Source organism: Pseudomonas aylmerensis (assembly GCF_001702265.1).
Lineage (GTDB): Bacteria > Pseudomonadota > Gammaproteobacteria > Pseudomonadales > Pseudomonadaceae > Aquipseudomonas > Aquipseudomonas aylmerensis.
The window spans coordinates 170,663-228,333 of sequence record NZ_MAUE01000005.1 but is presented as its reverse complement, the minus strand read 5'-3'; the positions used below and the strand labels follow the sequence as shown (position 1 = coordinate 228,333).

The window sequence follows — 57,671 nt, the reverse complement described above, 5'->3', positions numbered from 1 at the left end:
TGCAGGACAGAACTCATGATCCACACTCATTCGGTAATGATATTTATTATTAAATGATATTGAGAATCAACGCAATGGCGGCGGAGTAATCCACCTGTCAGGCAGGCATAAAAAAAGCGCGCTATCCGTGGGATAACGCGCTTTGGTTGAACCTCGCTACGGTCAGCTGCCGGCGACGGTCATCCGTTCGATCAATACCGAACCCGTGCGAATGTTGCTGCGCAGTTCCAGATCATTGCCGACCGCAACGATCTGCTTGAACATGTCGCGCATATTGCCGGCAATGGTGACTTCCTGGACGGCAAATTGAATCTCGCCGTTTTCGACCCAGAACCCCGCCGCACCGCGCGAATAATCCCCGGTGACCATGTTCAGGCCCTGGCCCATCAACTCGGTCACCAGCAGGCCACGGCCCATGCGCCGCAACAACGCCGCCTGGTCTTCGTCGCCGTGGGTGACAAACAGGTTGTGTACGCCACCGGAGTTGGCAGTGCTCGGCAGGCCGAGCTTGCGGCCCGAGTAGGTGCCCAACACGTAGGACACCAATTCACCTTTCTCGACGAACGGCTTGGCATAAGTCGCCAGGCCATCGCCGTCGAACGCCGAACTGCCCATGGCCCGCATCAGGTGCGGACGTTCGTCGATGGTCAGCCACTCCGGAAACAGCTGCTGGCCGATCGCACCTTCCAGGAACGATGATTTACGGTACAGGTTGCCACCGGAAATCGCCCCCAGGAAACTGCCGAACAAGCCGCCGGCCAGCTCCGCGGAAAACAGCACTGGCACTTCGCACGTCGGCACCGGGCGCGCGCCCAGGCGGCTCGCGGCACGTTGTGCAGCGCGCTGGCCAATACTGGCCGGATCCGCCAACAAATCGCCCTGGCGGTTCACGTCGTACCAGTAGTCACGCTGCATCTGGCCATTGGCCTCGGCGATCATCACGCAGCTCAAGCTGTGTCGAGTGGATGCATAACCGCCGATAAAACCATGGCTGTTGCCATACACGCGGCAGCCCTGATGGGTGCTCAACGTGGTGCCATCAGCGTTCTTGATGCGGGCATCAGCGTCGAACGCCGCCGCCTCACAGGTCAGTGCCTGCTCGATGGCTTGCTCGGGCGTGATGTCCCAGGCGTGGAACAGATCGAAGTCCTTCAGGTCCTTGGCCATCAGCGCTTTATCGGCCAGGCCCGAGCTTTCATCCTCGGAGGTGTGCTTGGCGATTGCCAAGGCGGCGGCCACGGTTTCGCGAATCGCCTCCGGACCACTCGCCGAAGTGCTGGCCGAACCCTTGCGCTGGCCCACGTACAAGGTGATGCCAAAGCCCTGGTCACGGTTGAATTCGACGGTTTCGACTTCCCGCTGGCGTACCGACGTCGAAAGCCCCTGCTCCAGCGACACCGCAACTTCACAGGCGCTGGCCCCCTGGCGCTTGGCCTCGGCAAGGATCTGCTCGACTTGTTCCTGCAGTGCCGGTAACGCTTGCGGACCGACGCTTTGGGCTGCACTCATGGTTTTCTCCACTCAAATTCTGCTTTCGGTTAAGGCCATCGAGCGACCGGGCCGGACAAGCGGCCCCCGACTGGTTATCATGGCGGCGTTTCTTTGCGGACTGCCACCATGGTTGATTCTTACGACGACTCCCTCGATGGGGAGAAAAGCAAATCCCAGGTCAAACGTGAGCTGCATGCTCTGGTTGACCTCGGCGAGCGCCTTACAACGCTCAAGCCGGACTTGATTGCAAAACTGCCACTGACCGACGAAATGCGCCGGGCCCTGGCGGATGCGCCCAAGCACACCGCGAATATCGCGCGTAAACGGCACATCTCGTTTATCGGCAAACTGATGCGCGACCAGGACACTGACGCCATTCTGACCTTGCTCGATCAACTCGATGCCTCCACTCGCCAGTACAACGAACGTTTCCATAACCTGGAACGTTGGCGTGACCGCCTGATCTCGGGCGATGACGCAGTACTGGAGAAGTTTGTAGTGGATTATCCGGACGCGGACCGCCAGCAACTGCGCTCCCTGATTCGTCAGGCCCAGCACGAACTGGCGCAAAACAAGGCTCCGGCCACCAGCCGTAAAATCTTCAAGTACATCCGTGAGCTGGACGAGACTCAACGCGGCCTGCGTTGATCCCCTTCCCCGGGTGGCGACCTTCGCCACCCGGCGCTCCACGGCTTACGACCCCGTGCCACCCACGGTGATCGCATCAATCTTCAGCGTTGGCTGGCCGACACCCACCGGCACCGACTGCCCATCTTTCCCGCACGTGCCCACGCCGCTGTCCAGCGCCAGGTCGTTGCCGACCATCGACACCTTGCTCATGGCTTCCGGGCCGTTGCCAATCAACGTTGCCCCCTTGACCGGCGCGGTAATCTTGCCGTCTTCGATCAGGTACGCCTCGCTGGTGGAGAACACGAACTTGCCACTGGTGATATCCACCTGGCCGCCACCGAGGTTGGCGCAGTAGATACCGCGCTTCACCGAGGCGATGATTTCCGCCGGATCGCTTTCGCCACCGAGCATGTACGTGTTGGTCATGCGCGGCATTGGCAGGTGCGCATAGGACTCGCGACGGCCGTTACCGGTGCGCGCCACGCCCATCAGGCGGGCGTTGAGCTTGTCTTGCATGTAGCCCTTGAGCACGCCGTTTTCGATCAGGGTGGTGCACTCGGTCGGAGTGCCTTCGTCGTCGACACTCAGCGAGCCACGGCGACCGGCAAGGGTGCCGTCATCGACAATCGTGCACAGCTTGGACGCGACCATCTCGCCCATGCGCCCGCTGTAGGCGGAGCTGCCCTTGCGGTTGAAGTCGCCTTCCAGGCCATGGCCGACCGCTTCGTGCAGCAACACGCCGGACCAGCCCGATCCCAGCACCACCGGCAACGTGCCGGCCGGTGCCGGAATCGCCTCCAGATTGACCAGCGCCTGGCGCAGCGCCTCGCGGGCATACCCCATGGCGCGGTCATCGGTGAGGAAATATCGGTAGTCGGTACGCCCGCCGCCGCCATGGCCGCCGCGCTCGCGACGGCCGTTCTGCTCGACGATCACACTGACATTGAACCGCACCAGCGGGCGCACATCCGCCGCCAGGCCGCCGTCGGTGGAGGCCACCAGGATGCGCTCCCACACACCGGCCATGCTCACGGTGACTTGCTGGATACGCGGGTCGAGGGCGCGGGTGGCCGCATCGATACGCTTGAGCAAATCGACTTTTTCCGCGCGGCTGATCACTTCCAGGGGGTTATCCGGCGCATACAATTGCGCCACATCCTGGGTGCTGAACGCCTGCACGGTGCCGTTCTGGCCGGCGCGGGAAATCGAACGCGCAGCACGCGCGGCCAATCCGAGGGCCTCCAGGGTGATTGCATTGCTGTAGGCGAAGCCGGTTTTCTCACCGGACTGCGCACGTACGCCCACGCCTTGGTCGAGGTTGAAACTGCCTTCCTTGACGATGCCATCTTCCAGCGCCCAGGACTCGGAAATCTGCCCCTGGAAATACAGGTCGGCGGCGTCGATGCCGGGCCCGGCCAGATCGCCGAGCACGGTTTGCAGACTTTCGATGGTCACGCCACCGGGTGCCAGGAGGTGTTCACTGACTGAGGACAACAACTCGCTCATAGGTTTGGCCTTAAATTCATCGTTCTGAAGCAGGTCGCTGCGCGCCCTGCGAGAAAAAGCGCCGATGGTTGACCACCGGCATGCGCGCCCGTATCGACGCCTGTTCACTGCTGTCGCGTGCGGCCAGCAACACCGCTTCGCCTTGATCCTGTTGTGTCAGCACACGCCCCCACGGGTCGACGATCGCCGCGTGGCCGTAAGTTTCCCGAGGGCCCGGATGTACGCCCCCCTGGGCTGCCGCCAGCAAGTAGCACTGGGTCTCGATGGCGCGTGCGCGAATCAGCACGTCCCAGTGCGCGGCGCCGGTCACTGCGGTGAAGGCCGAGGGCGCCGTAATCAATTCAGCCCCCGCCGCACGCAACTCGCTGTACAACTCCGGGAAGCGCAGGTCGTAGCACACAGTCAGGCCCAACCGGCCCACCGGCGTATCCGCCACCACCACGTTGCCACCGAAAGCATAGTCGTCGGATTCGCGATAACGACCCCGGGCATCCGCCACATCCACATCGAACAGGTGCAACTTGTCGTAGCGTGCAGCGATCTCGCCCTGATCATCGATCAGCAGCGAGCAGGCATTGACCTTGGCATCCGGATGGTCCCTGGGCGGCAACGGTACAGTGCCGGCCACTATCCATAAGGTGAGGTCGCGGGCGGTCTGTTTCAACCATGGCAGGATCGGGCCTTCACCCAATGCCTCGGCGCGACCGATAGCGGCCACGTCGCGGCGGCCCATAGCGGCAAAGTTTTCCGGCAGTACCGCCAGCTTCGCACCGCCTGCCGCCGCTTGCTCCAGCAAACGGCGGGCCTGGGCGAGATTGGCCAGCACATCACTCTGGCTGACCATTTGAATTACCGCAAAGGACATGGGCCGCTACTCCATAGAAGGCATGCGGCCATGCTACTCCACAGGCTCTCAGTTTGGTTTTTCAAATGGCTTGTCGAAGGTGATTTTTGGATCCTTCCACGGGCCTTCCACCTTGTATTGCACGCTGGCAAAGCGCGCCACACGGTCGCCGATCAACTTGTCGATCAGGAACAACGCGCCGCCAATGGCCGGCGCCCCCACGATCAGCGCAGCAATCGGGAGGTTATTGGTGACGGGCAGGGTCACCAGCAACTTGGCGTCGACCCGATCGGCCACCAGGTCCAGGGTGCCGTTGAGCTCCAGGTTGGTCGACGGCCCGGTCATGGTGATGGGCTCACGGGTCACGAACACGCCATTGCTGGCGGCCAACAAGCCTTTGACCCTGTCATAGCTCAGGCCTTTGCCGAGCAGGTCGGAGAAGTCCAGGCGCAAACGGCGGCCGATGGAGTTGAAGTTAAGCAGGCCAAACACCCGCAGCGCCTGGGCGCCGCCTTCCACTTCAACGAACTGGCCGCTGCGGAAAGCCGCGTCCAGGCTGCCGGAGAAACGCTTCGGCCCGACATAAGCCGGCGAACCGGGCCAGCGACCGTCCACATCCAGGTGAAAGTCCTTGCTGGTGACCGTCGGCGCGTAGCCCCAGCCCTTGAGCACATCACCGATGTTCTTGCCATCCAGGCGGCCCTTGTACCAGCTGCCGCTGGCTCCCGGCGCACCTTCCCAGCCACCGGCGCCCTTGAGCTGCATGCCCTTGAGCCCCAGGTCCAGGTTGTTGAAGGCCAGGCCCTTGGCGGTCGGACGGATTTTCAGTGACCACGCCCCGACAAGGTCGGGCCCTTGGAACAGTTGATCAATCGCGATATCCAGGGCCGGAATGTCCTTGGGGTCGACGTCGGCCAATGGGTCCGGGGCGTTCTCGTCGGCCTGCACCGTCGGGTCCACCGCCGGCAGTTTCACGTATTGCAGGTTGACCGCAATCGGTGCGCCCTTGGCGTCCGGCAGGTTCACCGTGCCTTTGGCTTGCTGGCTGTCGAGCTGCAGGCCCCAGGCGGCAGGCTTGCGGTCCAGTTGCAGGCTGACCTGATCAAACTGGGTGCCAAAGCCGGTCAGTTTGCCCACCTTGAAGTCTGCGCCGCTGAGCAATTGCTTGGCGCTGCCGCCCGGGTCCTTGCCCGCATAGCGGTCGACCAGTTTTTTCCACGGGTCGATATCCAGCTCGGAGAGCACACCGCGAATCCGCAGGCCCTTGCCTGCGGGCAGCACCGCATCGCCATCGCCGAGGAACAACTCGCCGCGCCCGTCATTGAATTTTTCCGGCGGCGCGGCAAAGGTAAAGTTCGCCAACTCGCCATAGTCAAACCAGTAGCGCCGCTCGGCACCCTGCAAGGTCATGCGGAACGTGCTGTCGCGGCCCTGGCTGGCCGGCATGCCGAACGGGGCCGGCAGGTCCACCGCCACGCCCTTGAGGTTGGAACTGACCATCAACTGGCTGTCGGCGCCGTCCAGGTTGACCTGCAGCTGGTACGGGATATCCCCGGATACCGGCAATGGCTGGCTGATTTTCAGCCAATCGGTCAGCCGCTTGACCGTGACCTGCCCCTTGGCCGTCACACGGGTGCTGATACTACCCGGCTTGCCATCGGCGAAAATCTGCGCGGTGATCGGCCGGTCGAACGCCTGCGCCGTGATGTTCTGGCCGCTCAGGCCCTTGGCACTGTCAAAACGGAAATCGCCCTTGAGCTGGGTCAGGTCCAGGGTCGGCTCAGCCAATTGCAGGCGCGCCTTGTCGGTCTGGAAATCCACCACGATCTTGGGCTCGGTGCCCTTGGCCAATGGAATATCCAGGTCGAGCTTGCCTTTCAGGTCGCCCTCGCCTTTCCAGCCGGCAAAGGTCGATGCCGTACCGATCGGAGCTTCCTGCAGGATCTTCAGGCCATCGCCAAGCCCGCCGGCAAATTCGCCGGTGAGCAACAGGTGGCTGTCCTTGCCCTCAGGCGCGTGCGGAATATTGACGTAGACGTCCTTGACCTTGGTGTCGAGCAGTTGGCCCTTGCTGGCCAGAATGCGCACCCCGCTCTCTTCGACGAACACTTCGCCCTTGACCTTGCTCACATGCGGCCAGCCAGGCTGGAACGCCAGCTCGGCGTCGTGCACCTTGAAGAACAGGCTGATGTTGCGTGAAGCCGGCAATGCGTCGTGGTTCAGCGAACCCTGGTACTGGAAGAAACCCTGGTCGACCGCGCCCTTGAGAATCGCCGTGCGCAGCCATTCGTCCAGGGCCGGGCTCAGCACCGCGGGCAAATACTTGGGGGTGAAACGCCCATCGCCGTCGACCATGCCGACCCGCAGGTCCATGTAGTCTTCCTGGGTATGGTCGAAATACAGGCGAATCAGGAAATCCGCCGCGATCTTGCCCTCCTCACCCAGCACCTTGATATACGGGGCGATCAGGGTGAAACCCTGCTTGTCGAGTTTCCAGGTCAGGCGTGCATTGGCCTGGAGGTATTGCCAGGGCTTGGCGAAAATCGGGTCGAGGTGCAGGGAAAAGTCCTTGCTGTCCATGCGCAGCTCGCCATGGCCCAAGTCACCGCTGATGCTGCCGGACACGTTGCGCGCAGCCGGAGCGCCGAAGTACGCATCAAAACCCACACGTTCGAGATTGGCGGCGAAGCTGACCTTCTGGTCGGTGCTGTCCTGGGGACGGAAATCCACCAGCACATTACGCAGCAAGCCGGTGGCCTTGAGGTGTTCGATAGTCTTGGCGAAGCCTTCGGGCAGCGGCGCCAGGGCATTCAACAGTGGGGTGATCGGCGTGAGGTCCAGGCGGTCAGCCTGCAGCTTCCAGACCTCCTGCGCCGTGTCGGTGGGCAGGCTTTGCTGCAGCTGCAGGCGCGACTCCCAACGGGTGTCCCCCAGGTTCATGGCCAGCGAGTCGAACAACACCTTGAGACCGCTCTCGCTGCGCTGCACGTACGCTGTCAGCGCGAGGTTTTCGATATGCACGGGCTTGCGGTCGGCGTAGCTGCCCTTCACCTGTGGCGAGTTAAGGCGCACCACCGCGCTCTGCACGGTGCGCTGGCCCCAGCTCAACCAGAATTCGCCGCCGGCCTTGAATTGCGTGAGCTTCCACTGCTGGGTCAGCCGGGCCGGAATCCACTTGGTCCAGTCGCTTTGTGGCAGGCTCAGGTAGGCATCGACGGCACCGTCTTTCCACTGGCTCGCGCGAATGCGACTGCGCAGGCTCAGGGCCAGCGGCTGGCCGTCGGGCAGTGTCAGGCGGGCATCCAGGCGCTGGCGTGTGGCACCCGTGTGCAGGCTCAGGCCTACGTACGTCAGGGTCAGCGGTGCCTGGCCGTACGGCTGCAACGTGACCTGGCTGTCGAGCAAAGACACGCGCTTAACCCTTTGCATGCGCGTGAGCACCTGCTCCGGGTCCAACGGCTGGTCATCCTGCACCGGCAAGCCTTGCAAGGCCCAATGGCCGTCCTTGTCTTCCTTGACGCTCAATTGCAGGCCACTGACTTCCAGATGGGCAATACGCACTTCGCGCGCCATCAGGCTGGCCCAGAGGTCCGGCACCACTTCGACCTGGTCCAGGCGCAAGGCACTGCTGCCCTCGCCGACCATCACGTCATGGGCCAGCAGCACCGGCGCAAAACCGCTCCAACGCCCTTCGAGGCTGCCGATCTGCAGCGGCATGTCCACCGCAGCCTGGGCCTTGGCTTCAATTTCTGCGCGGTATTCAGCCACCAACGGGGTCAATTCACGACCCAGGCTCACGTACACCGCCGCCAACACCAGCAGCAAAGCGCACAGGCCCAGGCCCCAACGGGTCAAAGCGGCAAAAAAGCGTATCAGACGCTCCATGTCAGGCGACCCTCAAGGCAGTAGACGGACAGCAGATCAAGGTCTGCAGGTCTCGTAAAAAGAAAACGATTGGGGATCAGAGCAGCACCACGTCGTATTGTTCCTGGGAATACATGGTTTCAACCTGGAAGCGGATCGTGCGCCCGATAAAACCTTCCAGTTCTGCCACGTTGCCGGACTCCTCGTCGAGCAACCGGTCGACCACTTTCTGGTTGGCGAGCACTCTATAGCCTTCGGCCTGGTAGGCACGCGCCTCCCGTAGGATTTCGCGGAAAATCTCGTAGCAAACCGTTTCCGGGGTCTTCAACTTGCCGCGCCCCTGGCAGCTGCTGCACGGCTCGCACAGCACTTGCTCCAGGCTTTCGCGCGTGCGTTTGCGGGTCATCTGCACCAGGCCCAGTTCGGTAATGCCGATGATGTTGGTTTTGGCGTGATCGCGTTCCAGCTGTTTCTCCAGGGTGCGCAACACCTGGCGCTGGTGCTCTTCGTCTTCCATGTCGATGAAGTCGATGATGATGATGCCGCCCAGGTTGCGCAGGCGCAGTTGACGGGCAATCGCGGTGGCCGCTTCGAGGTTGGTCTTGAAGATGGTTTCTTCGAGGTTGCGGTGACCGACAAACGCCCCGGTGTTGACGTCGATGGTGGTCATGGCTTCCGCCGGGTCCACCACCAGGTAGCCGCCCGACTTGAGCGGGACCTTGCGTTCCAGGGCTTTCTGGATTTCGTCTTCGACGCCATACAGGTCGAAGATCGGCCGCTCGCCCGGGTAATGCTCCAGGCGGTCGGCAATTTCCGGCATCAATTCGGCAACAAATTGCGTGGTTCGCTGGAAGGTTTCCCGCGAGTCGATGCGAATTTTCTCGATCTTCGGGCTGACCAGGTCGCGCAAGGTCCGCAGGGCCAGACCGAGGTCTTCGTAGATAACGCTCGGCGCACCGATGGTCTTGATCTGCGCGCCGATCTGGTCCCACAGGCGCCGCAGGTAGCGGATATCCATGAGGATTTCATCGGCACCGGCGCCTTCGGCAGCCGTGCGCAGGATAAAACCGCCGGCTTCCTTGATACCTTCGGCCGCCACACAGTCGCTGACCACCTTTTTCAGGCGCTCGCGCTCGGCTTCGTCTTCGATCTTCAGGGAAATGCCGACATGCGCGGTACGCGGCATGTACACCAGGTAGCGCGACGGGATCGACAGCTGGGTTGTCAGCCGTGCGCCCTTGGAACCGATGGGGTCCTTGGTGACTTGCACCACCAGGCTCTGCCCTTCGTGCACCAGGGCGCTGATGCTTTCGACTGCCGGCCCCTCGCGCAGGGAAATTTCCGAAGCGTGGATAAACGCAGCACGGTCCAGGCCGATGTCGACGAATGCGGCCTGCATCCCCGGCAGTACTCGCACCACCTTGCCTTTGTAGATATTGCCGACGATCCCGCGCTTCTGGGTGCGCTCGACGTGCACTTCTTGCAGAACACCGTTCTCTACCACCGCCACGCGCGATTCCATCGGCGTGATATTGATCAGAATCTCTTCACTCATGGCTGGGTCTCGTTCAGGCATTTTCACAATAGTGACCGATCGCTTAAGGCTGGGCGCGCAATTAAAGGCGTTCAGCGCGCGGTAAGGTGTTGCCAACAGGGTATGCCGAATTGGGCGAGCAGTTGCGCGGTTTCGCACACCGGCAGGCCCACCACGGCGGAATAACTACCATTGAGACCGGCAACGAACACCGAACCCAGGCCCTGGATAGCATAGCCGCCCGCTTTGTCCTGGGGTTCGCCACTGTGCCAGTAGGTTGTAGCCTCTTCGACAGAAATCCCGCGAAACCGTACGCGACTGCTTACACAGTGGGTTTCGCAGCGCTGGCCGTCAGTCAGGGCAATGGCGGTCAGCACTTCATGCTCACGCCCCGCCAGGGCCATCAGCATCGCCAGCGCGTCGGCCTGGTCTACCGGCTTGCCGAGGATCTTGCCGTCCACAATCACGGCGGTGTCGGCGCTCAGCACACAAGCGTCGGCGGTGTGTTCAAGCGCAGCAAAACCCGCCGCTGCCTTGCCGCGAGCAAGACGCTCGACGTAGGCAACGGCGGTTTCGTTGGTAAGAGGGGTTTCATCAATGGCGGCGCTGACCACGGTGAAAGGCACACCGATCTGGGTCAGCAGTTCACGCCGCCGCGGGGAGCCCGAGGCCAGGTAAAGCGAATTCATTGCAGACTCTCCCTGTAGAGTTCGATAACCAGGCAGAGCCTCGCAATCCATTCAATTGATTTTATAGCGACGACGTAACCCACGCAGGCCGAAACTGATCCACGGCCACAACAAGGCGCTGACCAGGGCCGGCAGCACCAGTGCCAGGGTTGGCTGGCGATTGCCGGTCAGGGCGCTCAGCCAGAGTTGCACCAGTTGCGCCAGGCCGAAGATCACCAGGATCACCAAGCATTGCTGCCACATGGGAAACATGCGCAGGCGTTGCTGCAACGACAGCACCAGGAAAGTGATCAGCGTCAGGATCAATGCGTTCTGGCCCAGCAAGGTGCCATACAGCACATCTTCCGCCAAGCCCAGAAACATGGCCGTGACCATGCCGACTTTGTGCGGCAGGTTCAGCGACCAGAAAGCCAGCAACAACGCCAGCCAGAGCGGACGCAGGATTTCCATGAATTGCGGCAGTGGCGAAACACTGAGCAACAAGCCGATGGCGAACGTCAGCCAGACGATCCAGCCATTGCGCGAATGAGTACCGGCCATTTATTCCTCCCTCTGCCGTGTGGTCGCCGGAGCGGTGGTCGCTGGGCGGGCGGCCGGTGCCGTCACGGGCGGCTTGGCCGCCGGTGCAGCAGCTGGCGTTGACGCAGGGGGTTTGGTCGCCGCCGGTTTAACCGGATGCGCGGTGTGCGTCGCGGGCTTCACGGCGGTCGCCACAGGCGCTGCAGCCGGGGCCACCACGGGCGTAACCGGTGCAGCAGCGGCTGGCTTGGGCACGGTCGCAGGAATGATGGGCGTGGTGCCATTCTTCTTGTCTTCCGCTTCCTGGGCCTGGGCAGCTTCGTTGGCGCGTTCTTCCGGGGTACGGTTGTCACTGAACACCAGCAGCAGGTAGCGGCTGCGGTTCAAGGCGGCAGTCGGCACCGCGCGCACAATGGCGAAGGGCTGGCCGGAATCGTGGATCACTTCCTTGACCGTCGCCACCGGGTAACCCGCCGGGAAACGCTGGCCCAGGCCGGAACTGACCAGCAGGTCGCCTTCCTTGATGTCGGCCGTATCGGCGACGTGGCGCAATTCCAGGCGTTCCGGGTTGCCGGTACCACTGGCAATCGCGCGCAGGCCGTTACGGTTGACCTGCACGGGGATGCTGTGGGTCGTGTCCGTCAGCAACAGCACCCGCGAGGTGTAGGGCATCAACTCGACCACCTGCCCCATCAGACCACGCGCATCGAGCACCGGCTGACCGAGCACCACGCCATCGCGCTCACCCTTGTTGATGATGATGCGGTGGGTAAAGGGGTTGGGGTCCATGCCGATCAACTCGGCCACTTCGACCTTTTCGTTGACCAGTGCGGAAGAGTTGAGCAACTCGCGCAGCCGAACGTTCTGCTCGGTGAGGGCCGCGAGCTTTTGCATGCGCCCCTGCAACAGCAGGTTTTCGGTCTTGAGTTTTTCGTTCTCGGCGACCAGCTCGGTGCGGCTGCCGAATTGGCTGGCCACGCCCTGGTACAGACGTTGCGGCAGGTCGGTGATCCAGTATGTCTGCATCAACACCAGCGACATCTGGCTACGCACAGGCTTGAGCAGTGCAAAGCGGGCATCGACCACCATCAGCGCGACCGAAAGCACGACCAGCACCAGCAGGCGCACGCCCAATGAGGGGCCTTTGGCGAAAAGCGGTTTAATAAGCCGCTCCTCCCAGGCAAATGTTCTCTTTATTCATACGGCATCTAACCGGCCTGGATGCAGATTGAAGAAGATAAACGCCAACAGGCAGCACTGCAAAGTGCTGCCTGCGGGCGAAACATGGGCAAACCAGCAAACTCTTATTCGCTGGAGAGCAGGTCCATGGTGTGTTTATCCATCATTTCCAGTGCACGGCCACCGCCACGGGCGACGCAGGTCAGCGGGTCTTCGGCAACGATCACCGGCAGGCCGGTTTCCTGGGCCAGCAGCTTGTCGAGGTCGCGCAGCAAGGCGCCACCACCGGTCAGCACCAGGCCACGCTCGGCGATGTCGGAAGCCAGTTCCGGCGGCGATTGCTCCAGGGCGCTCTTCACAGCCTGAACGATGGTGGCCAGGGACTCTTGCAGAGCTTCCAGCACTTCATTGGAGTTCAGGGTGAAGGCACGTGGAACGCCTTCGGCCAGGTTGCGACCGCGAACATCGACTTCGCGAACTTCGCCGCCTGGGTAAGCGGTACCGATTTCCTGCTTGATGCGCTCGGCGGTGGATTCGCCGATCAGGCTGCCGTAGTTGCGACGCACGTAGGTGATGATCGCTTCGTCGAAGCGGTCGCCGCCAACCCGTACGGATTCGGCATACACCACACCGTTCAGGGAGATCAGGGCGATTTCAGTGGTACCGCCACCGATATCCACCACCATCGAACCGCGGGCTTCTTCAACCGGCAGGCCGGCACCGATCGCAGCAGCCATTGGCTCTTCGATCAGGAACACTTCGCGGGCACCGGCACCGAGCGCCGATTCACGGATGGCACGGCGCTCCACCTGGGTGGACTTGCATGGAACGCAGATCAGCACACGAGGGCTGGGCTGCAGGAAACTGTTTTCGTGAACCTTGTTGATGAAATACTGCAGCATCTTCTCGCAGACACTGAAGTCGGCGATCACGCCGTCTTTCATCGGACGAATGGCAGCAATATTGCCTGGTGTACGGCCGAGCATGCGCTTGGCCTCGGTGCCAACGGCAACGACACTTTTCTGATTACCATGGGTCCGAATGGCCACAACCGATGGCTCATTCAGGACGATACCGCGCTCGCGCACGTAAATAAGGGTGTTGGCAGTGCCCAGGTCAATGGAAAGATCGCTGGAAAACATGCCACGCAGTTTCTTGAACATGGGAAAGGGACCCTAGGCAACGCGTGGGTAAAAAAGTGCGGCAAACTCTAACAACGACAGGGATTTTGGGCAAGGCGCCAATGTGCTAAATTGGCCGACTTTCTGTGCACCAACCCCCACAATCGCGGCCGTAAGACCGTAGAAATGCGGTAGTGTTCCGACAATCTAACACACGGACAGCCTCCGTTCTGTTTTCCACTGGAGATTCCCATGGCGCTTGAACGCTCCGACGTGGAAAAAATCGCTCATCTGGCCTCGCTTGGCCTGAATGAAGCCGATCTTCCACAGACCACCGCAGCCCTGAACAGCATTCTCGGGCTGGTTGACCAAATGCAGGCCGTGGACACCGACGGCATCGAGCCCCTGGCTCACCCGCTGGAAGCCAGCCAGCGCCTGCGCGCAGACGTCGTGACCGAGAGTAATAATCGCGAGGCCTACCAGTCCATCGCGCCAGCGGTCGAAAACGGCCTGTACCTGGTTCCGAAAGTCATCGACTAAAGGGAAAGAGCCTGCAATGCATCACATGACTCTGGCCGAGATCGCCCGCGGTCTCGCCGATAAAAAGTTTTCTTCCGAAGAGCTGACCAAGACCCTGCTGGCGCGCATCGCCGAGCACGATCCAAAGGTCAACAGCTTCATCAGCCTAACCGAGGAACTGGCCCTGAGCCAGGCCAAGGCCGCCGACGCACGTCGCGCCAACGGTGAGAACGGTGCCCTGCTGGGCGCGCCGATCGCCCACAAGGACTTGTTCTGCACCCAGGGCATTCGCACCAGCTGCGGCTCGAAGATGCTCGACAACTTCAAGGCGCCCTACGACGCCACCGTGGTGTCCAAGCTGGCTGCCGCCGGGGCCGTGACCCTGGGCAAGACCAACATGGACGAATTCGCCATGGGCTCGGCCAACGAGTCGAGCTACTACGGCGCGGTGAAAAACCCGTGGAACCTGGAGCACGTGCCCGGCGGTTCGTCCGGTGGTTCGGCTGCGGCCGTGGCGGCTCGCTTCCTGCCGGCTGCCACCGCCACCGATACCGGCGGCTCGATCCGCCAGCCGGCGGCCTTCACCAACCTCACCGGCCTGAAACCGACCTACGGTCGTGTTTCCCGCTGGGGCATGATCGCCTACGCATCCAGCCTCGATCAGGGCGGCCCCCTGGCTCGCACCGCCGAAGACTGCGCGATTTTGTTACAAGGCATGGCAGGCTTCGATAAACAGGACTCCACCAGCATCGATGAGCCGGTGCCGGACTACAGCGCCAGCCTCAATACCTCGCTCAAGGGCCTGCGCATCGGCGTGCCGAAGGAATACTTCAGCGCCGGCCTCGACCCGCGTATCGCCGAGTTGGTGCACAACAGCGTCAAGGAGCTGGAAAAGCTCGGCGCCGTGATCAAGGAAATCAGCCTGCCGAACAACCAGCACGCGATTCCTGCGTACTACGTGATCGCGCCCGCTGAAGCCTCCTCCAACCTGTCGCGCTTCGACGGCGTGCGTTTTGGCTATCGCTGCGAAAACCCGAAAGACCTTACCGACCTGTACAAACGCTCGCGCGGCGAAGGCTTCGGTGTCGAAGTACAACGCCGGATCATGGTCGGTGCCTACGCGCTGTCGGCCGGTTACTACGACGCCTACTACCTCAAGGCGCAAAAAATCCGTCGCCTGATCAAGAACGACTTCATGGCGGCCTTTGAAGAAGTCGACGTCATCCTCGGCCCAACCACGCCCAACCCGGCCTGGAAGATCGGCGCCAAGACCGGCGACCCGATCGCCGAATACCTGGAAGACCTGTACACCATCACCGCCAACCTCGCGGGCCTGCCGGGCTTGTCCATGCCCGCCGGTTTCGTCGATGGCCTGCCGGTCGGCGTGCAACTGCTCGCCCCGTATTTCCAGGAAGGCCGCCTGCTCAATGTGGCGCACCAGTACCAGTTGCACACCGACTGGCACACCCGCACCCCTACCGGCTTCTGAGGAGAACACTATGCAATGGGAAGTTGTGATCGGGCTGGAGATTCATACCCAGCTCGCCACCCAATCGAAGATTTTCTCCGGTAGCGCCACCACGTTCGGCTCCGAGCCCAATACCCAGGCCAGCCTGGTCGACCTGGGCATGCCCGGTGTCCTGCCGGTGCTGAACCAGGAAGCGGTGCGCATGGCGGTGATGTTCGGCCTGGCGATCGACGCCGAGATCGGCCAGCACAACGTGTTCGCGCGCAAGAACTACTTCTACCCGGACCTGCCCAAGGGCTACCAGATCAGCCAGATGGAATTGCCGATCGTCGGCAAGGGCCACCTGGACATCCCGCTGGAAGACGGCACCATCAAGCGTGTCGGCGTAACCCGCGCGCACCTGGAAGAAGACGCCGGCAAGAGCCTGCACGAAGAATTCCCGGGCGCCACCGGTATCGACCTGAACCGCGCCGGCACACCGTTGCTGGAGATCGTGTCCGAGCCGGACATGCGCAGCGCCAAGGAAGCCGTGGCCTACGTCAAGACCATCCACGCGCTGGTGCGCTACCTGGGCATCTGCGACGGCAACATGGCCGAAGGTTCGCTGCGTTGTGACTGCAACGTGTCGATCCGGCCCAAGGGCCAGGTCGAGTTCGGCACCCGTTGCGAGATCAAGAACGTCAACTCGTTCCGTTTCATCGAGAAGGCGATCAACAGCGAAGTGCGTCGCCAGATCGAGCTGATCGAAGACGGCGGCAAGGTCATCCAGCAGACCCGGCTGTACGACCCGAACAAAGACGAAACCCGCGCCATGCGCAGCAAGGAGGAAGCCAACGACTACCGTTACTTCCCCGATCCGGACCTGTTGCCGGTCGTCCTTGAGGACTCGTTCCTCAGCGACATCCGCGCCACGCTGCCGGAATTGCCGCAGCAGAAACGCGAGCGCTTCCAGGAGCAGTTCGGCCTGTCGGTCTACGATGCCAGCGTCCTGGCTTCCAGCCGTGAACAAGCCAACTACTTCGAGAAAGTCGTGAGCATCGCCGGTGACGCCAAGTTGGCGGCCAACTGGGTGATGGTTGAGCTGGGCAGCCTGCTGAACAAGCAAGGCCTGGAAATCGACGAAGCGCCGGTTTCCGCCGAGCAATTGGGCGGCATGCTGCTGCGCATCAAGGACAACACCATCTCCGGCAAAATCGCCAAGACCGTGTTCGAAGCAATGGCCAGCGGTGAAGGTAGCGCCGACGAAATCATCGAGAAACGTGGCCTCAAGCAAGTCACCGACAGCGGCGCGATCTCAGCCGTGCTGGATGAAATGCTGGCGGCCAACGCCGAGCAGGTCGAGCAGTACCGTGCGGCAGACGAAGCCAAGCGCGGCAAGATGTTCGGTTTCTTTGTCGGCCAGGCCATGAAAGCCTCCAAGGGCAAGGCCAACCCGCAACAGGTGAACGAATTGCTGAAGAGCAAGCTCGAAGGCTGACACGTGCAGGACCCGGCTTCTGTGGGAGCCGGGCTCGCCCGCGATGCAGGCGCCTCGGAGCATCAGTTACACCGAGGTGAAGCCATCGCAGGCAAGCCAGCTCCCACGCAAGCCAACTCCAACATTTGTAATGGGACTCCTTGCATGAAGCGTCTACTCGGCCTGCTGGCCCTGTTCTCCCTACTGGCCGGTTGCGCCAGCGGCATCATCAACCCCAACGGCTACGACGAAACCGGCACCGCCTCCTATTACGGCGCCAAACACCATGGCAACAAGACCGCCAGCGGTGAACCCTTCAACCAGAACGCCCTGACCGCGGCCCATCGGCAACTGCCCTTCGGCACCCAGGTCAAGGTGACTAATCTGGACAACGACAAATCCGTCGTGGTCCGCATCAACGATCGCGGCCCGCACACGCGTGGGCGCTTGATCGACCTTTCACGCAAGGCTGCCGAACAACTGGGCATGCTCGGCAGTGGCACTGCGCGCGTGCGCGTGCAAGCCTTGAGCAACTGAAGGCGCCGCCGTGGCCATTTTCGGATTGACCGCCCTCTCGCCCTGGAGCCTGCTCGAACTGGTCAGCGGCCTGCTGCTGCTGATCGTCGGCGCCGAGGTCCTGGTGCGCGCAGCCGTGCGCCTGGCCGCGAGCCTGAAAGTGCGGCCGCTGATCATCGGCTTGAGCATCGTCGCCTTTGGCAGCAGTGCGCCACAGATGACCGTCAGCCTGCAGGCCACCCTGGCCGGCAACACCGATATCGCCGTGGGCAGCGTGATCGGCAGCAGTATCTTCAACATCCTCGTGACCCTGGGCCTGTCGGCGCTGATCATTCCCCTGCGCGTCTCACGCCAACTGGTGCGCGTGGATATCCCGGTGATGATCCTCGCCGGGCTGCTGGTATTCACCCTGGCGGCCAATGAAGAACTGACACCCGTCGACGGCTTGTGGTTGCTGTTGGCGCTGGTCGCCTACCTGGGCGTGCTGCACTACCAGACGCGCCATTCCCGCCGCCCGCGCACCCTCGACACCGTGGCCCGCGCGCCGTGGCTCAGCAGCGTTCTGCTGATGCTCGCAGGCCTGCTGGTGCTGGTCCTGGCCGGGCACTTGCTGCTGGGCGCGGCGGTGGATGTGGCAGCGGACCTGGGCCTCTCGGAACGCATCATCGGCCTCACGCTGATCGGCGTCGGTACCTCGCTGCCCTGCCTCGCCACCTCACTGATCGCCGCCCTGCGGGGGCAACGGGAAATTGCCGTGGGCAACGTGATCGGCAGCAACCTGTTCAACCTGCTGGGCGTGCTGGGGATCACCGCCCTCCTCGCGCCCTCGCCGCTGTCGGTGTCGCCCAATGCATTGGATTTCGACCTGCCGGTGATGCTCGGTGTGGTGGTGCTGTGCCTGCCGGTGTTCTACACCGGTTATCGCGTGACCCGCGCCGAAGGCCTGGTGCTGCTGGGCCTGTACCTGGCGTACGGGCTGCACGTGATGTCGTTCACCACCGGCATGCCCCTGGCCAACAAGCTTGAACAACTGATGTTGTATTACGTCCTGCCAGTGCTGGTGGCTTTCCTGTTGTTCAGCACGCTGCGAGCCTGGCGCCGCCAACACAAGAGGGATTCGCAATGACCGATCAGAAAAAGCCCGGGGTTGAGATGCGTCGCCAGGTGATGGGCGATGTGTTCGTCGACCGTGCCCTGGGCAACGCCACCGAGTTCACCCAACCGCTGCAGGATTTCGTCAACGAGCATGCCTGGGGCAGCGTATGGAACCGCGAAGGCCTGCCGCTGAAGACCCGCAGCCTGATCACCCTCGCCGCCCTGACCGCGCTCAAGTGCCCGCAGGAACTCAAGGGCCACGTGCGTGGCGCGCTGAATAATGGCTGTACCGTGGAGGAGATTCGCGAAGCACTGCTGCACTGCGCGGTCTACGCCGGCGTCCCGGCGGCGATTGATGCGTTCCGCGCGGCGCAGGAAGTGATTGAGGCGTATCAGGCCGATCAGCCGTGACGGCGAGCTAGCTTTCGCAGGCAAGCCAGCTCCCACATTTGATCTCCATATACCCGAGCGCCTGAGCCATACCTCAATTCCTGTGGGAGCGGGCTTGCTCGCGAAAGCGGCGTGTCAGTTGATGCATCGTTGCCTGACCCACCGCCTTCGCAGGCAAGCCCGCCCCCACATTTGATCTTCATATGCCCGGGGGCCTGAGCCATACCTCAATTCCTGTGGGAGCGGGCTTGCTCGCGAAGGCGGCTTGTCAGTTGATGCATCAGGTGCCTGACCCACCGCCTTCGCAGGCAAGCCAGCTCCCACATTTGATCTCCATATGCCCAGGTGCCTGAGCCATACCTCAATTCCTGTGGGAGCGGGCTTGCTCGCGAAGGCAGTGTGTCAGCTGATGCATTCGTTGCCTGACCCACCGCTTTCGCAGGCAAGCCAGCTCCCACATTTGATCTCCATATGCCCGGGGGCCTGAGTCAAACCTCAATTCCTGTGGGAGCGGGTTTGCCCGCGAAGGCCGCCTGTCAGCTGATGCATCAGGTGCCTGATACGCCGCTTTCGCAGGCAAGCCAGCTCCCACATTTGATCTCCATATGCCCGAGTGCCTGAGCCATACCTCAATTCCTGTGGGAGCTGGCTTGCCTGCGATTGGCCCTCAAGAGCCCTGCAACCTTCAGATCCAACCCCCCGCCTGCAACACGAAAATCCCGATATTGGTGGTCACCGCCGCCATCAGCGTGGTGATCACGATAATCGCCGCCGCCAGCTCATGATTGCCCTCGGCCGCCCGGGCCATGACAAAGCTGGCCGCTGCGGTGGGCGCGCCGAAGTACAGGAACAAGATCCCCAACTCCGGCCCGCGAAAGCCCAGCAGCCATGCCCCCAGCGTCGCCACCACGGGCAAGCCGATCATCTTCACCAGACTCGCACTCAGCGCCATGCTGCCGCTTTTGCGCAAAGCCGCCAGCGACAGCGTGCCACCGATGCAGATCAGCGCCAGGGGCAGGGTCATGTCCGCCAGGTACTGGCCCGACGACTCCAGCCAACCCGGCAGGCCAATCTGGAACACCGCGAACGGCGTGGCGGCGATCACGCTGATGATCAGCGGGTTGGCCACCACACTCTTGCAGATGCTCCACGGGTCGGACTTGATCACCGGGCTGTACACCGCCAGCACGATGGTCGACAGGGTGTTGTAGAACAGGATCACCAGCGCCGCGAGAATCGCACCGAGGGAGATACCGTAGTCGCCGTACATACTGGCGGCCAGCGCCAGGCCGATCACGCCGTTATTGCCGCGAAACGCGCCCTGGGTGTAGATGCCACGGTCTTCACGCGGGCAGCGAAAAATCGCCCAGCCCCAGGCGAGGGCAAAGCTCAACAGCGTGGCGACAGCGAAATAGATCAGCAGGCCCGGCTTGAGCGCCGAGTGCAGGTCGGCATGCAGGATGCCAAGAAACAGCAGCGCCGGCATGGTGACGTTGAACACCAGGGACGAGGCCGTGTGGATAAAGTTGTCGTTGATCCAGTTGACGCGCTTGAGCAACACCCCCAGAAACAGCATGGCAAACACCGGCGCGGTGATGGTGAGGGTGGTGAGGAAAATTGCCAGCATGCCGGGGAGAACCTTGGTGAGCGTCGTCAGGTGGCTAATGATAAGCCAGTACGAACCGGTTCGTCTGGTTGACACTCGCTCAATGTGAGAGCCGGCTTGCCTGCGATGGCGGTGTGTCAGGCGTTACATCGGTTACTGATACACCGCTATCGCAGGCGAGCCAGCGCCTACAAGGTCCGCGCCAGTCTCAGGTAATCGGCGCGGGGTTGAACAAGGTGATGTCGTTATGCAGCTTATGCTGCTCGGCCCACGTCTGCTTCTTGCCGCTGGCCACGTCCAGGTAGAAATGGAACAACTCCCAGCCCAGCTCCTCGATGGTCGCGCGCCCGGTGGCGATGCGCCCGGCGTCGATATCGATGAGGTCCGGCCAGCGCTGTGCCAGCTCTGTACGCGTGGAAACCTTCACCACCGGCGCCATCGCCAGCCCATACGGCGTGCCGCGTCCGGTGGTGAACACGTGCAGGTTCATCCCCGCCGCCAGTTGCAAGGTGCCACAGACAAAGTCGCTGGCCGGTGTCGCGCAGAAGATCAGGCCCTTGCTCTTGAAGCGTTCGCCCGGGCCCAGCACGCCGTTGATCGCGCTGCTGCCGGACTTGACGATAGACCCCAGGGACTTCTCGACAATATTCGACAACCCGCCCTTCTTGTTACCCGGCGTGGTATTGGCGCTGCGATCTGCCTCGCCCTTGGCCAGGTAGCGGTCGTACCAGTCCATTTCCCGGACCAATTCCTCAGCGACTTGCCTGTTCTGCGCGCGGGAGGTCAGCAGGTAGATCGCGTCGCGCACTTCGGTGACTTCGGAAAACATCACCGTCGCCCCGGCCCGCAACAACAGGTCCGACGCATACCCCAGCGCGGGGTTGGCGGTGATGCCGGAAAACGCATCACTGCCGCCGCACTGCATGCCCAGGATCAACTCGGATGCCGGCACGGTTTCGCGGCGGCGCTGGTCGAGCTTTTTCAAACGGGTTTCGGCCAACGCCATGATCTGCTCGATCATCTCGGTAAAGCCGTGGCTGGAATCCTGCAATCGATACAGCCACGGCTCGCTCAGGTCGACGGAGCTGTCGTTGTCGTGCATCACCTGCCCGGCCTGCAATTTCTCGCAGCCCAGGCTGATCACCAGGGCTTCGCCGCCCAGGTTCGGGTTGCGCGCCAGATTGCGCACCGTGCGGATCGGGATGTAGGCATCCGTCGCGGTGATGGCGACGCCACAGCCATAGCTGTGGGTCAGCGCGACCACGTCATCCACGTGCGGGTACTTGGGCAGCAATTCGTCCTTGATGCGCTTGACCGCATGGTCCAGCACACCGGTCACGCATTGCACCGTGGTGGTGATGCCGAGGATATTGCGCGTGCCCACGGTGCCGTCGGCATTGCGGTAGCCCTCGAAGGTAAAGCCTTCGAGGGGAGCCTGGGTTTCGGGCACATCGGTGGACAGCGGCAGGCTGTCCAGCGGCGGCGCGGTCGGCATGCGCAGTTGATCTTCCTGGACCCAACTGCCGCGCGGAATCGGCGCCAGGGCGTACCCGATGGTCTGGCCGTAGCGAATAATCTGACCGCCCTCGGGAATATCTTCCAGGGTCACCTTGTGGCTCTGGGGGATGAAATCGACGGTCACCAGGCCGTCCGGGAACTCGGTCCCGGCCGGTACGCCCTGGTCATTGACCACGATCACCACATTGTCGCGCTCGTGCAAACGAATCGAGCGCGGCGAGTCGGCATGTTCAATCAACTGCATTACATCGCCCCTCAGGAGTGCGCTTCGGTAAGGTTAGTCAACTCAGGCCCTTTGCTTGGCGGCTCTTTGAGTACCACACGTTTGATCGGACCCACGATCACCAGGTAGCTGAACACCGCCAGCAGCGCGTTGGCGCCCACAAACACCAGTGCCCACTTGAACGAGCCGGTGGTGCTGATGATGTAGCCGATCACGATCGGCGTGCTGATCGACGCCAGGTTGCCAAACATGTTGAACAAGCCGCCACTGAGCCCGGCGATTTGTTTCGGCGACGTGTCGGACACCACCGCCCAACCCAGTGCGCCAACGCCTTTGCCGAAGAACGCCAGGGCCATGAAGCCCACCACCATCCATTCGATGTCCACGTAGTTGCACGCCACGATACTGGAAGACACCAGCAACCCGCCAATGATCGGCGCCTTGCGCGCGAAGGTCAGCGAGTGGCCCTTGCGCAACAGGTAGTCGGAAATCACCCCGCCCAGTACCCCGCCGATAAAGCCGCAGATCGCCGGCAGCGAAGCAATGAAACCGGCCTTGAGAATGGTCATGCCGCGGTCCTGCACCAGGTACACCGGGAACCAGGTCAGGAAAAAATAGGTGATGCCGTTGATGCAGTACTGGCCCAGGTACACGCCGAGCATCATGCGGTTGGTCAGCAGTTGGCGGATGTAATCCCACTTCGGACCGTCAGTTTTCTTACCCTTGACCTTGTCCTGGTCCATATCGACCATCGCGCCATTGGCGGCGATGTGATTGAACTCGGCCTCGTTGATCATCGGGTGCTGGCGCGGGCTGTGGATAACTTTGAGCCAGATCAGCGAGAACACGATGCCGATCCCGCCCATCACGATAAACACGTGCTGCCAGCCGAAGCTGTAGACGATCCAGCCCATCAACGGCGCGAACAGCACCGTGGCGAAGTATTGCGCCGAGTTGAAGATCGCCGAAGCCGTGCCGCGCTCGGCGGTGGGGAACCAGGCCGCGACGATTCGCGCGTTGCCGGGAAAGGACGGCGCTTCGGCCAGGCCCACCAGGAAGCGCAGCATGAACAGCGCAACCACTGCGGTGGAGACGCCGAACTCACCGACATAGCCTTGCAGCACGGTGAACAGTGACCAGGTGAAGATGCTCAGGGCATAGACTTTTTTCGAGCCGAACCGATCCAGCAGCCAGCCGCCGGGGATTTGCCCGGCCACGTAGGCCCAACCGAATGCGGAGAAGATATAACCGAGGGTGACCGCGTCGATGCCGAGGTCTTTTTGCAGGCTGGAGCCGGCGATAGCGATGGTGGCCCGGTCGGCGTAGTTGATCGTGGTCACCAGGAACAGCATGAGCAGGATCAAATAGCGGACGTGGGTCGGCTTGGTCGCTTGCATGTAGAAGTACTCCCACTAATTATTTTTTTTGCGGGTAATGGTCTATTTGTCGGTGGGACCGCTTTCATGTGGGAGCCGGGCTTGCCCGCGATACAGGCACCTCGGTGTGTCAGGCACACACCGGTGATGCTATCGCAGGCAAATCAGCTCCCACACAAAGCAGGCGCCACGGGTGTCGCGTATTACGAACCGATGTAGCTGGTTTTCACCACGGTGTAGAACTCTTGCGCATAGCGACCCTGCTCGCGCGAACCATAGGAGGACCCTTTGCGGCCACCGAACGGCACGTGGTAATCCACGCCGGCGGTCGGCAGGTTGACCATCACCATCCCGGCCTGGGAGTGGCGCTTGAAGTGATTGGCGTACTTCAACGACGTCGTGGCAATGCCCGCCGACAAGCCGAACTCGGTGTCGTTGGCCATGGCCAGCGCCGCCTCGTAGTCCGCCACGCGCACCACGTTGGCCACTGGGCCGAAGATTTCTTCACGGCTGATGCGCATGGCGGCTTCGCTGTCGGCAAACAGCGTCGGCGCCAGGAAGTAGCCTTCGGTGTCACAGGTGACCAGGCCGCCACCGCTGACCAGCCGCGCGCCTTCGCTCTGGCCGATGTCGATGTACTTGAGGTCCTGGTCCAACTGGGCCTGGGACACGACCGGGCCGATATCGGTGCCGCTTTTGAGGGCGTGGCCGACCTTGATCGACTTCATGCGCTCGGCCATGGCCGCGACGAACTGGTCGTGAATCCCGGCGGTCACGATCAAGCGGCTCGAGGCCGTGCAACGCTGGCCGGTGGAGTAGAACGCACTCTGCACCGACAACTCGACCGCCTGCTTGAGGTCGGCATCGTCGAGGATGATCTGCGGGTTCTTGCCACCCATTTCCAACTGCACTTTGGCCTGGCGCGACACACAGCTGACGGCGATCTGGCGACCTACGCCGACTGAACCGGTGAAGCTGATGCCATCGACTTTCGGGCTGTTGACCAGCACGTCGCCGACCACGCGGCCGCTGCCCATCACCAGGTTGAACACACCGGCGGGAAAGCCTGCGCGAGAGATGATTTCGGCCAGGGCCCAGGCGCAGCCCGGTACCAGCTCAGCCGGCTTGATCACCACACAGTTGCCGTAGGCCAGGGCCGGGGCGATCTTCCAGGCGGGGATCGCAATCGGGAAGTTCCACGGGGTGATCAGGCCGACCACACCCAGGGCTTCACGGGTAACTTCGACGTTGACGCCCGGGCGTACCGACGGCACGTAGTCACCGGACAAGCGCAGGCATTCACCGGCGAAGAATTTGAAGATGTTACCGGCGCGAGTCACTTCGCCAATGGCTTCGGGCAGGGTCTTGCCCTCTTCCCGGGCCAGCAAGGTGCCGAGTTCTTCACGGCGGGCGAGGATTTCGCTGCCGACTTTATCCAGCGCGTCGTGACGCGCCTGGATCCCGGAAGTGGACCAGGCCGGGAACGCGGCGCGGGCGGCGTCGATGGCAGCATTGACTTGGGCTACGTCAGCCTTGGCGTATTCGCCAATGACATCAGACAACTCCGACGGGTTGAGGTTAACGCAGTAGTCGGCACCGGCCACCCACTGGCCATTGATGTAGTTTTCATAACGCTGAGCTTGGGACACAAATCTTCTCCTGACGCAAAAGGCCGCTGATTACTCAGCGGCCTTGTAGATAAGTTATTGCGCGCCTTGCTTGTCGATCAGCGCGGCCAGGGCTTCGTATTCTTCCGGCAGCAAGTCGGTCAGCGGCGTGCGCACCGGGCCGGCGTCGTAGCCAGCGATTTTCGCACCGGCCTTGACGATGCTCACCGCATAGCCCGCCTTGCGGTTGCGGATGTCCAGGTACGGCAGGAAGAAGTCGTCGATGATCTTGGCGACAGTGGCGTGATCGTCCTTGGCAATGGCGTGGTAGAAATCCATCGCGGTCTTCGGAATGAAGTTGAACACCGCCGAGGAGTACACCGGCACGCCCAGGGCCTTGTAGGCAGCGGCGTAAACCTCTGCAGTCGGCAGGCCGCCCAGGTAGCTGAAACGGTCACCGAGACGACGGCGGATCGACACCATCAACTCAATGTCGCCCAGGCCGTCTTTGTAGCCGATCAGGTTCGGGCAGCGCTCGGCCAGGCGTTCCAGCAAAGGCGCAGTCAGGCGGCAGACGTTGCGGTTGTAGACCACCACGCCGATTTTGACCGACTTGCACACTGCTTCGACGTGGGCGGCAACCCCGTCCTGGCTGGCTTCGGTCAGGTAGTGCGGCAGCAGCAGCAAGCCTTTGGCGCCAAGGCGCTCGGCTTCCTGGGCGTACTCGATGGCCTGGCGAGTCGAACCGCCCACACCCGCGAGGATCGGCACGCTGGTGGCGCAGGTATCAACGGCGGTCTTGACCACCTGGGAATATTCGCTGGCGGCGAGGGAGAAAAACTCACCGGTACCACCGGCGGCGAACAAGGCAGTGGCGCCGTACGGGGCCAGCCATTCCAGACGCTTGATGTAGCCCGCCTGGTGGAAGTCACCCTGGGCGTTGAAATCGGTCACCGGGAAAGACAGCAGACCGTGGGAGAGGATGGACTTCAGTTCTTGTGGATTCATTATTCGAACACCCTGGGCGAAGACTTTCGATGGAAAGGTTGTTGTTGGTTTTGATGATGTCGTACGTCATCGTACAACTATAAATAATTTCGTCAACTGCAATTCATCGCCATGGTGCACGTGCGGGTGGGCGACACCTCATGCAGAGGCGTTCTTGACGTAGGAATTTATTCCTCTATGCTCGAGATAACTGTATAAACATACAGTTATTACGGAAGATTCCTACGACATAGCAAGGAGCTAACATGTCAGGTCCAGAACTCGCAGCACCCGAAAAGAACCCGCCTACCCTGCGCTTCGAAGGGGGTGAACACACCGCCATCGGCGACGACACCCTGTTGCGCTTTGCCAAGGACGCCCCGGCGATTCCTGCGCGCCAGGTCGAGTTGCACCTGCCCAACGGGCTGGCCCTCACCTACGGCCAAGTGATCGCCCTGGGCGGCGACTTTTATGGCATTCCCGGCCAACCCATCAGCGACGGCGCCTCCCCCGCCGAGCGCATCCAGCGCTTTACCGCCGCGTTCAACTCCCTGGCCGTGTTGCCCGCTTCACGCGAGGAAGCGCACAAGATCCTCGCGGTCATGCAAAAGGAAATCAACGCGGTCAACCAGGCAATCAAGGACGGCAAGCAAGCCCATGAAGCCTATGACGCGCTGGGTGATACGTTGTCCGAGGAATGGAACCGCATCACCGGCGGCGGCAGTGCGGTGTCGGCGCTGATTCCCCTGGGGCGCTACTTGAAACTGGCGGCGGACAATGCCGACCACTTCGGCGAATGGGCACTCTCGGCGTACCTGGCAGGCCATACGGCCGCGCTGCAGCAAGCCGCGGTGGCGCATCAGACCGGTACCGACCAGGCGCTGGAACTGGCGTATGCGATGAACAGTTTTGCCGATCACTTCCTGACCGACCTGTTTTCCGCCGGGCACCTGCGTGTGCCGCGCAAACAGCTGGCCGCCGTGGTCACGCCAGGGGAGTTGGGTTCGCTGATCAGCCGCTTCATGCACGATGAAGACAGCAAGTTCGGCCTCAAGGTACGCAACGCCATGGGCGACCAATGGCACGCCTATGGGGACAAGCGCTACTTCGACGCCATCGACGCGGACAATCGGCTGCAGGTCAAACGCGCGGTACAGGCCTCGGCTGATGAAATCTTCGCGACCTTTATCAGCGGCGTGGCGCCCTCCCCGGCCACGTTCAAGGCGCCGCTGTATGTGCCGGACCTGAATGCCGCGCAGAATCCGGCGAACAACTTCTCGCCGCTGTTCAGGGTGGAGGGAGACAAGGTGCTGCGGCGCAAGGATGTGAATGACCTGAACGACAGGCACTGGACCAATGATTGGTGGGGATGGAGTACGTACCTGCTGCTCAAGGACTACAAGCCCAACCAGCCCGCAAGCTAAGGACACGCATTACTCCAGACAATGGAGATCAACTGTGCGAGCTGGCTTGCCTGCGATGGCGGAGTGTCAGTCAAACCTCACTGGCTGATACTCCGCTGGCGCCGGCAAGCCGGCGCCTAAAGAACCCTTCAGCCGCGCTGCGCTTCTGCCTCTTCGTGGGCATGGCGCAGCCGCTCACGGCTATTGGTCAGGTGCAAGCGCATGGCCGCCCGCGCCGCGTCCGAATCCTGGCGCGCAATCGCCTCATAAATCTCTTCGTGCTCGCGGCTCAGGCGACTCATGTAGTGCTGCTGGTCATCGTGGGCCAGGCGCGCCGAATTCAGGCGGGTACGCGGAATGATGCTGGTGCCCAGGTGGGTCATGATATCGGTGAAATAGCGGTTGCCGGTGGACAACGCGATTTCCAGGTGGAAGGCGAAGTCTGAGGCGACCGCATCGCCAGCGTGCGCGGCGCTTTCATTCAGGGCGTCGAGGGCGGCACGCATGGCTGCCAGTTGCTCGTCGCTGCGGCGCAATGCGGCCAGGCCAGCGGATTCGACTTCCAGGCTGATACGCAACTCGAGAATCGCCAGCACATCACGCAGGGTCACCACCGTGGCCGGGTCGATGCGAAAGCCGCTCGGGCTTGGCGTATCGAGCACGAAGGTGCCGATGCCATGCCGGGTTTCCACCTGCCCCGCCGCCTGCAAGCGCGAGATGGCCTCGCGCACCACGGTACGGCTGACACCATGGGCGTCCATGATGGCCGACTCGGTGGGCAGTTTGTCACCGCGCTTGAGCTGGCCGTCACGGATCTGCTCGGACAACACCGTGACCAATTCCTGGGCAAGGCTGCGACGCTTGCGGGGAAGACGAGGGGCGGTGTTGGCGTTTTCCATGATGGATCATCTTTCTCGGTGAACTTGAGCACGCATCATAGCCCATGGCGGTTGTACGATCACCGTCCTGTCACGACTTTCATCCATATCCTGCGCGCAAAAAAATGCCCCGACACAGGTCGAGGCATTTTCCCGGCTCATCCGAAGATGAAAGCCGCTTACTTCACCACTTTCAGGCTCGGCCGACCGCTTGGACGCGGTGGCTCGGCATCCGGTGGCGGCACATCATCACCGTCTTCGCTTTCGATCGCTTCGTCATCCTCGAAAGGCGACTCCAGATCGAACACCATGCCTTGGCCATTTTCCCGGGCATAGATCCCGAGGATGGCGCCAATCGGCACGAACAACGTGTGCGGCACACCGCCGAAACGCCCTTCGAAACTGACCGCTTCATTGTCCATGTGCAGGTGGCGCACGGCACTCGGTGATACGTTCAGCACAATCTGTCCATCACTGGCAAAACCCTGCGGTACCTGAACCGCAGGAAATTCGGAATTGACCAGCATGTGCGGGGTGCAATCATTGTCCACAATCCACTCATAGAGCGCGCGGACCAGGTAGGGTCGACTGGAGTTCATCAGCGGCTCCTTAAGCCTTAGCGCATATCGCGTTCGACACCAGACAGACTCGCCTGGAAAGCCTCACGCGCAAACTGGCGCTCCATGTAATCAAGCAACGGCTTGGCCGGCCGTGGCAGTTCAATGCCCAGGATCGGCAAGCGCCAGAGTATGGGTAATAGGCAGCAATCCACCAGGCTTTGTTCCTCGCTGAGGAAAAAAGGTTTGTCGGCGAACAGCGGCGAAACACCGGTCAGGCTCTCACGCAATTCCTTGCGTGCCTGCACCCGAGCGGCTTCTTTGCTACGTGTATCCAGGATCACATCCACCAGCCCGCACCAGTCACGCTGGATCCGATGGATCAGCAGGCGGCTGTTGGCACGCGCTACCGGGTACACCGGCAGCAAAGGCGGATGAGGGTAACGCTCATCCAGATATTCCATCACCACAGTCGACTCCCACAACGCCAGGTCACGATCGACCAGGGTGGGCAAGCTGCCGTAAGGGTTCACTTCGATCAGTTTCGGCGGCTGACGGCCCGCCTCCACACTGATGATCTCGGCGCTGACACCCTTCTCTGCGAGCACGATACGTACTCGGTGGGAATAGTGGTCGGCGGGGTCGGAGTAACAGGCCAACCGGTTGGTCACGCCCATGGCGGTCCTCCTCGCTTGTTGAAATTATCGAAAGCTCAAAAACGAGCGCGCCCAGGGAGCATCTCTGTAGTGGGAATTACCCGATCACTACGTGTTCAGAGATGCCGCTGGGCGCGCAAGATTAACAGCAATTGCTTACGGTTGGATCAATGCACATCCTTCCAGTATTCGCGTTTGAGCAGATAGGCGAATACGAAGAAGAAGGCCAGGTACAACAATACATAGGTACCAATGCGCTGGTGCTGCAGTTTGACCGGGTTGGCCGAGTAGGCCAGGAAGGTCACGAGATTCTTGACCTTCTCGTCGAACTGCTCGTCAGTCAGTGCACCGGGGGTGTCTATCTTCAGTTGATCGCACGCCTCATGCGTCAGCGGCGTGCCGGTCAACGGATCGTATTGCTTCTTGCCGTCTTCAACGACCTGGACCTGCTTGCATCCTACCACTTGCTTGCCTTGCAGGCTGACCAGAACGTTAGGCATACCGACGTTCGGGAATACCCGGTTGTTCACGCCCCAAGGGCGCGTCGGGTCTTCATAGAACGATTTCAGGTAGCCGTAGAGCCAGTCGGTGCCACGAACCCGCGCCACCAGGGTCAGGTCAGGCGGTGCAGCACCGAACCAGGCCTTGGCGTCTGCAGGCTGCATGCCGATGTTCATGTGGTCGCCGATCTTGGCGCCGGTGAACACCAGTTTTTCCAGCATCACTTCATGGGGAATCCCCAAGTCATCGGCAACACGCTCATAGCGCTGGAACTTGGCGCTGTGGCAGCCCATGCAATAGTTGGCAAACGTACGGGCGCCGTCTTGCATGGCGGCTTTATCCGAGACGTCGATATCGACCGATTCCAGCTCCGGACCGCCGTGCTCGGCAGCGAAGGACAGTAGCGGCAGGGCCGCAAGCATCAATGCAACGAATAACTTTTTCATCAGCCAGTCACCCTTTCCGGAACCGGTTTGGTCTTCTCGAGCCGGGTGTAGAACGGCATCAGAATGAAGTAGGCGAAGTACAGGAAGGTGCAGACCTGCGACAGCAACGTCAGCTGCGGTGTCGGCGCCTTGACGCCCGTCCAGCCCAGCAGCACGAAGCAGATGCAGAACACCCACAGCCAGATCTTGCTCAGCCAGCCCTTGTAGCGCATGGACTTGACCGGACTACGGTCGAGCCAGGGCAGCACGAACAACAGCGCGATCGAAGCCCCCATGGCAACCACACCCATGAGCTTGTCGGGGATCGCCCGCAAAATGGCGTAGAACGGCGTGAAGTACCAGACCGGTGCAATGTGCTCCGGCGTCTTGAACGCGTTGGCCTGTTCGAAGTTGGGTTTTTCGAGGAAATACCCGCCCATTTCCGGGAAGAAGAACACGATGGAGCAGAAGATGAAGAGGAACACCACCACACCGACGATATCTTTCACGGTGTAGTACGGGTGGAAGGGAATGCCGTCCAGCGGTACGCCGTTTTCGTCTTTATGCTTCTTGATGTCCACACCGTCCGGGTTGTTCGAACCCACTTCGTGCAGCGCCAGGATATGCAGCACGACCAGGCCGAGAATCACGATCGGCAGGGCCACGACGTGCAAGGCGAAGAAGCGGTTCAAGGTGATGCCGGAGATCAGGTAGTCACCCCGGATCCACTGCGTCAGGTCGTTGCCGATCACCGGGATCGCACCGAACAGCGAGATGATCACCTGGGCACCCCAGTACGACATCTGGCCCCATGGCAGCAGGTAGCCCATGAAGGCCTCGGCCATCAGCGCCAGGTAGATCAGCATGCCGAAGACCCACACCAGCTCACGAGGCTTCTGGTACGAACCGTAGAGCAAACCACGGAACATGTGCAGGTAGACCACGATGAAGAACGCCGACGCGCCAGTGGAGTGCAGCAGGCGCAGGATCGAGCCGTACTCGACATCGCGCATGATGCCTTCAACGGAGGCGAAGGCTTCTTCGGCTGACGGCGTGTAGCTCATCGTCAGCCAGACACCGGTGACCAGTTGGTTGACCAGCACCAGCAGGGCCAGGGAGCCGAAGAAGTAGAAGAAGTTGAAGTTTTTCGGAGCGTAATATTTGCTGAGATGGTCTTCCCACATCTTGGTGGCAGGAAAACGCGCATCCACCCAATCCATGAACTTGCTCATCAGGCTTTCTCCCCCTCGTCGACGCCAATGACAATGATGCTGTCAGTCTCGTAGTGATGTGGCGGAACTGGCAGGTTCAGTGGTGCGGGTTGTGACTTGTAGACGCGGCCAGCGAGGTCATAGTGAGAACCGTGGCAGGGGCAGAAATAGCCGCCGACCCAGTCCTTGCCCAGATCCGCAGGCGCCACTTCCGGGCGGAAGGTGGGGGAGCAACCCAAGTGGGTGCAGATACCGATCAGCAGCAGAATCTCAGGCTTGATCGAACGCATTTCCTTATCGACGTAGGCGGGCTGGTCGGAATTCTTCGAATCGGGATCAGACAAGCGATCTTCGATTTTCTTCAGATTCCCCAGGATCTCCTCAGTACGACGAACAATGAAGACCGGCTGACCGCGCCACTCAGCAATCATCTGCTGGCCTGGGTCGATCTTGCTGACATTCACTTTCACCGGTGCACCTGCGGCTTTCGCCTTGGCACTGGGAAACCATGACCCCACGAACGGGACCGCAGCCCCCACCGCTCCTGCAGCACCCACCACGGATGTGGCTGCTACCAAGAAGCGACGCCGGCCTGCATTCACGCCGTCATTGCTCATTCAGTCCTCTCCCATCAGCTTTTTGGCCTGTTAAATCAGGCGTCTACTAAGTGTTGAATCTTTACTTATAAAAATTTTGCCGAATGGTAATGAAAAGCCCCACGTATGACAAGGGAATTGCCCGGGCCTCCGCCTCCAGGCCTTGTAGTATAGGGGGTCTACGGATGTGGCAAGTTGTCACGCGCAAATTTGTGCATAAATCGCAGGCAATAAAAAACGCCCAGCTCCGTGAGGAGGCTGGGCGTTTTTGTGGAACGTAAAGCGAATTAACGCTTCGAGTACTGCGGACGCTTACGCGCTTTACGCAGACCGACTTTCTTACGTTCAACTTCACGGGCATCGCGAGTTACGAAGCCAGCTTTGCGCAGAGCGCCACGCAGGGTTTCGTCGTACTGCATCAGAGCGCGAGTGATACCGTGGCGGATTGCGCCAGCTTGACCACTTACACCGCCACCGATAACGGTGACGTAGATGTCGAACTTTTCAACGGTCTCGGTCAGTTCCAGCGGCTGACGAACTACCATGCGGGCAGTTTCGCGGCCGAAGAAGTTGTCCAGGGAGCGGTTGTTGATCGAGATGTTACCAGTGCCCGGACGCAGGAAAACGCGTGCGGTTGCGGTTTTGCGACGGCCAGTGCCGTAATTTTGAGTCGCCGACATAATGAACTATTCCGTTAAAACTTCAGTTCTTGGGGCTGCTGAGCAGCATGAGGGTGTACAGCGCCCGCATAGACTTTCAGCTTGCGAAACATATCGCGACCCAGTGGGCCCTTCGGCAGCATGCCTTTGACCGCGATTTCGATCGGGGCTTCAGGCTTCTTGGAAATCAGGCCTTCAAAGTTGGAAGACTTGATACCGCCTGGGAAACCGGAGTGACGGTAGTACATTTTGTCTTGCGCTTTGTTGCCGGTAACACGAACCTGCTCAGCGTTGATGATCACGATGTAGTCACCGGTGTCAACGTGAGGGGTGTACTCAGGCTTGTGCTTGCCACGCAGACGGCTGGCGACTTCAGTGGCCAGACGACCCAGGGTCTGACCAGCGGCGTCGACGACAAACCAGTCGCGCTGAACTGTTTCCGGTTTTGCAGTAAAAGTTGTCATTCTTTAATAGCCTCAGGGGCCGCCCTGTAAATTAGACGGCGGATCTTACTGAATAGTGCGTACTTTGACAAGTCAAAGGCAGCCGGATACAGACGCTATCGGGGGCTCGGGTCGGCGCGTCCGTTCAACGGCAAGATTCTTCGGCAGGCGGCGCATCACTTCCACTGCAGAAAGAGGTGGGCAATTATGCAGATTGCGAAAAAAAATTCAACCTGCTTTTATGATTGTTTTCCCCGAAGGAGTACCCGATGGATTATCGACAGCTGGGCCGCACCGATCTGAACGTGAGCGCGATCGCCTTGGGCACCATGACCTGGGGTGAGCAGAACAGCGAGGCAGAGGCCTTCGCTCAGATCGAACGGGCCAAGGCCGCGGGGATCAACTTCCTCGACACCGCGGAAATGTACCCGGTACCGCCCAAGGCCGACACCTATGCCACCACCGAGCGTTATATCGGTAATTACTTCAAGAGCCGCGGCGACCGTGCCGACTGGGTGCTCGCCAGCAAGATCGCCGGCCCCGGCAACACCATCGACTACATTCGCGACGGCCACCTGCGCCACAACCGCAAGCACATCGTCGAGGCTCTCGACGCCAGCCTCAAGCGCCTGCAAACCGACTGGATCGACCTCTACCAGCTGCACTGGCCGGAGCGCAGCACCAACTTCTTCGGCCAACTGAGCTACAAGCACAAGGACGAGGACGACCTCACCCCGCTGGAGGAAACCCTCGAAGCGCTGGACGAGCAAGTGAAGGCCGGCAAGATCCGCCACATCGGCCTGTCCAATGAAACGCCATGGGGCACCATGAAATTCCTCGCCCTGGCCGAAGCCCGTGGCTGGACCCGCGCGGTGTCGATCCAGAACCCCTACAACCTGCTCAACCGCAGCTTTGAAGTGGGCCTGGCGGAAGTCGCGATCCGCGAACAGTGCGGCCTGCTCGCCTACTCGCCCCTGGCGTTCGGCATGCTCAGCGGCAAATACGAAAATGGCGCACGCCCGGCCAAGGCGCGCCTGACGGAATACAGCCGCTTCAGCCGCTACTTCAACCCGCAGTCGGAAGCGGCGTGCAGCCGCTACGTGGCACTGGCGCGCGAGCATGGCCTGGACCCGGCGCAGATGGCCCTGGCGTTTGTGACACAGCAGCCGTTCGTGACCAGCAACATCATTGGCGCGACAAGTCTGGAGCAACTGGACAGCAACATTGCCAGTGCCGACCTGAAGCTGCCGAAGGAAGTGCTGGAAGGGATCGAGGCGATTCAGAAGGATCATCCGAACCCTGCCCCTTGATTAATTAACCAGCCCGACACCGCCCCCGTGGCGAGCGGGCTTGCCACAACAGCCCAGCGTTCCGTGGTCAAAGCGCCCGCGCAATAATCTCCTTCATGATCTCATTGGTCCCCGCGTAAATCCGCTGCACCCGCGCATCCGCCCAGGCCCGGGCAATCGGGTATTCCCACATGAAACCGTAGCCGCCGTGCAACTGCACGCATTCGTCGAGCACCTTGCATTGCAGGTCCGTGGCCCAGTACTTGGCCATCGCGGCGGTGGGCACGTCCAGCTTGCCTTCCAGGTGCAGCGCCAGGCACTTATCGACGAACACGCGGCCGATCTGAATCTCGGTAGCCATCTCCGCCAACTTGAACCGCGTGTTCTGGAAGTCGGCGATGGCCTTGCCGAACGCCTTGCGCTCACGGGTGTATTCCAGTGTCCACTGCAACGCCGCCTCGGCGGACGACAGCGCGCCAATTGCCACGGTCAGGCGCTCCTGGGGCAACTCCTGCATCAGGTACGCGAAGCCCATGCCCGCTTGCCCGAGCAGATTCTCCTTGGGTACGCGCACATCCTGGAAGAACAGCTCCGAGGTGTCCTGGGCCTTCATGCCGACCTTCTCCAGGCGCTTGCCCTTGTCGAAGCCCGGCGTGTCGGCTTCCACCAGGAACAGGCTGGTGCCCTTGGCGCCGGCCTTGGGATCGGTCTTGGCGACCACGATCACCAGCTCGGCAAGAAAGCCATTGGTGATAAAGGTCTTGGAGCCATTGATCACATACTCATCGCCATCCAGCACGGCCGTGGTCTTGACGCCTTGCAGGTCGGAGCCGGCACCGGGCTCAGTCATGGCAATGGCGGTGACCATTTCGCCGGAGATCAATTTAGGCAGGTACTTGTGCTTCAGCGCCTCACTGCCGTAATGCAGGATGTACGGCGCGACAATGTCCGAATGCAGGGAAAACCCGATGCCGGTGAGCCCGAGCCGGCTGATCTCCTCGATCACCACCGCGCTGTAGAGAAAATCCGCCCCCAGGCCGCCGTACTCCTCCGGCAGATGGGAACACAGCATCCCCGCCTCCCCCGCCTTGCTCCACAGGGCACGGTCGATATAGCCCTGTTTCTCCCATTGCCCGTGGAACGGTGCGGCGTCTTTTTCAAGGAAGGTGCGCACGCTCTCGCGAAAGAGTTCGTGCTCCGGGCTGAACAAGGTTCTGGGGATCATGGTTCACCTGCTGGGATTGTCGGACAAGAACGAGCCCACAGAGCCTATGCCGCGAAGGCATCACAGGACACTGGACACATGCGACAAAAAATAAGACGATCCAGCCGTCTGGTGACCACTTTCCCCTATAAGAATAAATGAAATTATGTCTAACCAAATCTCCACGCCGTTGCGGCGCGTCAGCATTTTGGCCATTGATCGGGTATTCGCTTCAACCCTCATGCAAGCCAAGGATTTCTTCCACCTCGCCAGCCTGCGGTATGGCAAACAGCAAGGCCTGGGCCTGACCCCGGCATTCGAGACGCGCCTGGTCAGCCCCGACGGGCAGTCGGTGCGCAGCTTCAGTGATGTGATCATGCCGGTGGACGGCGGCCTCGAAGACGCCGACATCATTGTGTTGCCGGCCTTCTGGGATGATTTCGACGCCCTGTGCACGCGTTACCCGCAAGTGCTGCCCTGGCTGCGCGAACAACACGCCCGTGGCGCCGTCCTCTGCGGCGAAGCCACCGGGGTGTTCTGGCTGGCCGAAGCCGGCCTGCTCGATGGCAAGGAGGCGACCACCTATTGGCGTTTCTTCAATGCCTTCGGCGAACGCTTCCCCAAGGTCCAGCTCAATCAGGACAAGCACCTCACCGATGCCGACAACCTGTACTGCGCCGGCGGCACCACCTCGGCGTGCGATCTTTATATCTACCTGATCGAGCGCTTCTGCGGCGCCAACATCGCCCAGGCCGTGGCCCGCGATATTCTCTACGAAGTGCAGCGCAGCTACTCGCCTGGGCGCATCGGGTTTGGGGGGCAGAAGCTGCACCAGGACGTGATCATCCTGCAGATCCAGCACTGGCTCGAAGAGCATTTCGCCGACAAGTTCCGCTTCGAAGACGTCGCCCGGGAACACGGCATGAGCATCCGCAACTTCATGCGCCGCTTCCAGACCGCCACCGGTGACAAGCCCCTGCATTACCTGCAGCGGCTGCGCATCGAAACCGCCAAGGGCCTGCTCTCGGCCAGCCGCAAGAGCATCAAGACCATCAGTTATGAGGTGGGTTACGACGACGCAAGTTTCTTTGCGCGGCTGTTCAGGCAGCACACGGAGCTGTCGCCCAACCAGTACCGCCAGCAGTTCCAGCAGGCCGCATAACCAAGGCTGTACACAGCCCCATGTGGGAGCTGGCTTGCCTGCGATAGCGGTGTATCAGTGAGTATATCTGTCGCTGACCCGCCGCATTCGCGAGCAAGCCCGCTCCCACCTGTGATCTGCGCTGTGCGGGAAATCACGCATAAAAGGCCCGCATCCAGCAGCTCCAGCAAAGCCGCATAACCGAGGCTGTACACAACCCCATGTGGGAGCTGGCTTGCCTGCGATAGCGGTGTATCAGTGAGTGAATCTGTCGCTGACCCACCGCCATCGCGGGCAAGCCAGCTCCCACCTGTGATCTGCGCTGTGCGGGAAATCACGCATAAAAAGGCCCGCATCCAGCAAGCCGCATAACCAAGGCCAAACGCGGTAGAAAACTGTGGGAGCGGGCTTGCTCGCGAATGCGGAGTGTCAGTCAAAACATTCGTCACTGATACACCGCCATCGCGGGCAAGCCCGGCTCCCACTTCTGATCTGCGCTGTGCTGGAGATCACGCATAAAAAAGGCCTGCATCCAGCAGTTCCAGAAAAGCCGCATAACCGAGGCTGTACGCAACCCCATGTGGGAGCTGGCTTGCTCGCGAATGCGGAATGTCAGTCAAAACATTCGTCACTGATACACCGCATTCGCGGGCAAGCCCGGCTCCCACATTTGATCTGCGCTGTACTGGAGATCTCCCATAAAAAAAGACCCGCATCGCTGCAGGCCTTTTTTATTTCGAGCACATCGACTACGGCTTGTGGCCGCGTGACAGGAACTCGTGGGACTGCATTTCCAGCAAGCGGCTCAGCGTGCGCTGGAACTCGAAGTTCAAGCGGCCGCCGGTATACAGGTCCTTGAGCTCGACTTCAGCCGAGATGATCAACTTGACGTTGCGGTCATAGAACTCGTCGACCATGTTGATGAAACGGCGCGCAATGTCGTCGGTGGTGACGCCCATCTGCTCGACGCCGCTCAAGATCACCGCGTGGAAGATCTTGCCCAGTTCGATGTAGTCGTTCTGGCTGCGCGGGCCGTCGCACAGTTGACGGAACTCGAACCAGGCCACGTCATCGCAGGTGCGCAACGCGATGATTTCGCGGTTCTCGATCATCAACTTGTCGTTTTCCACCGCCTTCGTGCATTCCGGCGTCAGCGCGCGGAAGCTTTTCTTCAGGCTGTCATGCGCCGCTTCGTTCAGCGGGAAGTGGAACAACTCCGCTTGCTCGAGGTGACGCAGACGGTAGTCGACGCCGCTGTCGACGTTGACGATCTCGGTGTTCTGCTTGATCAGCGCGATGGCCGGCAGGAAGCGCGCACGCTGCAGGCCGTCCTTGTACAAGCCGTCGGGCACGATGTTGGAGGTGGCGACCAGGGTCACGCCGTTCTTGAACAGCTCTTCCATCAGGGTGCCGAGGATCATGGCATCGGTGATGTCGGAGACGAAGAACTCATCGAAGCAGATCACCCGCGCTTCTTCGGAGAAGCGCTTGGCGATGATGGTCAGCGGGTTCTTCTCGCCCGGCAGGGTCTTCATCTCTTCGTGCACACGCTTCATGAAGCGGTGGAAGTGCGTGCGGACCTTTTCCTTGAACGGCAGCGCCTCGAAGAACGTGTCGACCAGGTATGTCTTGCCCCGGCCGACGCCACCCCAGAAATACAGGCCCTTGACCGGCACGTGGTCTTTCTTGCCAAACAGCTTGCTGAACATCCCTGGTTTGCTCTGCGAGGCCGCGACCAGGTCGTCGTACAGGCGCTGCAAATGACGCACAGCATTTTCCTGGGCGGCGTCGTGGAAGAACTCAGGGCGTTTCAGATCAGCTTGATATCGTTCTAGGGGCGTCATAATTTCGTTAGCAAGGCAACAAAAACGGGCCGTCACTGTAACGACGGCCCTGGATAATGGCAATCAACCCTTGGTCGGGTTAATCCTCGATTGGGGTCAACGCAACGCGCAGCGCTTCAACGGCGGCATCGCGCGCCGTGCTGTCGGCGAACTCGGCGCTGTCAGCGACGGCGGCGCCGTCCAGCCATACGCTGAAGCTCAGGGCCTCGGTGCGTACGTCCAGCGCGGTGCCACTTTGCAGTTGCTTGGTCACGGCGCCCGCCGCCTTGCCATCGGCAAAGTTGCGCGACAGCAGCAATTGCTCGCCATCGGCGGCCAACAGGCGGAAGCGGAAACTGCCGTCGTCTTCACGAAAGCTCACGAAGCGCGCGGCTTTCGCGGCTTTTTTCTTGGTGGCGACCGGCGCGGCCGCCTGGTTGACGAACGAGCGCAGGCCAACCGCTTCGCGCAACTGGGCGAGGAACGGCGCAGCGACGGCACGGGCTTTCTTGGCGCCGACCAGCAGCAGGTCTTCCATGTCCGAAGGGCGCGACATCAGCTGGTGGTAACGCTCACGCGGCTCGGCCAGTTGGCTGTCCAGCAGTTGGAACAGACGGTTCTTCGCCTCGCCCCAGCCCAGCCCTTGCAGCAGCTCCGCGCGGAACTCTTCTTCCTGGGCCTTGGTTGCAAAGGCCTGGTACAGGGTGAACAGGTGCGAGTTGTCCGGGTCCTTGGCTTCGCCCGGCGCGCGGGAGTCAGTGACGATCCGCGAGATCGCGTCCTTCATGTCCTTGGCGCTGGTGAACAGCGGGATGGTGTTGTCGTAGCTTTTCGACATCTTGCGGCCATCCAGGCCCGGCAAGGTGGCGACGCTTTCTTCGATCAGCGCCTCGGGCATGGTGAAGAATTCCTGACCGTTGCCGAACAGGTGGTTGAAGCGCTGGCCGATGTCGCGGGCCATTTCCACGTGCTGGATCTGGTCGCGGCCGACCGGCACCTTGTGTGCGTTGAACATCAGGATGTCCGCCGCCATCAGCACCGGGTAGCTGTACAGGCCCATGCTGATGCCCGCATCCGGGTCTTCGCCGGCTTCGACGTTCTTGTCCACCGAGGCCTTGTAGGCGTGGGCGCGGTTAAGCAGGCCCTTGGCGGCCACGCAGGTGAGCAGCCAGGTCAGCTCGGGAATTTCCGGGATGTCGGACTGGCGATAGAACGTTACCCGGTTCACGTCCAGGCCACCGGCCAGCCAGGTCGCGGCGATTTCCATGCGCGAGCGCTGGATGCGCTGCGGGTCATCGCACTTGATAAGGGCGTGGTAGTCGGCCAGGAAGTAGAAAGAGTCGGCATTGGCGTCCTGGCTGGCGAGAATCGCCGGGCGGATCGCACCGGCGTAGTTGCCCAGGTGCGGCGTGCCGGTGGTGGTGATGCCAGTGAGGATACGGGTACGAGTCGTCATGGGTAATCGCTTATCAGACTGCTATCAATTCGAGAGACGCGGCAGCACCAGATCCTTGAGATCGGTCAGCTTGCCGTGAAAAAAGTGTCCGCATTCTGCCACTTTCAGCAGCTCATGGGGGCGTTTCAGGGCGGCGGACCAGTCGTAGACGACTTGCGGGTCGACCACTTCGTCGGTTTCCGGCTGGATCAGGGTCAATGGGCAACCCTGGGGCAGCACGTCGGTATCACGCAGGCGCATCACCGCCGCGGCGACCATGAACAGGTGCGCGAGCTTTTCGCCCTTGGCTTCCAGGCGACCGCCCAGGCTGGCGGCCACGTAGCCTCCGAAGGAAAAACCCAGCAGCGTGATCGGCAGGTCGGGGTGCTTTTCCCGTAGCCAGGTGGCGGCCGCTTCGGCATCGTCCACTTCACCGGTGGCCATGTCGTGGGTGCCGGCACTCGCACCGACGCCACGATAATTGAAACGCAAAGTAATCAAACCGGCATCGCGGGCGGTGCGTTGCAGGGTCGATACAACTTTATTGAGCATGGTCCCGCCTTGCACCGGGTTAGGGTGGCAGATCAGCGCCAGGCCACGTGGCTCGGGGTGATCAAGGTACAGGGCTTCCAGTTGGCCTACCGGGCCATCGATCAAAACGGGGGTTTCACGCATGAGCAAGGAATGAACTCCGTGACCTCTCAAAGGGTCGACTCGTCTAGCTAAAAGTCTGTGCATGGCATCATTGCGAGCTTAATCGCGGTATACAGCGCAGGTCCGAGCCGTTAACGTAAAGCAAAGCCGTTTATAGAGGAAGGACTCGTGGAACACTCGCTCTTAGTTTGGTTGTTGCCGACTCTTGCCCTGGTTGCCGGTGTCGCCATTGGTTTCCTGGTTGCTCGCTTGCTGCCGAATGCCGCGCCTAACCGCACGCAGCGTCAGCTGGATGACATCCAGGAACGTTTTGACAGTTATCAGAACGAGGTTGTTACCCACTTCAACAGCACCGCGACCCTGGTCAAGAAGCTCACCCAGAGCTACCAGGAAGTACAGGATCACCTCGCCGATGGCGCCAACCGCCTGGCCCTCGACGACATCACCCGCCAGCGCCTGCTGGCCGCGCTGCATTCCGATGCACCGCAAGCTCCACGCGAGCGCCTGACCCCACCCCGGGAAAACCAGGAGCCGCCACGGGACTACGCGCCAAAAACGCCAAACGCCCCGGGCATGCTGGATGAGCATTACGGCTTGAAGAAGTAAATCATCTTCAAGCACTGAAAAAGCCCGGCTGATCGATGATCAGCCGGGCTTTTTTGTGGGTGCAAATCCATCAGGCAACCGCGCTCAACTGTGGGAGCTGGCTTGCCGGCGATGGCGGTGGGTCATTCAGCATCTGTGTCACTGAGACACCGCATTCGCGGGCAAGCCCGCTCCCACACTTTGATTGAGCCCAGGCTCGGGAGCGGCGTTGCTGCTGCGGCAACCCGCTCTCGATCTACATATGCTGCCCTTGGGAGCCAAATCCATCAGCCAACCCCGTCCAACTGTGGGAGCTGGCTTGCTGGCGATGGCGGTGGGTCATTTAGCCTCTGTGTTACTGAGACACCGCATTCGCGGGCAAGCCCGCTCCCACATTTAGATTGAGCCCAGGCTCGGGAGAGGCGTTGCTGCTGCAGCAATTCGCTTTCGATCTACACATGCTGCCCTTGGGAGCCAAATCCATCAGGCAACCCCGCTCAACTGTGGGAGCTGGCTTGCCGGCGATGGCGGTGGGTCATTCAGCATTTGTGTCACTGACACACCGCATTCGCGGGCAAGCCCGCTCCCACATTTAGATTGAGCCCAGCCTCAGGCTACGGGTTGCTCTTGCAGCAACCCGCTCTCAATCCGCACATGCCGTCCATGGAAGCGCTTGAGGCTGCTGCGATGGCCGACGCTGACAATGCTCAACCCCGGCAGCTCATCGATCAATGCCTGATACAGGCTCGCCTCATCCTCTTCATCCATCGCCGAAGTGGCTTCGTCCATGTACAGCCATTGCGGTGCAAACAGCAACGCGCGCGCGAAGGCCAGCCGCTGCTGCTCGCCCGGCGAGAGCATGCGCTGCCAGTGGTTGGCCTCGTCCAGGCGTGCGACCAGATGCGGCAGGCGGCAGGTTTCCAGCACCTGTGCATAACGTTCTGCCGGATAGACGCTGTCGTCCTGTGGATAACTCAACACGGCCTTCAAGGTGCCGATCGGCAGATAAGGTTTCTGCGGCAGGAACAAATAACGCGCCGCCGGCAGGCGAATACTGCCGTGCCCCGCCGGCCACAGATGGCCCATCGCACGCAGCAGGGTACTTTTGCCACTGCCGGAACGCCCGCTGAGCATCAGGCGCTGGCCAGGCTCCACGGTCATGTCGGCGGCGGTGAGCAAGTGGCGGCCATCGGCCAGGTCCATACCGAGGTCCTGCACCACCAGGCGCTCGCCTTCCGCGCGCACATCAATCGCCGGCGCACGCTGCTCGTTATCACGCATGGCCTGGTGGAAGCTCAGCAGACGATCACTCGTGGCGCGCCACGACGCCAGCTCCGAATACGCACTGATGAACCAGCTGAAGTTCTCTTGCACATTGCCGAACGCAGAGTTGATTTGCATCAGCTCGCCCAGCTCGATCTTGCCGGTGAAATAACGCGGGGCGGCGACGATAAAGGGGAAGATGATCGCGATCTGGCTGTAGCCAGCGGTGAAGAAGGTCAGGCGCTTGGACACTTTCATGATGTCCCAGAAGTTGTGCCAGACCTTGGCGAAGCGGGCGCTCAAGCGCTGGTTTTCATTCGGTTCGCCGTTGTACAGGGCGATGCTCTCGGCGTTTTCGCGCACGCGCACCATGGAGAAACGCAGGTCCGCTTCGAAGCGTTGTTGTTGGTTGCTCAGGCCGATCAAGCGACGGCCGATGAGGTGCGTGAGCCAACTGCCGACGGCGGCATAAAGCAGCGCACACCAGAACATGTAGCCCGGGATGGTGATGCCAAACACTTCGATGCTGCCCGACACGCCCCACAGGATGATCGAGAACGACACCAGGCTGACCACGTTGCGTAACAGCCCCAGGCCCAGGCTCAAGGTGCTTGAAGTGAAGTTGTTGAGGTCTTCGGAAATCCGCTGGTCCGGGTTATCGGTGTAACCGCCCTGCTCCAGCTGGTAGTAGTTCTTGTGGCCCAGCCAGCGCGCGAAGTGCTGCTCGGTAAGCCAGGCCCGCCAGCGGATGGTCAGCATCTGGGTCAGGTACAAGCGGTACACCGCGCCGAGAATCGCCACGGCGGCGATCCCGCCGAAGTAGCCGATCAACTGCCAGAAAGCCGCCGTGTCCTTCTTCTCCAAGGCGTTGTAGAAGTCTTTGTACCAGTGGTTGATCCAGACCGAAATTGCCACGCTGAACAACGACAGGCCAATCACCGCAGCCAGCAGCAGCCAGGCCTTGCCTTTCTCTTCACTGCGCCAATACGGCGTGATCATCGCCCAGGTTCGGCGGAAGAATTGCCCACGCACCGCGTCATTGACCGCGGAATACTCAGCGTTCTGATTCATCGTTCAGGCTCGGTAGGGTAAAGAATGACAGGCGTTTGAACCGATCATAGACGATCGGTTCAGGGCTCCGTGCGGCCTGAAGCAGATTGTTCAGACTTCGTTCAGCGCCGTACCGGGCGCTTCTGCAACTTGCGCTGCAAGGTGCGGCGGTGCATGCCGAGGGCGCGGGCAGTGGCGGAGATGTTGCCTTCGTGCTCGGTCAGCACGCGCTGGATGTGTTCCCACTGCAGGCGGTCAACCGACATCGGGTTTTCCGGCACCAGGGTGTCGAGGTCGGCGTGCTCGGAGAGCAAGGCGGCCAACACGTCGTCGGCGTCCGCCGGTTTGCACAGGTAGTTACAGGCGCCGCGCTTGATGGCCTCGACAGCGGTGGCGATGCTGGAGTAACCGGTAAGGATCACCACGCGCATTTCCGGGTCGAGCTCCAGCAGCTTGGGCAGCAGCACCAGGCCGGAGTCGCCATCCATTTTCAGGTCGAGCGCGGCATAGTCCGGCAGGTCGGCCTGGGCGATGGTCAGGCCCTCCTCGGCCGAACCTGCGGTGCTCACGCGAAAGCCGCGACGACTCATGGCGCGCGCCATCACGCGGGTAAAGGTGGCGTCGTCATCTACCAGCAGCAGGTGCGGCAGTTCTTCGCCTTCGACTTGGATCTCGTCACTCATCGATATCTCCTCGTGCGACACGGGGCAGGCGCAGCTCGGTGAGCGTGCCACCTTCCTCATGACTATAGAGCTTCACTGAGCCGCCCGCGCGGGTCACGCTGGCCTTGCTCAAAAACAGGCCGAGGCCGAAGCCTTTGCCCTTGGTGGTAAAGAAGGGTTTGCCGATCTGCTCGGCAATGGCCAGCGGCACGCCCGCGCCGTGGTCGCGAATGCTGATGGTGACGTTTTCGGCGTCCCAGTCCAGTTGCACGCCCAGGCCTTCGGGGCAGGCGTCGGCGGCATTGTTCAGCAGGTTCAGCAGCGCTTGGGTCAAGTCTGGCGGCGGCGCCATGCGTGGCACTGTGCCCTGCCCCAGCAGGTTGAAACGGTAACTGGCCTCGGGACGCATCAGGTGCCAGCGGTTCAGGGCTTCGTCGAGCCACTGGGTCACATCCTGCATCTCCACCGCCAGGCGGCGATTGGCCTCGGCGGCGCGCACCAGTTGCTGCAGAGTCTGCTTGCACTGCTTGACCTGTTCCTGCAGCACGCTCAAATCGTCCTGCAGGGCCGGGTCGTGATGGTCCTGGGTCATTTCCTTGAGCAGCACGCTCATGGTCGCCAGCGGTGTACCCAATTCATGAGCGGCGCCGGCAGCCTGGGTGGCGACCGCGAGCAACTGTTGGTCGCGCAGGCCTTCTTCACGACGAATGGCGCGCAATTCTTCCTGGCGGCGCAACTCTTCGGCCATGCGAGCGGCGAAGAAGGTGATCACGGCGGCGGACAGCGCAAAACTCAGCCACATCCCGTAGATCTGCAGGTTTTCGCGGGCGATGGGGAAGGTTTGCAGCGGATAGAAGCGCGCGAGCAACAGGGTGTACAGGGTCAGGGCGATACCCGACAGCACCACCGAGTAGCGCCACGGCAAGGTTACGGCGGCGATGGTCAGTGGCACCAGGTAATAAGACACGAACGGGTTGGTGGAACCGCCGGAGAAATACAGCAACACACTGTGGATAAACAGGTCGCAGGCCAATTGCAGGGCGTATTCCAGCTCGGTCACCGGCCACGTGGTGCGCAACCGGATCGCGGTGAACACGCACAGCACGATGGAGAAACCGAGGGTCACGGCCAGTTGCAGCCACGGCAGCGGCAACAGGTCGAACCAATAGGCGAGCCCGACGGAGCCGGCCTGCGCGGCCAGTACCAGGGTGCGGATGAACGTCAGGCGCCAGAGGTTCTGGCGGGTGGCGGAAGTCAGTTTTACGGCGGCGAGCATGAGCTCTCCCGGTGAGCGCTGCAGGCGGATCGGCACGAGTATAAACGAAGCGGCGCCTCGGGCATTGGGTGTGTGGCTCTTTGACGCAGGGCGCCGCAGCTTCACGTGGCACGCTTCAAACAGCAGGGATCCGCGGGCCTTTTAGCTTGTAGCTCGCAGCTTGAAACTTTTTTTTCTAATTCGTAAACCCGAAGAACCCGATGCCACCGTCTACAGTCATACCCGATACGAACACCCTAAGGAGCTTCCATGTCTCGTTTCACTCGCAGTGCAGCCATTTTCACCCTCAGCGCCAGCGCCCTGGCCAGCCTCCCGGCCCTGGCTGCCGATGAACTGCATTACAACCAGATTTCCCTGCGTGCCGAAGTCAGCCAGGAAGTGGCCCGCGACAAGATGATCGTCACCCTCTACACCGAGTCCCAGAACACCGACCCGGCCAAGCTCGCCGCCGAAATCACCACCACCCTGAACAAGGCCCTGGGCGAGGCGCGCGAAGTCAAAGGCGTGACCTTGCGCCAGGGCAGCCGCAATAGCTACCCGATCTACGACAACAAGAACCAGAAGATCACCGGCTGGCGTGAGCGCGCTGAACTGCGCCTGGAAAGCGCGGACTTCCCGGCACTGTCGAAACTCACCGGCGAGTTGCTCAACACCCTGAAAATGGAAAACATGGACTTCGCCATCGCCGACGCCACGCGCAAGGCCAGCGAAGACGCGCTGCTCAAGGACGCGGTTGCCGCCTTCAAAGCCCGCGCACAACTGGCCACCGACGCGCTGGGCGGCAAGGGTTACAAGATCGTCAACTTGAACTTCAACACCAATGGCTACCCACAACCTTATGCCCGTGGCGGGATGATGATGAAGGCGGCCATGGCCGATTCGGCACCGACGCCGGAAGTAGAAGCCGGTACCAGCCAGGTCAGCATGAGCGCTGACGGGGTGATCGAAGTCTTGCAATAACCACGACCTGGACAAAACAAAGGCGCAGCCCTCACGGGTTTGCGCCTTTTTTTGCGATGTGTCCCCATGGACACGTCATATCCAGCGGCACATTCAATGGAATCAACCCACCGGTTTTCGTTACGCAAATAGTGCCAAGGCTAACAGGGAGTGCAGTGGCGGTACTTATTCACTTCACGAGAACTGAAAACCATGTACGCACCCTCCAGCAACACCGCTCCTCCTCGGCACCCCATCTCCCCTCTGTCAAACGAGCAGACAAAGACCAGCGAGACAGCCACCCCTGCGGCGCGACAGGGCAATCCTGGCCTATCGACATCCCCCCACGAAACAGCGTTGCTCAACGAATACCTGGCAGCGGTGCAGAGCAAAGCAGAGGGTAAAAAACCCGGGCTTATCAAAGTCCCCCGCGAGAGCAATCTCGGCCAGTGGCTCGAAGTCTATCGGGCGCAATTGCAGCATCCTGTGGTTCAAGGCTGGATGCGTGGCCAGAAGATCGACCCGACCACCCTTATCGCCGTCAATCCGCGCACAGGCACTCTGACAGCCGCCGCGGACGGCAAGATGAAAACGTTCACCCTCACGGACAACTCCGGTTGGGGTCAAGTCAGCCGCCCGCTGCTTGAAGCGGCCAAAGTCATTGCGCCAGGAACTGTAGAGAAATTGCAGATGCGCTTTGGCGACGACTTCATCCAAGTGCGCGCAGGGTTGGTTGCCAACTTCCAGGGTGAACGCCTTCCAACATCACTGACCGAGGGCAGGTCACAAATCAGGCGCCTGGAGCACAACCAAGCCTTCGACCCCCTCTCGCCTGAGGATCCCGTACGCCCGGCGAACCAGCGCTCGGCGCAAGCGCTTGAACAGCTCAAGCTGCGTGCCGAAACCTTTTACGCCCAGGCGCCCCAGGCGTTGGCCTACAAACACCTGGCAGTGGAAGTTGCCGAGACATTGCCAAATGTGCGCGCCCAAGCAAAACAATGGGCGGAGTCGGTCATTTTCAAACTGACGGGCAAACACGTGGATGCCGACACCCTTTATCTCAACCGTTTCAACAGTTCGCAAAGCGCATCAACGGCTACCGGCTGGGAGCATATGGGCGAGGAGCCAACCGCCTCCCTGCGCCTGCCGGATGCACTGCTGAAGAACTTCTCTGAAAACGACTGGGTCCCCGGCAATCTGGACTCGGAAGCCGGTTTATATATAGACGGGCCAGGTAAAAGTAGAACGGGTGGGTACGGTGCGCATAACCAATTCCCACTGGCTCCTTCGGTGTTGATGCATGCCAGTTGGAAAACCGACTTCCAATCGGTCATGACGCAGAAAATCGACGATTTCTGGAATACCCACGGCACCGATTACCAGACAGCAATCAAAGGCGAGTTCGCCTATCAGGCCCGAAAACAACTGAAGACGGTCGCCGCCAGGCCGGCGGCCGAGCAAACGCTACAAGCACCCGAGCATCGGTTCACGCGGGAAGACTACCGCTTGGTCATGGGCGCGGTCTCCAACCTTCCGCTTGACGAAAATGCACCGCTCAATGTCGAACAACTCAAGTCCCAGGCGCCTGTAAAAGGTGTAGTCCAGGCGCATGCCTTCAATATCAAGGGCTTCTTGTCCAACGATATTGTGCGGTTCAGTGCTGCCGACGGTGGCCGCCAGGTCCTCTACATACCGGGCTCGGAACCCGCCTTCCTGCGGTTCGACTCCCTGGAGAAACTGGATCAATGGGTAATCGACCAAGCCAAGGATCCGAAAAAACGCGAATCCTTGATGAAACATTTCCCACTGATCGCCCGCCAGGACCACGAGCCCGGGACGATTGAAAAACTGGCAGGCATTTTCATGCCCATAGTGTCGTTTACCAATGTGGCCAGAAAAACCGAAGGCTTGGACAGCACGTTCGAAAAGCTCGCCAGTGGAGAAGTGAAAGATCCGACGTTCGATGGTGACGGCTCGAATATTGAGGGTGACGTCTTCTCCGCTATCGCCACCGCGACTAAGGCGCGCATGACCAGTGACGCCGACGTAATGATCAAGTCCAACAGTGAAGTAACGCGGGACACCTGGCTTAACGACATTACCGTGGCAGCGGGTTTGCTGGCCAAGCTGGCACCCATCGCCGCCCCTGTGGCCGCCGCGGCGGTGGCTACCGGGTTGGCCGAGCTGGCACTTGGGGTGGAAAAACAAGCCTCGGGCGATACCCTGGCTGAACGCAATGACGGAGCATCAAAGGCATTCGATGGCTTGCTGAATATGTTGTTCTCGGTGGGCGCCAGTGGCTCGGTTGAAGACCCGATTGTGCCCCCTGAAGAAAGCCCCATCACGCCCACCCCGAACGAGCCGCCGCGGGTGGAAAGCCCACAAACCGTGTCGGCTCCCAACCGCCTGCAGCCCAGCCAAGCGGGCAACCTCAATCAATACGCGGTACCGAACGGCGAGCAACTCATCGAAACGGCTGTACGTAACACGAAGGGTATCTACCAGGTTAAAGAGGCAACCACCGGACTGGACCAGTGGTTTATTCGCTACACCGACGAAAAGGGTATTCGCCAGGTATTTGAGATAAAAAGCGATTTCAAACTGAGCAATGATTATGTGCAGATTATTGAACCTGGCACCGGCAAGCCGGTAATGACAGTACACACTGACGGAAACGGTGAATGGGCCCGCATCAAAACCGATGGCGGCATGAAGTGGCCGTGGCAACGTGCACCTTCACCAACGCCCAGCAACGATCTCAAGGCAGAGCCCAGGCTTTCCGATGGCTTCGAAATTCTCGGCGACGCCAAAACCAGTGGGGCCGACAAGTTTGATGAGATCTTTAAATACAACCGCAACACCGCCTACCAACAAGGGGTGAGCAACTTTGAAGAGGACGGTATTTTCAAAAGAAAGCTCACGGTTTCCTGGACTGTCGAGGAAGAGAACTTCGAAGTTTTTCCCAGTGAAAAGGCGCAACCCAATGAGTATGGCTCAACTGACTATTCGCCAAACTTTTTAAAAGATTTGAACCGTGACCGTTATTCCGTGCGGATCAAGCAACCCGACGGGTACACCACGGTGGAACTGGATGCCACGGGAAGCGCCGACGGAGCAACATTGCGTATGCGCCTGCAGCAGTTTGAGCAAGCAGTTCCGGATGCGAACATGCGCGCGCGCATCTCCGAAGTTGCTCATCAGGGCAGTGTCGCCCCGACATCGGTGGAGCTGAAAATAAATCAACTGCAAGATCACGTGGGGTTCAAAGGCAAGGACACCCACTACGTCATCACCTATGACCCTGCCACCAATGAGGCCCAGGTCAGCTTCGACGCTCAAATGACACTGCTTGATCTGGACAAGGATGCCGCCCCAATTCCCAACACAGCCGCCGCCACCGAACGAACTTTCCACATTCGAGAAAGCAACGATCTGGAACAAGAGGCCAATCCATACGTCATCGATACCAGCGCGCCCTTTACCTTGAGGACGTCGATTATCACCGACCATCAATAGCCCTGCCGCTACCTGAAAAACCAGAACGGCGGTAACCTCGGTTACCGCCGTTTTCGTTAGGACAGCGTTAGTTTCCTGCCACTTCAGGGGTCTCCATGGAAAGAATTGCTTTCAAACCGCTCCTCCTTGCCGCAGGCCTGCTGGCCTTTATGCCGATGGCCCACGCGGCCAGCACCCTGGTCTATTGCTCCGAAGCCAGCCCCGCCGGCTTCGATCCCAGCCAGTACACCAGCGGCACCGATTTCGATGCCTCTGCCGAAACTGTGTTCAACCGTTTGACCCAGTTCAAGCGTGGCGGCACCGAAGTCGAACCTGGCCTGGCGACGAGCTGGGATATCTCCAAAGACGGCCTGACCTACACCTTCCACCTGCGCGATGGCGTCAAGTTCCACACCACCGACTTCTTCACCCCTACCCGCGACTTCAATGCGGATGACGTGCTGTTTACCTTCAACCGCCTGCTGGATGCCGACAGTCCGTTCCGCAAGGCCTACCCCTCCGAGTCGCCGTATTTCACCGACATGGGGTTGAACACCACGATCAAAAACGTCGAAAAACTCGACGAACACACCGTGCGCTTCAACCTCAACAACGTGGATGCCTCGTTCGTGCAGAACCTGGCGATGAGTTTTGCTTCGGTGCAGTCCGCCGAATATGCCGCCCAACTGCTGAAACAAGGCAAAGCCGAAGACATCAACCAGAAGCCCGTGGGCACCGGGCCGTTCGTGTTCAAGCGCTACCAGAAAGACTCGCAGATTCGCTACGTGGCGAATAAACAGTACTGGAAGCCCGAGGATGTGAAGCTCGACAACCTGGTGTTCGCCATCACCCCGGACGCCGCCTCGCGCCTGCAGAAGCTCAAGGCCGGTGAGTGCCAGGTCAGCGGTTACCCGCGCCCTGCCGACATCGACGTGATGAAACAGGACCCCAACCTGCGCGTGCTGCAGCAAGCCGGTTTCAACCTGGGCTTCCTGGCCTACAACGTGACCCACCCGCCGCTGGACCAGCTCAAGGTGCGCCAGGCTCTGGATATGGCCATCGACAAGCCGGCGATCATCAAGGCCGTGTACCAGAGCGCCGGGCAATTGGCGCAGAACGCGTTGCCTCCGGCGCAGTGGTCTTATGACCCGAACATCAAGGATGCGCCCTACGATCCGACCAAGGCGCGGGCGCTACTAAAAGAAGCAGGGGTTGCACCGGGTACGACCATCAACTTGTGGGCGATGACGGTCCAGCGTGCCTCCAATCCGAATGCGCGCATGTCGGCGCAGATGATTCAGCAGGATTGGGAAAAGGTCGGCATCAAGGCCAATATCGTCAGCTATGAGTGGGGCGAATACATCAAGCGCGCCAAAAATGGCGAGCACGACGCGATGATTTATGGCTGGACGGGCGACAATGGTGACCCGGATAACTGGCTCGGCGTGCTCTACAGTTGTGCTGCGGTCAAGGGCAGCAACTACGCAAAATGGTGTAACCCGGCGTACGACAAACTGGTGCAGGAAGCGAAGGTCAGCAGCGACCGCGAGCAGCGCATCAAGTGGTATCAACAGGCGCAAAAAATACTTAAGGAACAAGTACCTATAACGCCTATTGCGAATTCGACGGTTTTCCAACCGCTGCGCAAGGAAGTGCGCGACTTCAAGATCAGCCCGTTCGGCCTGACGCCGTTCTACGGCGTGAGTCTAGATAAGTAACAGCAGCGCCCCAACCGAGTGCGCTAGACGCCTCGGTTGGGCTTTTTTGGTGCGCCTGTTGCACCGAAAAAACCCTCGAAATAGACGCAATTGTGTAGAAACTTTCATAATTGCGACATTCCTGTACGTTCGTACCACTGTTTCAGCCTCGCAACGGTTCAGCATCTTGCAATGGGTATGGCGCCTGCATAAGTATCCGCAGGCCGACTCACGAGGTCGCCCTCACCACCAAAAATGACAACAAATCATGAGGCCAACATGCTTAAACACGCAGTCCTTCCGTTATTAGTGAGCGCTGGCCTTATGGCCGCGGCCCCTTTCGCCCATGCGGCGACTAACCTGGTGTTCTGCTCCGAAGGGAGCCCGGCTGGTTTCGATCCAGGCCAGTACACCACCGGAACAGACTTCGATGCTTCGGCCGAAACCATGTTCAACCGCCTGACCCAGTTCGAACGCGGCGGCACCGCTGTGATTCCTGGGCTCGCCACCAGCTGGGACGTGTCCCCGGATGGCCTGACGTACACCTTCCACCTGCGCGACGGCGTCAAGTTCCACACCACCCCGTACTTCAAGCCGACCCGTACCTTCAATGCCGATGACGTGCTGTTCACGTTCAACCGCATGATCAACAAGGACGACCCGTTCCGCAAAGCCTACCCCACCGAGTTCCCGTACTTCACGGACATGGGGATGGACACCAACATCAAGAACATCGAGAAAGTCGATGACCACACCGTCAAGTTCACCCTTGGCACCGTGGACGCCGCTTTCATCCAGAACCTGGCCATGAGCTTCGCCTCGGTCCAGTCCGCCGAGTACGCAGCCCAACTGCTGAAGAACGGCACGCCGCAAGACATCAACCAGAAGCCGATCGGCACCGGTCCGTTCGTGTTCAAGAGCTACCAGAAAGACTCGAACATTCGCTACACCGGCAACAAGGACTACTGGAACCCTGCCGATGTGAAGATCGATAACCTGATCTTCGCCATCACCACCGACCCGTCGGTGCGTATCCAGAAGCTCAAGAAAAACGAATGCCAGATCACCTTGTTCCCGCGTCCGGCCGACCTCAAGGCGCTGGGCGAAGACAAGGACCTGAAACTGCCGCACCAGGCCGGTTTCAACCTGGGCTACATCGCCTACAACGTCATGGACAAGGTCAAGGGCAGCGACCAGCCGAACCCACTGGCAGACCTGCGCGTGCGCCAGGCGCTGGACATGTCGGTGAACAAGCAGCAGATCATCGACTCCGTGTACCAGGGCGCGGGCCAACTGGCCGTCAACGCCATGCCGCCAACCCAGTGGTCGTATGACACCACCATCAAGGATGCCAAGTACGACCCTGAGAAAGCCAAGGCGCTGCTCAAGGAAGCGGGCATCAAGGAAGGTACCGAGATCGTGCTATGGGCCATGCCGGTCCAGCGTCCGTACAACCCGAACGCCAAGCTGATGGCTGAAATGCTGCAGAACGACTGGAAGAAGATCGGTCTGAACGTAAAAATCACCAGCTATGAGTGGGGCGAGTACATCAAGCGCTCCAAAGGCGGCGAGAACCAGGCCATGATCATTGGCTGGAGCGGTGACAATGGTGACCCGGACAACTGGCTGAACGTGCTGTTCGGCTGCGACTCCCTGGCCGGTAACAACTTCTCCAAATGGTGCGACAAGAAATTCGATGGCATCGTGAAAGAAGCCAAGGCTACCTCGGATGTCGCCAAACGCACCGAGCTGTACAAGCAGGCGCAACATATCCTCAAAGATGCAGTCCCGATGACACCTATCGCGCACTCGACGGTGTATCAACCCATGCGCACCACCGTGCAGGACTTCAAGATCAGCCCGTTTGGCTTGAACTCCTTCTACGGCGTGAGCGTAAGCGGCAAGTAAGGATCATTGACGGCGACGTTTCATAACGTCGCCGTTATTGCATCCGCCTGGACCGTAGGAAACAGACCACGTTCGCAGTCGTTGCCTCCTACAGCAACGCACTGCGATACGCAGCTCTTTTGCCTACAAGGTCAGTCCGATTTTGCGCATTTACTGCGAAGTCCGCGACCCATAACGTCGTAGGACAGCAGAGGCTGAAATCTGGGAAAGGCACTTGCTGTGTGTGGGATCAGTGATGTCTCCCTGGCCGCAAGGCCTGGGTGATTGCTCGCTGATGACAACTACAAACAAGGATCGGGATCGTCATGCGCCATACCACCGTTCTATCCGCAATTTTCGGCACCAGCCTGCTGGCTGTCGCCACGCTGGGCCAGGCCGCCGACAAGAAGAGCCTGGTGTTCTGCTCCGAAGGCAGCCCGGCAGGGTTTGACACTGCGCAATACACCACCGCCACCGACAACGATGCGGCCGAGCCGCTGTACAACCGCCTGGTTGAGTTTGAAAAGGGCGCGACTAATGTCGTACCTGGGCTGGCGACCAAGTGGGATATTTCCGAAGACGGCTTGACCTACACCTTCCACCTGCGTGAAGGGGTGAAATTCCACAGCAACAAGGAATTCAAGCCGACGCGCGATTTCAACGCGGACGACGTGCTGTTCACCTTCAACCGCATGCTTGACCCCGACCATCCGTTTCGCAAGGCCTACCCCACCGAGTTTCCGTACTTCAACGGGATGAGCCTGAACAAGAACATCGCCAAGGTCGAGAAAACCGGCCCGTACACCGTGGTGATGACGCTGAACACGGTCGATGCTGCCTTCGTGCAAAACATCGCCATGAGCTTCGCCTCGATCCTGTCGGCCGAATACGCCGACCAGTTGCTCAAGGCCGGCAAACCCAGCGACATCAACCAGAAGCCGATCGGCACCGGACCGTTCGTGTTCCAGCGCTACCAGAAAGATTCGCAGATCCGTTATGCCGGCAACAAACAGTACTGGGACCCGAGCAAGGTCAAGCTCGATCAGTTGATCTTCGCCATCAACACCGACGCATCGGTGCGCGTGCAGAAGCTCAAGGCCGGCGAATGCCAGGTCACCCTGCACCCGCGTCCGGCGGACGTGGAGGCCCTCAAGGCCGACCCGAACCTGCAACTGCTGACCAAGCCTGGCTTCAACCTCGGCTATATCGCCTACAACGTGCGCCATAAGCCGTTCGACCAGCTCGAAGTGCGCCAGGCGCTGGACATGGCGGTAAACAAGCAGAGCATCCTGAATGCCGTGTACCAGGGCGCGGGCCAATTGGCGGTCAACGCCATGCCGCCGACGCAGTGGTCCTACGACGACACCATCAAGGACGCCGCCTACAACCCGGAAAAGGCCAAGGAACTGCTCAAGGCTGCCGGTGTGAAGGAAGGCACCGAAATCACCCTGTGGGCGATGCCGGTGCAACGGCCGTACAACCCCAACGCCAAGCTGATGGCCGAGATGCTGCAAAGCGACTGGGCCAAGATCGGCCTCAAGGTCAAGATCGTCAGCTACGAATGGGGCGAATACATCAAGCGCACCAAGAACGGTGAGCACGATATCAGCCTGATCGGCTGGACCGGCGACAACGGTGACCCGGACAACTGGCTGGGTACCCTCTACAGCTGCGACGCCATCGGCGGGAACAACTACTCCATGTGGTGTGACCCGGCGTACGACAAGCTGATCAAGCAAGCCAAGGTCGTCACCGACCGAGAACAAAGGACTGTTCTGTACAAACAGGCGCAGCAACTGCTCAAGCAGCAGGTGCCGATCACGCCGGTCGCCCACTCGACGGTCAACCAGCCGTTAAGCGCCAAAGTCGAAGATTTCAAAGTGAGCCCCTTCGGCCGCAACGTGTTCTCGGGCGTCAGTATCAACCCATAAAAAAATAACCGGATGCAGGGGAGCGAAACTCGCTCTCCGGCAAACGTGCAGCCTTTTGTTGGGAATTTTCCTACGGCAAACGTTTGCAATAGCTTGAACGAGTTACACACCCAATAGCCGGATCACCAAAAAAGACCGGCATAAAAAAGAGAACCAAAGGAGCTTCAACCAATGAAACTGAGCAGCAAAGCGCTTCTGGCCCTGGCCATCAGCAGCATCACGGCTACCGCCTTCGCTGAATCCGCCAGCCAGGAATTCGTCCCCACCACACTGGCCGGCACCAGCGCTCAAAGCGAGGCCAAAGGCTTTATCGAAGATTTCAGCCTGGGCGGCACCACGCGCAACTGGTACTCCCACGAAAGCAAATACCGTGGCGGCACCTTCGAATACAAGAAGAACGGTGTAACCCGTACCGACCGTAACCGTACCAACTGGGTACAGGGCACCATCATCAACGGCAGCTCGGGCTTCACCCAAGGCACCGTAGGCGTCAAGACCGAATTGGCGGTCTACAACGCGCTGGTCCTGGACCGTAACAAGCGTGACATCAAGGGTGGTTCCAACCGTACCCTGGCTGACTCCGACGGTGATGCAGTAGGCCAGTGGAGCAAACTGGGCCTGGCCAACGTGCAGTTCCGCGTATCGAACACCACGTTGACCGCCGGTCGTCAGAACTTCAGCAGCGGCATCGTCGACACCATCGGCAACCGTGCACTGCCATCGAGCTTCGAAGGTGTGAGCTTCAACAGCGAAGAATTCAGCAACCTGTCGTTCCAGGGCGGCGTGTTTGACCGCGTTTCGCCACGTACCGAACAGAGCCTGTCGAAATTCCGTACCGAATACGGCAATGGCGCGGAGACCGATAAGGTGTCCACACTGGGCCTGAACTACCAGCCGCTGAAAAGCCTGAAAGTCAGCGTCTTCGGCGCTAACGTGAAGGACTTCTGGAACCAGTACTACTTCGGCGCAACCCACGAGCTGGGCGATGCACAGCAACTGGCGCTGACCACCGGTTTCAACTACTACAAAACCGTCGATGAAGGCAAAAAAGAGATGGGGAAAATCGACAACGATACCTTCTCCCTGTCCCTGGGCCTGGCTCACCAGGCTCACAGCCTGACCTTCTCCTACCAGCAAGTGAACGGTAACGAGTACTTCGATTACCTGCACGAAACCAACGGTATCTACCTCGCCAACTCCCTGACCTCTGACTTCAACGGTCCGAACGAGAAATCCTTCCAGATCGCCTACGGCATCAACATGGCCGAATACGGCGTGCCAGGCCTGAAGTTCAACGCCTACTCGGCGCGCGGCTGGGACATCGACGGCACTCACTACACCGGCAACAACGGCCGGGCCAAGTTCGCCTACGACGGCATCCAGAAACAAGACGGCGAAAAACACCAGGAATACGGTGTAGGCGCTTCTTACGCCATCCAGAGCGGCGCTCTCAAGGCCACCACCGTGCGCGCAACCTACGTTGAGCACCGTGGCAGCGAGTTCCAATCCGACGGCAGCATCAAAGAATTCCGCCTGGTCACCACCATCCCGTTCAACATTCTTTAATTAGCACCAGGTAAACGGCGGGCTCAGGACGAGCCTGCCGTCTACGCTTGTCTGGTCCCATCGATTGCAGAGGGCTCTGAATGAAAATGCTCCCGCTACAAGCCGCCATTGCCGCTGCGCTGTTGAGCGTGGCGATCGGCGTTTCGGCCAAACCGCTGGTAGTCTGCACCGAAGCCAGCCCGGAAGGCTTCGACCCGGTCCTGTACACCACGGCCGTCACCGCTGATGCCGCCGCTGAAACCCTGTTCAACCGCCTGGTGGACTTCAAGCCCGGCACCACCGAAGTGATCCCCGCGCTGGCCAAAGA

Annotated in this window: 48 protein-coding genes (2 of these 48 running past the window's edge); 18 read left to right on the top strand and 30 right to left on the bottom strand. The window is 60.6% G+C overall.

Annotated elements, in window-relative coordinates:
• Nucleotides 1–17 carry the start of a FagA protein gene (locus BBG20_RS04830; RefSeq protein WP_065900706.1) on the bottom strand. Its footprint begins 379 nt before the window's first position, so the window shows 17 of its 396 coding nt (coding positions 1–17); its start codon is at nucleotides 15–17; its stop codon lies beyond the left edge, outside the window.
• Between the two features lie 145 nt (nucleotides 18–162).
• The gene (gene pmbA, locus BBG20_RS04825) at nucleotides 163–1,509 is read right to left on the bottom strand and encodes a metalloprotease PmbA (protein WP_065900704.1); all 1,347 of its coding nucleotides are present in this window, start codon (nucleotides 1,507–1,509) and stop codon (nucleotides 163–165) included.
• A 108-nt stretch (nucleotides 1,510–1,617) separates the two neighbouring features.
• Here pmbA and yjgA point away from each other — a divergent pair, with 108 nt between their 5' ends.
• A complete protein-coding gene (yjgA, locus tag BBG20_RS04820) occupies nucleotides 1,618–2,139 on the top strand; it encodes a ribosome biogenesis factor YjgA (protein WP_065900703.1) in 522 nt (173 codons plus the stop codon).
• A 45-nt stretch (nucleotides 2,140–2,184) separates the two neighbouring features.
• On the opposite strand, the gene tldD is transcribed toward yjgA, so the two are convergent.
• The 8 genes from tldD to mreB form a co-directional block, all read right to left on the bottom strand.
• The gene (gene tldD / locus BBG20_RS04815; RefSeq protein ID WP_065900701.1) at nucleotides 2,185–3,627 is read right to left on the bottom strand and encodes a metalloprotease TldD; all 1,443 of its coding nucleotides are present in this window, start codon (nucleotides 3,625–3,627) and stop codon (nucleotides 2,185–2,187) included.
• Nucleotides 3,628–3,643: 16 nt separating this feature from the next.
• Complete coding sequence (locus BBG20_RS04810; protein WP_065900700.1) at nucleotides 3,644–4,492, bottom strand: carbon-nitrogen hydrolase family protein; 849 nt, start codon at nucleotides 4,490–4,492, stop codon at nucleotides 3,644–3,646.
• 48 nt (nucleotides 4,493–4,540) lie between these two features.
• Entirely contained in the window at nucleotides 4,541–8,356 is a 3,816-nt protein-coding gene (locus BBG20_RS04805) for a YhdP family protein (protein WP_065900698.1), read from the bottom strand.
• A gap of 76 nt (nucleotides 8,357–8,432) precedes the next feature.
• The gene (gene rng, locus BBG20_RS04800; protein WP_010213134.1) at nucleotides 8,433–9,890 is read right to left on the bottom strand and encodes a ribonuclease G; all 1,458 of its coding nucleotides are present in this window, start codon (nucleotides 9,888–9,890) and stop codon (nucleotides 8,433–8,435) included.
• 71 nt (nucleotides 9,891–9,961) lie between these two features.
• Nucleotides 9,962–10,558 carry a Maf family protein gene (locus BBG20_RS04795; RefSeq protein ID WP_065900696.1) on the bottom strand — a complete coding sequence of 199 codons (597 nt, stop codon included), beginning with the start codon at nucleotides 10,556–10,558 and terminating at the stop codon, nucleotides 9,962–9,964.
• A gap of 51 nt (nucleotides 10,559–10,609) precedes the next feature.
• Entirely contained in the window at nucleotides 10,610–11,098 is a 489-nt protein-coding gene (gene mreD, locus BBG20_RS04790) for a rod shape-determining protein MreD (protein WP_003171788.1), read from the bottom strand.
• Nucleotides 11,099–12,241, bottom strand: coding sequence for a rod shape-determining protein MreC (mreC, locus tag BBG20_RS04785; protein WP_083221334.1), 1,143 nt, complete (start codon nucleotides 12,239–12,241; stop codon nucleotides 11,099–11,101).
• 140 nt (nucleotides 12,242–12,381) lie between these two features.
• Nucleotides 12,382–13,419 carry a rod shape-determining protein MreB gene (mreB, locus tag BBG20_RS04780; RefSeq protein WP_002555108.1) on the bottom strand — a complete coding sequence of 346 codons (1,038 nt, stop codon included), beginning with the start codon at nucleotides 13,417–13,419 and terminating at the stop codon, nucleotides 12,382–12,384.
• A gap of 210 nt (nucleotides 13,420–13,629) precedes the next feature.
• Between mreB and gatC the strand changes: the two genes are divergently transcribed.
• The 6 genes from gatC (at nucleotide 13,630) to BBG20_RS04750 (ending at nucleotide 18,842) form a co-directional block, all read left to right on the top strand.
• A complete protein-coding gene (gatC, locus tag BBG20_RS04775) occupies nucleotides 13,630–13,917 on the top strand; it encodes an Asp-tRNA(Asn)/Glu-tRNA(Gln) amidotransferase subunit GatC (protein WP_065900690.1) in 288 nt (95 codons plus the stop codon).
• 16 nt (nucleotides 13,918–13,933) lie between these two features.
• The gene (gatA, locus tag BBG20_RS04770) at nucleotides 13,934–15,385 is read left to right on the top strand and encodes an Asp-tRNA(Asn)/Glu-tRNA(Gln) amidotransferase subunit GatA (protein ID WP_065900689.1); all 1,452 of its coding nucleotides are present in this window, start codon (nucleotides 13,934–13,936) and stop codon (nucleotides 15,383–15,385) included.
• A 10-nt stretch (nucleotides 15,386–15,395) separates the two neighbouring features.
• A complete protein-coding gene (gene gatB, locus BBG20_RS04765) occupies nucleotides 15,396–16,841 on the top strand; it encodes an Asp-tRNA(Asn)/Glu-tRNA(Gln) amidotransferase subunit GatB (protein WP_065900688.1) in 1,446 nt (481 codons plus the stop codon).
• 144 nt (nucleotides 16,842–16,985) lie between these two features.
• On the top strand, nucleotides 16,986–17,357 hold the full coding sequence (locus BBG20_RS04760; protein WP_065900687.1) for a septal ring lytic transglycosylase RlpA family protein: 372 nt from the start codon (nucleotides 16,986–16,988) through the stop codon (nucleotides 17,355–17,357).
• Nucleotides 17,358–17,415: 58 nt separating this feature from the next.
• Nucleotides 17,416–18,462: a calcium/sodium antiporter gene (locus BBG20_RS04755; protein WP_177343924.1), complete on the top strand. Its 1,047-nt coding sequence runs from the start codon at nucleotides 17,416–17,418 to the stop codon at nucleotides 18,460–18,462.
• Nucleotides 18,459–18,842: a carboxymuconolactone decarboxylase family protein gene (locus BBG20_RS04750; RefSeq protein ID WP_065900684.1), complete on the top strand. Its 384-nt coding sequence runs from the start codon at nucleotides 18,459–18,461 to the stop codon at nucleotides 18,840–18,842. Before BBG20_RS04755 ends, BBG20_RS04750 begins: the two co-directional genes overlap by 4 nt.
• Before the next feature lie 664 nt (nucleotides 18,843–19,506).
• Here the strand turns inward: BBG20_RS04750 and BBG20_RS04745 are convergent.
• From BBG20_RS04745 to kdgD, 5 genes are all read right to left on the bottom strand, one after another.
• The gene (locus BBG20_RS04745) at nucleotides 19,507–20,448 is read right to left on the bottom strand and encodes an AEC family transporter (protein WP_021491890.1); all 942 of its coding nucleotides are present in this window, start codon (nucleotides 20,446–20,448) and stop codon (nucleotides 19,507–19,509) included.
• A gap of 187 nt (nucleotides 20,449–20,635) precedes the next feature.
• Complete coding sequence (gene garD / locus BBG20_RS04740; protein WP_065900682.1) at nucleotides 20,636–22,189, bottom strand: galactarate dehydratase; 1,554 nt, start codon at nucleotides 22,187–22,189, stop codon at nucleotides 20,636–20,638.
• Between the two features lie 11 nt (nucleotides 22,190–22,200).
• On the bottom strand, nucleotides 22,201–23,565 hold the full coding sequence (locus BBG20_RS04735) for an MFS transporter (protein ID WP_065900680.1): 1,365 nt from the start codon (nucleotides 23,563–23,565) through the stop codon (nucleotides 22,201–22,203).
• Nucleotides 23,566–23,747: 182 nt separating this feature from the next.
• Nucleotides 23,748–25,193 carry an aldehyde dehydrogenase family protein gene (locus BBG20_RS04730; RefSeq protein ID WP_065900678.1) on the bottom strand — a complete coding sequence of 482 codons (1,446 nt, stop codon included), beginning with the start codon at nucleotides 25,191–25,193 and terminating at the stop codon, nucleotides 23,748–23,750.
• Nucleotides 25,194–25,247: 54 nt separating this feature from the next.
• Nucleotides 25,248–26,159: a 5-dehydro-4-deoxyglucarate dehydratase gene (gene kdgD / locus BBG20_RS04725; protein WP_034102171.1), complete on the bottom strand. Its 912-nt coding sequence runs from the start codon at nucleotides 26,157–26,159 to the stop codon at nucleotides 25,248–25,250.
• A 245-nt stretch (nucleotides 26,160–26,404) separates the two neighbouring features.
• Between kdgD and BBG20_RS04720 the strand changes: the two genes are divergently transcribed.
• The gene (locus tag BBG20_RS04720) at nucleotides 26,405–27,562 is read left to right on the top strand and encodes a phospholipase (RefSeq protein WP_065900676.1); all 1,158 of its coding nucleotides are present in this window, start codon (nucleotides 26,405–26,407) and stop codon (nucleotides 27,560–27,562) included.
• Nucleotides 27,563–27,690: 128 nt separating this feature from the next.
• On the opposite strand, the gene BBG20_RS04715 is transcribed toward BBG20_RS04720, so the two are convergent.
• The 8 genes from BBG20_RS04715 to rplM form a co-directional block, all read right to left on the bottom strand.
• Nucleotides 27,691–28,440: a FadR/GntR family transcriptional regulator gene (locus BBG20_RS04715; protein ID WP_025856285.1), complete on the bottom strand. Its 750-nt coding sequence runs from the start codon at nucleotides 28,438–28,440 to the stop codon at nucleotides 27,691–27,693.
• A 158-nt stretch (nucleotides 28,441–28,598) separates the two neighbouring features.
• Nucleotides 28,599–29,018, bottom strand: a complete 420-nt coding sequence (locus BBG20_RS04710; protein WP_065900671.1) for a ClpXP protease specificity-enhancing factor — start codon at nucleotides 29,016–29,018, stop codon at nucleotides 28,599–28,601.
• A 17-nt stretch (nucleotides 29,019–29,035) separates the two neighbouring features.
• Nucleotides 29,036–29,653, bottom strand: a complete 618-nt coding sequence (locus BBG20_RS04705; protein ID WP_010213164.1) for a glutathione S-transferase N-terminal domain-containing protein — start codon at nucleotides 29,651–29,653, stop codon at nucleotides 29,036–29,038.
• A gap of 146 nt (nucleotides 29,654–29,799) precedes the next feature.
• Nucleotides 29,800–30,579 (bottom strand): cytochrome c1, encoded by a 780-nt coding sequence (locus BBG20_RS04700; RefSeq protein ID WP_065900669.1) that lies wholly within the window; start codon nucleotides 30,577–30,579, stop codon nucleotides 29,800–29,802.
• Complete coding sequence (locus BBG20_RS04695; RefSeq protein ID WP_065900667.1) at nucleotides 30,579–31,790, bottom strand: cytochrome b; 1,212 nt, start codon at nucleotides 31,788–31,790, stop codon at nucleotides 30,579–30,581. The genes BBG20_RS04700 and BBG20_RS04695 overlap by 1 nt, the downstream gene beginning before the upstream one ends.
• Nucleotides 31,790–32,386, bottom strand: coding sequence for a ubiquinol-cytochrome c reductase iron-sulfur subunit (petA, locus tag BBG20_RS04690; protein ID WP_065900662.1), 597 nt, complete (start codon nucleotides 32,384–32,386; stop codon nucleotides 31,790–31,792). Before petA ends, BBG20_RS04695 begins: the two co-directional genes overlap by 1 nt.
• 266 nt (nucleotides 32,387–32,652) lie before the next feature.
• Nucleotides 32,653–33,045, bottom strand: coding sequence for a 30S ribosomal protein S9 (gene rpsI / locus BBG20_RS04685; RefSeq protein WP_002555064.1), 393 nt, complete (start codon nucleotides 33,043–33,045; stop codon nucleotides 32,653–32,655).
• 14 nt (nucleotides 33,046–33,059) lie between these two features.
• Nucleotides 33,060–33,488 (bottom strand): 50S ribosomal protein L13, encoded by a 429-nt coding sequence (gene rplM / locus BBG20_RS04680; RefSeq protein ID WP_003171742.1) that lies wholly within the window; start codon nucleotides 33,486–33,488, stop codon nucleotides 33,060–33,062.
• Between the two features lie 248 nt (nucleotides 33,489–33,736).
• Here rplM and BBG20_RS04675 point away from each other — a divergent pair, with 248 nt between their 5' ends.
• Nucleotides 33,737–34,777 carry an NADP(H)-dependent aldo-keto reductase gene (locus tag BBG20_RS04675; RefSeq protein ID WP_065900660.1) on the top strand — a complete coding sequence of 347 codons (1,041 nt, stop codon included), beginning with the start codon at nucleotides 33,737–33,739 and terminating at the stop codon, nucleotides 34,775–34,777.
• Nucleotides 34,778–34,844: 67 nt separating this feature from the next.
• Here the strand turns inward: BBG20_RS04675 and BBG20_RS04670 are convergent, their stop codons facing one another.
• Nucleotides 34,845–35,981, bottom strand: coding sequence for an acyl-CoA dehydrogenase family protein (locus BBG20_RS04670; protein ID WP_065900659.1), 1,137 nt, complete (start codon nucleotides 35,979–35,981; stop codon nucleotides 34,845–34,847).
• 220 nt (nucleotides 35,982–36,201) lie between these two features.
• On the opposite strand from BBG20_RS04670, the gene BBG20_RS04665 reads away from it, so the two are divergent.
• Entirely contained in the window at nucleotides 36,202–37,122 is a 921-nt protein-coding gene (locus tag BBG20_RS04665; RefSeq protein ID WP_177343923.1) for a GlxA family transcriptional regulator, read from the top strand.
• A 728-nt stretch (nucleotides 37,123–37,850) separates the two neighbouring features.
• Here BBG20_RS04665 and zapE read toward each other — a convergent pair.
• From zapE to BBG20_RS04650, 3 genes are all read right to left on the bottom strand, one after another.
• A complete protein-coding gene (gene zapE / locus BBG20_RS04660) occupies nucleotides 37,851–38,945 on the bottom strand; it encodes a cell division protein ZapE (protein WP_065900657.1) in 1,095 nt (364 codons plus the stop codon).
• Nucleotides 38,946–39,024: 79 nt separating this feature from the next.
• Complete coding sequence (locus BBG20_RS04655) at nucleotides 39,025–40,380, bottom strand: tryptophan--tRNA ligase (protein ID WP_065900653.1); 1,356 nt, start codon at nucleotides 40,378–40,380, stop codon at nucleotides 39,025–39,027.
• A 24-nt stretch (nucleotides 40,381–40,404) separates the two neighbouring features.
• Nucleotides 40,405–41,034, bottom strand: coding sequence for an alpha/beta hydrolase (locus tag BBG20_RS04650; RefSeq protein WP_065900651.1), 630 nt, complete (start codon nucleotides 41,032–41,034; stop codon nucleotides 40,405–40,407).
• 147 nt (nucleotides 41,035–41,181) lie between these two features.
• Between BBG20_RS04650 and BBG20_RS04645 the strand changes: the two genes are divergently transcribed.
• Nucleotides 41,182–41,619, top strand: a complete 438-nt coding sequence (locus BBG20_RS04645) for a YhcB family protein (protein ID WP_017138275.1) — start codon at nucleotides 41,182–41,184, stop codon at nucleotides 41,617–41,619.
• A gap of 588 nt (nucleotides 41,620–42,207) precedes the next feature.
• Here the strand turns inward: BBG20_RS04645 and BBG20_RS04640 are convergent.
• From BBG20_RS04640 to BBG20_RS04630, 3 genes are all read right to left on the bottom strand, one after another.
• The gene (locus tag BBG20_RS04640) at nucleotides 42,208–43,932 is read right to left on the bottom strand and encodes an ABC transporter ATP-binding protein/permease (protein ID WP_065900650.1); all 1,725 of its coding nucleotides are present in this window, start codon (nucleotides 43,930–43,932) and stop codon (nucleotides 42,208–42,210) included.
• Between the two features lie 101 nt (nucleotides 43,933–44,033).
• Nucleotides 44,034–44,594, bottom strand: coding sequence for a response regulator transcription factor (locus tag BBG20_RS04635; protein ID WP_003171731.1), 561 nt, complete (start codon nucleotides 44,592–44,594; stop codon nucleotides 44,034–44,036).
• Complete coding sequence (locus BBG20_RS04630; RefSeq protein ID WP_065900649.1) at nucleotides 44,587–45,849, bottom strand: ATP-binding protein; 1,263 nt, start codon at nucleotides 45,847–45,849, stop codon at nucleotides 44,587–44,589. The genes BBG20_RS04635 and BBG20_RS04630 overlap by 8 nt, the downstream gene beginning before the upstream one ends.
• 249 nt (nucleotides 45,850–46,098) lie before the next feature.
• Between BBG20_RS04630 and BBG20_RS04625 the strand changes: the two genes are divergently transcribed.
• The 7 genes from BBG20_RS04625 to BBG20_RS04595 all read left to right on the top strand — a co-directional run.
• A complete protein-coding gene (locus tag BBG20_RS04625; protein WP_065900647.1) occupies nucleotides 46,099–46,809 on the top strand; it encodes an SIMPL domain-containing protein in 711 nt (236 codons plus the stop codon).
• A 336-nt stretch (nucleotides 46,810–47,145) separates the two neighbouring features.
• Nucleotides 47,146–50,304 carry a dermonecrotic toxin domain-containing protein gene (locus tag BBG20_RS04620; protein ID WP_107338958.1) on the top strand — a complete coding sequence of 1,053 codons (3,159 nt, stop codon included), beginning with the start codon at nucleotides 47,146–47,148 and terminating at the stop codon, nucleotides 50,302–50,304.
• A 95-nt stretch (nucleotides 50,305–50,399) separates the two neighbouring features.
• Nucleotides 50,400–52,001: an ABC transporter substrate-binding protein gene (locus BBG20_RS04615; protein WP_065900642.1), complete on the top strand. Its 1,602-nt coding sequence runs from the start codon at nucleotides 50,400–50,402 to the stop codon at nucleotides 51,999–52,001.
• 258 nt (nucleotides 52,002–52,259) lie between these two features.
• Nucleotides 52,260–53,888 (top strand): ABC transporter substrate-binding protein, encoded by a 1,629-nt coding sequence (locus tag BBG20_RS04610; RefSeq protein WP_065900641.1) that lies wholly within the window; start codon nucleotides 52,260–52,262, stop codon nucleotides 53,886–53,888.
• A gap of 305 nt (nucleotides 53,889–54,193) precedes the next feature.
• Nucleotides 54,194–55,798 carry an ABC transporter substrate-binding protein gene (locus tag BBG20_RS04605; RefSeq protein WP_065900636.1) on the top strand — a complete coding sequence of 535 codons (1,605 nt, stop codon included), beginning with the start codon at nucleotides 54,194–54,196 and terminating at the stop codon, nucleotides 55,796–55,798.
• A gap of 171 nt (nucleotides 55,799–55,969) precedes the next feature.
• The gene (locus BBG20_RS04600; protein WP_065900634.1) at nucleotides 55,970–57,364 is read left to right on the top strand and encodes an OprD family outer membrane porin; all 1,395 of its coding nucleotides are present in this window, start codon (nucleotides 55,970–55,972) and stop codon (nucleotides 57,362–57,364) included.
• An 80-nt stretch (nucleotides 57,365–57,444) separates the two neighbouring features.
• On the top strand, nucleotides 57,445–57,671 hold the 5' end (the start) of the coding sequence (locus BBG20_RS04595; RefSeq protein ID WP_065900633.1) for an ABC transporter substrate-binding protein. Its footprint extends 1,372 nt past the window's final position; 227 of the gene's 1,599 nt are visible here — the first part of the coding sequence; it begins with the start codon at nucleotides 57,445–57,447; the stop codon falls past the right edge of the window.

Coding starts and splice junctions, on each gene's coding strand:
- BBG20_RS04615 (WP_065900642.1), top strand. CDS start 50,400: ATGGAAAGAATTGCTTTCAAACCGCTCCTCCTTGCCGCAGGCCTGCTG.
- rplM (WP_003171742.1), bottom strand. CDS start 33,488: ATGACAACTTTTACTGCAAAACCGGAAACAGTTCAGCGCGACTGGTTT.
- BBG20_RS04745 (WP_021491890.1), bottom strand. CDS start 20,448: ATGCTGGCAATTTTCCTCACCACCCTCACCATCACCGCGCCGGTGTTT.
- BBG20_RS04655 (WP_065900653.1), bottom strand. CDS start 40,380: ATGACGACTCGTACCCGTATCCTCACTGGCATCACCACCACCGGCACG.
- BBG20_RS04625 (WP_065900647.1), top strand. CDS start 46,099: ATGTCTCGTTTCACTCGCAGTGCAGCCATTTTCACCCTCAGCGCCAGC.
- yjgA (WP_065900703.1), top strand. CDS start 1,618: ATGGTTGATTCTTACGACGACTCCCTCGATGGGGAGAAAAGCAAATCC.
- BBG20_RS04635 (WP_003171731.1), bottom strand. CDS start 44,594: ATGAGTGACGAGATCCAAGTCGAAGGCGAAGAACTGCCGCACCTGCTG.
- rng (WP_010213134.1), bottom strand. CDS start 9,890: ATGAGTGAAGAGATTCTGATCAATATCACGCCGATGGAATCGCGCGTG.
- BBG20_RS04670 (WP_065900659.1), bottom strand. CDS start 35,981: ATGATCCCCAGAACCTTGTTCAGCCCGGAGCACGAACTCTTTCGCGAG.
- BBG20_RS04710 (WP_065900671.1), bottom strand. CDS start 29,018: ATGAACTCCAGTCGACCCTACCTGGTCCGCGCGCTCTATGAGTGGATT.
- BBG20_RS04600 (WP_065900634.1), top strand. CDS start 55,970: ATGAAACTGAGCAGCAAAGCGCTTCTGGCCCTGGCCATCAGCAGCATC.
- zapE (WP_065900657.1), bottom strand. CDS start 38,945: ATGACGCCCCTAGAACGATATCAAGCTGATCTGAAACGCCCTGAGTTC.
- gatB (WP_065900688.1), top strand. CDS start 15,396: ATGCAATGGGAAGTTGTGATCGGGCTGGAGATTCATACCCAGCTCGCC.
- pmbA (WP_065900704.1), bottom strand. CDS start 1,509: ATGAGTGCAGCCCAAAGCGTCGGTCCGCAAGCGTTACCGGCACTGCAG.
- BBG20_RS04720 (WP_065900676.1), top strand. CDS start 26,405: ATGTCAGGTCCAGAACTCGCAGCACCCGAAAAGAACCCGCCTACCCTG.
- kdgD (WP_034102171.1), bottom strand. CDS start 26,159: ATGAATCCACAAGAACTGAAGTCCATCCTCTCCCACGGTCTGCTGTCT.
- mreD (WP_003171788.1), bottom strand. CDS start 11,098: ATGGCCGGTACTCATTCGCGCAATGGCTGGATCGTCTGGCTGACGTTC.
- BBG20_RS04630 (WP_065900649.1), bottom strand. CDS start 45,849: ATGCTCGCCGCCGTAAAACTGACTTCCGCCACCCGCCAGAACCTCTGG.
- garD (WP_065900682.1), bottom strand. CDS start 22,189: ATGCAGTTGATTGAACATGCCGACTCGCCGCGCTCGATTCGTTTGCAC.
- BBG20_RS04640 (WP_065900650.1), bottom strand. CDS start 43,932: ATGAATCAGAACGCTGAGTATTCCGCGGTCAATGACGCGGTGCGTGGG.
- BBG20_RS04715 (WP_025856285.1), bottom strand. CDS start 28,440: ATGGAAAACGCCAACACCGCCCCTCGTCTTCCCCGCAAGCGTCGCAGC.
- BBG20_RS04695 (WP_065900667.1), bottom strand. CDS start 31,790: ATGAGCAAGTTCATGGATTGGGTGGATGCGCGTTTTCCTGCCACCAAG.
- BBG20_RS04805 (WP_065900698.1), bottom strand. CDS start 8,356: ATGGAGCGTCTGATACGCTTTTTTGCCGCTTTGACCCGTTGGGGCCTG.
- tldD (WP_065900701.1), bottom strand. CDS start 3,627: ATGAGCGAGTTGTTGTCCTCAGTCAGTGAACACCTCCTGGCACCCGGT.
- rpsI (WP_002555064.1), bottom strand. CDS start 33,045: ATGTCGGCGACTCAAAATTACGGCACTGGCCGTCGCAAAACCGCAACC.
- BBG20_RS04605 (WP_065900636.1), top strand. CDS start 54,194: ATGCGCCATACCACCGTTCTATCCGCAATTTTCGGCACCAGCCTGCTG.
- BBG20_RS04705 (WP_010213164.1), bottom strand. CDS start 29,653: ATGGGCGTGACCAACCGGTTGGCCTGTTACTCCGACCCCGCCGACCAC.
- BBG20_RS04795 (WP_065900696.1), bottom strand. CDS start 10,558: ATGAATTCGCTTTACCTGGCCTCGGGCTCCCCGCGGCGGCGTGAACTG.
- BBG20_RS04675 (WP_065900660.1), top strand. CDS start 33,737: ATGGATTATCGACAGCTGGGCCGCACCGATCTGAACGTGAGCGCGATC.
- BBG20_RS04610 (WP_065900641.1), top strand. CDS start 52,260: ATGCTTAAACACGCAGTCCTTCCGTTATTAGTGAGCGCTGGCCTTATG.
- BBG20_RS04750 (WP_065900684.1), top strand. CDS start 18,459: ATGACCGATCAGAAAAAGCCCGGGGTTGAGATGCGTCGCCAGGTGATG.
- gatA (WP_065900689.1), top strand. CDS start 13,934: ATGCATCACATGACTCTGGCCGAGATCGCCCGCGGTCTCGCCGATAAA.
- mreB (WP_002555108.1), bottom strand. CDS start 13,419: ATGTTCAAGAAACTGCGTGGCATGTTTTCCAGCGATCTTTCCATTGAC.
- BBG20_RS04700 (WP_065900669.1), bottom strand. CDS start 30,579: ATGAAAAAGTTATTCGTTGCATTGATGCTTGCGGCCCTGCCGCTACTG.
- BBG20_RS04760 (WP_065900687.1), top strand. CDS start 16,986: ATGAAGCGTCTACTCGGCCTGCTGGCCCTGTTCTCCCTACTGGCCGGT.
- BBG20_RS04735 (WP_065900680.1), bottom strand. CDS start 23,565: ATGCAAGCGACCAAGCCGACCCACGTCCGCTATTTGATCCTGCTCATG.
- BBG20_RS04810 (WP_065900700.1), bottom strand. CDS start 4,492: ATGTCCTTTGCGGTAATTCAAATGGTCAGCCAGAGTGATGTGCTGGCC.
- petA (WP_065900662.1), bottom strand. CDS start 32,386: ATGAGCAATGACGGCGTGAATGCAGGCCGGCGTCGCTTCTTGGTAGCA.
- BBG20_RS04650 (WP_065900651.1), bottom strand. CDS start 41,034: ATGCGTGAAACCCCCGTTTTGATCGATGGCCCGGTAGGCCAACTGGAA.
- gatC (WP_065900690.1), top strand. CDS start 13,630: ATGGCGCTTGAACGCTCCGACGTGGAAAAAATCGCTCATCTGGCCTCG.
- BBG20_RS04665 (WP_177343923.1), top strand. CDS start 36,202: ATGCAAGCCAAGGATTTCTTCCACCTCGCCAGCCTGCGGTATGGCAAA.